This is a genomic window from Rhodococcus aetherivorans, assembly GCF_025722975.1.
GTDB classification, from domain to species: domain Bacteria; phylum Actinomycetota; class Actinomycetes; order Mycobacteriales; family Mycobacteriaceae; genus Rhodococcus; species Rhodococcus aetherivorans.
On sequence record NZ_CP106982.1, the window covers coordinates 111,602 to 169,272 of the forward strand.

Below are 57,671 nucleotides of genomic sequence, written 5' to 3' on the forward strand. Positions count from 1 at the left end.
CGACGTCGATCTGGAACACGGCCGAGCCGACGAGCAGCGCGACCATGCCGAGCAGGGTCAGGACCCGCAGCGGGGTGAAGCCGGTGGATTCGATCTCGTCGAGCCGGTCGGGGGTGGGCTGCGGTGACCCGGTGGTCACGGCCATCGGGCCGGCACCGGGCCGAGCGGACACCGCGTGCTGACCGGCGGCGGCTCCCGCGGTGACGAGCTCGCCTCCACGCGGCTGCGGAGCGGGGCCGCCCGCGACAGTGGGGTGGTCGGCGCCGGTGAGGTCGTCAAGGTCGATCGTCTGATCGTCGGAGCGAAGCAGGTCGCGGCCGCGCACGAGGAACAGTGCCAGTGCGAGCAGGAAGCTAAGGCCCAGAGGGATCAGGTATAGCGCTAGTGGGTTGGAGGGCAGTCCGGCGGACTGCAGCCAGCCGTTGGTGAAGGCGCCGTAGACGGTGATCGGTGAGAAGGCTGCGCCGAGGACGCCGTGGCTGATCATCATGCCCATCAGCAGCGGGTCGATCTTGTAGCGTTTGGCGATCGGCATGGCGATCGGCGCGAGCATGCCGACCGCCAGGACGGATCCCATGGTCATCAGTCCGGCGCCGAGGAAGAACATCAGCCAGACGATGGCCCAGCGCTTGCCGCGGACGAGTTTGAGCGATCCGGCGACGATCAGGTCGACGGTGCCGTTCACCCGTGCGATCCCGAACAGCAGCGTGATGCCGACGATGATGGTGAAGATGCTTCCGGGGAAGAAGCCGAAGATGTCGTCGAGCGCTATGCCGGAGAGCCAGCCTCCGACGACGAAGGCCGCGGCGAAGGCCAGGACGCCCATGTTGATGGGTGTCATGGTGCCGATCGCGAACAGTGCTATCAACGCCGCGATCGAGATGAAGTACAGCATCGGAGGTAACCCTTTCGGTGGTGGCTCGGCTGTGCCGAGCACGCCTGCCGGTTCGAGCCGGTGGCGGCCGATCCTGGACGGGTCGCGGTTACATGGCGTGGTTGCGGCACCGTCACTCGCGGCTATTGAAAGGTGATGGCAGTCACAGAAGCAAGCCGCCTTCGGAGAAGGCGTCCAGGTGCTCAACACATGCAGGAAAGCCGGCAAGAGATTGAGCCGATTGCTCAGGATTTCCATGCGTCCGGAGACTTGTGCTCATCTTTGAAACCCCCGCTGAGCCAAGGGCTTGAAAAGGCTCCGCTCGGCGCCGGGTCGTGGTCAGCGTTCGGCGCGAAGCTTTTCGACGATGGGGATGGTCCGCGGCCAGATCCGCCGGCTCAGCACGATCTCCGAGCGGGTGCGCAGTACGCCCTCGGTTTTCATCACCGCCTGAAGCACTTCCTCGAAGTGGGCGTTGTCCCGGGCGACGAAGCGGCACAACAGGTCCCCTTCACCGGAAACGGTGTTGGCCTCGATCAGTTCGGGGATCGCGGTCAGCCGGTCGAGGGTTTCGTTGACCTGACTCTGGGCGATGTGCACGTGCACGAACGCCATGACGGCATACCCGAGTGGGGCGAGATTGATCTGCGGGCGCCAACTGACCACGACGCCGGCCTTTTCGAGTTTGGTGATGCGCGCCTGAGCGGTGTTGCGGGCGATATTCAGACGCCGGGAGTACTCGCGCACGCCGGCGCGAGGCTCTTCGACGATGAGCCGCAGGATGTCGAGATCGAGCTTGTCGAAGCCGTCCACGGGGTTACTCCCATCACTAGGGGCGGAATTGGTCCAGGTGCGCATACGGTCCACCGAAGCGGCGAACAGATTGAGCACTTGGTAGTTCTTTTCGGGCGGGTATTCACCTTACGGCATTGATATGCGTATGTTCTGGGTCACACGGAGCGCGCCGGGGCCATTCGTCGAGGCCGACCATCGAACTGGTCCCCGCGTCCGCGCCGGGGGCGACACTGCCCCACCGGCGGCTTCGAACAAGTGGAGGGAACAGGCCTGGCTATGGGCTACACGCTTGCGGACAAGATCTGGAACAGCCACCTCGTGCGCTGCGCCGAGGGCGAGCCGGATCTGATCTACATCGACATGCACTTGCTACACGAGGTCAACACTCCGGTCGCGTTCGCGAATCTGCGAGCGGCCGGGCGAACGGTACGCAGACCGGAGCTGACGCTCGGCACGGTCGATCATCAGAACCCGACCGACGATGTGCTGCGCGAGCTCACCGATCCGGCGGCGGCCCTGCAGATCGGTCACATGGAACGCAATTGCCAGGATTTCGGCGTCGAGTTGTACGGACTCGGTGACGCCGCCCGCGGAATTGCCCACGTGATCGGCCCCGAACTGGGGTTGACTCAGCCGGGCATGACGCTGGTGTGCTGCGACTCGCACACCAGCACCCACGGCGCCTTCGGCGCCCTGGCCTTCGGGATCGGCACCAGCCAGGTCGAGCACGTCCTGGCCACCCAGACGTTGCCGATGAATCCGATGAGGAACATGCGTGTGGTGGTCGACGGCCGGCTGCCGGCCGGTGTGACCGCCAAGGACCTGATCCTGGACATCATCGCCCGGATCGGCACCGCCGGCGGGCAGGGCCACGTCATCGAGTACCAGGGCGAGGCGATTCGTGCCCTGTCGATGGAAGGCCGGATGACGGTGTGCAACATGTCCATCGAAGCGGGCGCCCGCGCCGGACTGATCGCTCCCGACGAGGTGACCATCGAATACCTGCGGGGACGCCCGCATGTGCCCACCGGCGCGGCCTTCGACACCGAAGCCGCCTACTGGCGCACGTTCTACTCCGACGACGACGCGGTGTTCGACAAGGAGATCCACCTCGACGCCGGCACGGTTTCTCCGCGCGTATCATGGGGCACCACTCCGGCGCAGACCGTTCCGCTCGACGGCCGCGTCCCCGAACCGGACTCGTTCCTCGACCCGGGTGCCCGTGCCGCGGCCGAACGGGCCCTGACCTACATGGATCTGAAGCCCGGCACCGCCATGCGTGAGATCGAGATCGACGCGGTGTTCATCGGCTCGTGCACCAACGGCCGGATCGAGGACCTGCGGGAAGTGGCCGCGGTGTGGCAGAACCGCCGTATCGCCCCCGGTGTCGAGGTCTTCCTCGTCCCCGGTTCGGAAGCGGTACGGGCCCAGGCGATCACCGAAGGTCTCGACGAGATCTTCACCGCTGCCGGAGTCGACCTGCGCTACTCCGGGTGTTCGTTGTGCGTGGCTCTCAACGAGGACCGCCTGCGCCCCGGACAGCGGGCCGCCTCGACGAACAACCGCAACTTCGAGGGACGGCAAGGGCGAGGGACCCGCACCCATCTGGTCTCTCCTGCCGTGGCCGCCGCCAGCGCCGTCACCGGCCGGCTCACCGCTCCCACCGATCTCGAGGACTGATGACGATGGACACGTTCACCGAACACACCGGAACCGGGGCGCCGCTGCGGATCTCCGACGTCGACACCGACCAGATCATCCCGGCCCGGTTCTGCGCCGGGGTGACCACGGACGGGCTCGCCGACGCACTGTTCGCCGACTGGCGCAGCAATCCCGACTTCGTCCTCGAGCAGCCGGCCTATCGCGACGCCACCGTCCTGGTCGCCGGCGAGGACTTCGGCACCGGCTCGTCCCGGGAGTGGGCGGTGTGGGCTCTGCAGGGCTACGGGTTCCGCGTGGTCATCGCGCCGCGGTTCGGGGATATCTTCCGCGGCAACGCACTGAAGAACGGGCTGCTGACCGTCGAGGTGCCTCAGGACGTCGTCGACCGGATCTGGAAGGACCTCGAGAACCACCCGGAGGTGCCGGTCACCGTCGATCTGGTACGCCTGCAGATTAGCGTCGGCGACACCGTATACCGGTTCCACCTCGACGAGCACACCCGAGGGCGGCTGCTCCACGGCTACGACGACATCGGTCTGACCCTCGTCCATGCGGCCGACATCGACGCATACGAGTGCCGCCGCCGACCCACCCTGCCCACCGCCCGCCGCATCGACCGGCAGGAGGCTCGACATGGCTGAGCCGGCAACCCGGATGCCCGGCGCGATCTCCCCCGAGAAGATCCACACCACCGCCATCCCTCGCCACAATGAGAACTTCTCGGCCCGGTTGCTGGCCGTCCCCGACACCGCCTCGGCCGTCGCCGATGCTCTGGACGAACTGGGGCTCGGCGCCGACATCGACGTGGACACCCTGCAGCCCCTCGTTCCCACCGGACGCGTGTGCGGACCGGCCGTCACCGTGCGCTACGTACCGCTCGGCGGTGATCCGAGCAGCAATCGCCGCAACGGGGAAGGCACCGTCTTCGGGGACCGCGACCTGTACGGTCTCGGCCGCCCCGGCGACATCGCCGTGATGGACTGCTCCGGCTCCCGCTCCGGCGCGGTGATGGGGGCCCTGTCGGCGCGGTGGGCCGTCAAGGCCGGTATCGCCGGCTGCATCGTCGACGGAGCGATACGCGACACCGCCTCGATTCTCGACACCGGTCTGCCGGTGTGGAGCGCGGCACGCCGCCCCGCCGCCGCCCGCTACCGCTACGAGACGGTCCAGCTCAACGGACCGGTCTGTCTCGGCGGCCACCAGGTCCATCCCGGCGACTACCTCGTCGCCGACCGCGACGGCATCTGCATCATCCCGTTCTTCGACGTCCCCCAGGTGGTCGAGCACTGCGAACGCGCTCACCTCGCCGAAACCGCGTTCATCGACCGCATCGATGCGGCCCCCTCTGTCGAAGACCTTGTCGCCGGGCTCGGCTCGGGCGCCACCCCGGCCTGATCGGGCGACCCATCCTCGAAGGAATCACCTTGTCTACCACCGTGCACACTCCCGTGTCCGACTTCTCGCTCGACGATCGCTACGTTCTCGACGACGGCACGGTCTACCTGACCGGCATCCAGGCCCTGGTGCGGACCTTGCGCGACCGGGCGATCCTCGACCGCCGCCACGGTCGGCGCACCGCCTCGTTCGTCTCCGGCTACGAGGGCTCTCCGCTGGCCGGCTACGACCTCGAGATCGCCCGCAAGAAGAAGATCCTGGACGGTTTCGACATCGTGCACCGGCCGGCGGTCAACGAAGAGCTCGCCGCCACCTCCGTGCTCGGCACCCAGATGGCCCCGCAGGTGGGCCGGATGCGCACCGACGCGGTGACCGGCTACTGGTACGGCAAATCGCCCGGCCTCGACCGTGCCTCGGACGCCATCCGTCACGCCAACCTCGTCGGCACGGATCCGCGTGGCGGCGCCGTCGCCTTGGTCGGCGACGACCCCGGTGGGAAGTCCTCGAGCCTGGCCTGCGCCTCCGAGGTAGCCATGGCCGATCTGCTGATCCCCACCTTGTACCCGGCCGATCCGCAGGAAGTCCTCGACTACGGACTGCACGCACCGTTCCTGTCCCGCTTCACCGGGCTGTGGTCGGGGCTGAAGATCGTCACCGCCGTGGCCGACGGGGCCGGCACCGCCGTGGTGCACCCGGACCGGATCGACCCCAGTTTCGGCGACCTGGGCCCGAGCACCTACACCCCCAGCGCCCACCTGGTCGGACCGAACCTGCTGACCCTCGAACGCAGCCAACTGCACGATCGACTACCGCGGGCCCTCGAGTACGCGCGCATCAACCACCTCAACCGCATCGTGTGCTCCGGACCGGACGATCGCATCGGCCTGGTCACCTCCGGCAAGACGTACCTCGACCTGCGCGAAGCGCTCACCGTCCTCGGACTCGACGAAACCGACCTGCGCCGCTTCGGTATCCGCATCCTCAAACTCGGGATGATCTATCCCGTCGATCCGCAGATCGTGCACACCTTCGCCGACGGCCTGACCGAGATCATCGTCGTCGAGGAAAAACGTGCGTTCCTCGAAACCGCCCTTCGCGACATCCTCTACCGTCGCCCCGACGCGCCGCTGGTGCTCGGCAAGACCGACCCGACCGGAAAGCCGCTGGTCAACGCCTTCGGGGAGCTCGACGCCGATCTGATCGCCGGCGCTCTGGCGCGCCGTCTCGGCGGCGAATACGAGATCGAACCGGTCCAGCGCTGGCGCGAACGACCCCAACGGTCGCGGATCGTGTTGCCGCTGCTGGCCCGCACCCCCTACTTCTGCTCCGGCTGCCCGCACAACTCCTCGACCAAAGTGGCCCCGGACACCCTCATCGGCGGCGGCATCGGCTGCCACGCGATGGTGATGATGATGGACGACAAGCAGGTCGGCGACGTCATCGGCCTGACCCAGATGGGCGGGGAAGGCGCCCAGTGGATCGGTATGGCCCCGTTCCTCGAAGAGGATCACTTCGTGCAGAACGTCGGCGACGGCACGTTCATGCACTCCGGCAGCCTCGCGCTGCGCGCCGCCGTCGCCTCGGGCGAGAACATCACCTACAAACTGCTCTACAACGCCACCGTCGCCATGACCGGCGGACAGGACCCGGTGGGCGCCATGCCGCTCGACCGGATCACCCGCCTGCTGCTCGCCGAAGGCGTGCGCAAGATCGTCGTCACCACCGAGGACCGCACCCGGATCAAGGCCCTGCGTCTGCCCCGCGGGGTCGACGTGCGTGACCGCGACGAGCTCGTGCAGGTCCAGCAGGAACTGGCCACCGTGCCCGGTGTGACCGTGCTGATCCATGACCAGGAATGCGCCGCCGAAAAGCGGCGCAAGCGCAAGCGCGGCACGATCGACACCCCCACCACCCGGGTGATGATCAACGAACGCATCTGCGAAGGCTGCGGCGACTGCGGCGAGAAGTCGAACTGCCTGTCGGTGCATCCGGTCGAGACCGAGTTCGGTCGCAAGACCACCATCCACCAGTCCTCGTGCAACCTCGACTACTCGTGCCTGAAAGGCGACTGCCCGTCGTTCGTGACCATCACCCCCGGCCCGGTCGAGCAGCGCACCCCGGTGCCGGACATCACCACAGGCCTGATCAGAGACCCTGAATTCACCTCAATGGAAGGCGAATTCGGAATGCGCATCCTCGGTGTCGGCGGCACCGGTGTCGTCACGGTCTCGCAGATCCTGGCCACTGCCGCGGTGATCGACGGCAAGTTCGTGCGCAGCCTCGACCAGACCGGCCTGGCGCAGAAGGGCGGCGCGGTCGTCTCCGACCTCAAGCTCGGCCCTCACCCCTTCGAGCAGGGCCCGAAGATCGGTCAGGGCCGGTGCAACCTGTACCTGGCGTGTGACTCGCTGGTGGGCACCGACCCGACCAATCTGAAGGCCGCCGATCCGGACACCACGATCGCGGTGGTCTCGACCACCGAGATCCCGACGGGGCAGATGGTCGTCGACACCTCGGTGCACTTCCCCGGGCTGGGCACGATCCGCACCGCCGTCGACGGTGCCACCCGCCGCGCCGTCTATCTCGACCCGGCCACCCTGTCGCGCGAGTTGTTCGGCGACGAGCAGTACACCAACATGCTCCTAGTCGGTGCCGCCTACCAGACGGGGGTCCTGCCGATCGCCGCCCACGCGATCGAACGCGCCATCACCCTCAACGGCGCCGCCGTCGATGCGAACCTGCAGGCCTTCCGCCGCGGCCGCCAGGCCGTCGCCGACCCTGAGGCACTCGCCGTCGCGATCGAAGCCAACCGTCGCGCCGTGTTCACCCCCGCCCCGCCGTCGGCTCGGGCACTGCATATCGCCGCCAACGTCCGCGCCGAAGACGGCTCAGAACTGGCCCGTCTCGTCGCCCTACGCACCGCCGACCTGATCGACTACCAGGACAGCACCTACGCAACCGAGTACGCACTCTTCGTCGAACGAGTCCGCGCCAGGGAGGCCGTCGCAGTCGACGGATCGACGACCCTGGCCGAGACGGTCGCACAGAACCTCTACAAGCTCATGGCCTACAAGGACGAATACGAGGTCGCTCGCCTGGCACTCGACCCCGCCTTCGACGCCGCGGTGACAGACACCTTCGGCACGAGCGCCAAGCGAGCGGTGCGGTTGCACCCGCCGCTGCTGCGTGCGATGGGCATGAAGAACAAGCTCTCGCTCGGCTCATGGGTCAACCCCGGATTCAAGACCCTGCATCGCATGCGGCGCATCCGCGGCACCAGGCTCGACATCTTCGGCTACCACCGCATCCGGAAGATGGAACGCGCCCTGATCGACGAATACCGCACCGTCATCGAAACCCTGCTGCAGGACCTGACCCCCGCCATCCTGGCCGCCGCCGTCGACATCGCCGCCCTGCCCGACATGATCCGCGGATACGAGCAGATCAAGGTCGCCAACGTCGAGGCCTACCACCGGCGACTGACCGAACTGCTGGCCGCCTACCCGAACCAGGATGCGGTGATCGCGCCAGCCTGCTGATCGCACGCTCACCCCCCCACAGCGTGGACTCTCGTGGGGCCCGGCAACGAGCTGGGCCCACAAGGGGCCGCGGACCAACGAAAGGTATCTCGTGACTACCCCGGAACCGATCCTGCTGATCGACGGTGCCCGCCGCCAATGCACGGTGGCCTTCGCGCGCGCACCAGGTGGTGAAGGCCCGCCACGCCGAGGCGTAGGTGCGGCGGGTGCCGGCGGCCCGGGCCGACGCCACCGACTCCGCGATCCGCGCCGCCGCGGCAGGTGCGAGGTCCGGCAGCGCCGGCTCCAAAGCCCCCTCCACCGTCTCGACCGCTGCGAGAGGTCCGTCTGTTGCTGGTTCCGGCTGGTGGTCCACGGTCGGGCACGGTACCGGAGGCCTCCGACACCGTCCCGGCGACCGAAAGTGTGCTCACCTCGGGGTTCGTCGGAATAGCTGCGTAAATGGCAATTTTCAGCACCATCCGGTTGGTCGTAGACCGAATGCAGCAGGGTCTTCGTCGTCCCCGCAAGCGGGCGGTATCCCTAGGCCACGACGACCTCGGCGTGACAGCCGCGAAGTTCTTCGCGCAGGGGTGCAGCACCTCTGCCACAAGTCGCCGGGCAGGGTCGCTCCGATCGCCGACGTCAGCCTGCGAGGGCATCGGAGGTCACCCCCTTCACCCCGGTCAGCCCGCGGTCGACCAGGGATCGGGAAGAGGTCGGCCAGCCAGCCCCGTCCTCGGCGGAAGTGGCATCCAAACCCAGGATCTCGCGGTAGCCGTTGACGTTGCCTGGACGTTCTGGCTCGTCCCCGCAACGACAAGCCCGCCGAGACCGTCACCGACCCTGCCGAGGAGGTGAGACTGGCCTTGACTGCATGACCCATCGAGGAGTCACGCGACGACGTCGCACAGCCGGCACCGGCTCGCCGGGGTGCCCGGCCGATGGCAGCTGTACGCGCTCACCGACGCGATCACGGACGCGCCCCCGATCGCGCACCGCAGGTACTGCGGGCGGCCGCGGCTCGCCCCACGCCCGGCAGCACCGGCAGGCGCGGTGAGGGTGGACCGGACGCCGGAACGAACAGGCGAAACCCTCCCCACGGTTCGTGCGGCCTTCCTAGACTCGGGGTATGACAGCGCTGCGAATCTCCGACGAACCCGTCGACCACTCGAAGATCGAGAAGCGGGCACCGTCGGTGGCTCAGCTCTTCCTCGATCGTGTCGCGGCCAGCCCCGGCACGGAGGCGTTCCGGTTCCCGAAGGACGACGGCTGGCAGAGCGTGACGTGGCAGCAGGTCGGTGACCGTGTCCGCCTGCTCACGGCCGGGCTGATCGCGCTCGGCGTCGAGCCCGAGGACCGTATCGCGCTGGCGTCGTCGACCCGGTACGAGTGGGTGATCGTCGACCTCGCGGTGATGTGCGCGGGCGCCGCGACCACGACGGTCTACCCCACCACCAAGGCTCCCGACGTGGGGTTCATCGTGTCCAACTCGGGCAGCCGCGTGGTCGTCGCCGAGGACAGGACGCAGGTCGACAAGCTCGTCGAGCAGCGCGCACAGCTGCCGCACGTGCAGCAGGTGGTGGTGATCGACGGCCCCGGGGACGGGGACTGGGTGATCACCCTGGCCGACCTCGAGGAGCGGGGCAGGCAGCTGATCGCGGAGTCGCCGAACGTCGTCGAGGATCGGGTCCGGGAGATCCGGCCGGAGCACCTCGCCACTCTCATCTACACGTCCGGCACCACCGGCAAGCCCAAGGGCGTGCGGCTGCCGCACTCGGCGTGGACGTACACCGCCGCCGCCGTCGATGCCCTCGGCATTCTCGGCCCGGACGATCTGCAGTACCTGTGGTTGCCCCTGTCGCACGTGTTCGGCAAGGTGCTGCTGAGCCTGCCCCTGCAGGTGGGCATGCCCACCGCCATCGACGGCCGGGTCGAGAAGATCGTCGAGAACCTCGCCGTCGTGCGGCCGACCTTCATGGGCGCGGCCCCACGCGTCTTCGAGAAGGCCCACGCGCGCATCGAGGCGATGATGGAGGAGGAGGGCGGCGCCAAGAAGAAGATCTTCGACTGGGCCGTCGGGGTCGGAACGCGGGTCTCGAAGGCCAAGCAGGAGGGCCGCAACCCGTCGCTGCTGGACCGGTTGCAGTACAAGGTCGCCGACAAGCTCGTCTTCTCCAAGATCCGGGAGCGGTTCGGCGGCCGGCTGAGGTTCTTCGTCTCCGGGTCCGCCCCGCTGGACCGCGAGGTCGCACAGTGGTTCGATGCCGTCGGCATCATCGTCCTCGAGGGGTACGGGCTGTCGGAGACCTCCGCCGCGACGTTCCTCAACCGGCCGCTCGCCTACCGCTTCGGCACGGTCGGCTGGCCCTTCCCGGAGACCGAGGTCAAGATCGCCGAGGACGGGGAGATCCTCATCAAGGGTCCCGGTGTGATGAGCGGTTACCACGATCGTCCCGACGCGGACGCCGAGGCGTTCGAGGACGACGGCTGGTTCCACACCGGCGACATCGGCGAGGTGGACTCCGACGGGTTCCTGCGGATCACCGACCGCAAGAAGGACATGTTCAAGACCTCGCAGGGCAAGTACGTCGCGCCCTCCGCCATCGCCGCGACCTTCAAGGGCCTGTGCCCGTACGCGAGCGAGATCATCGTCCACGGCGAGGGCCGGCCGTACTGCGTGGCGCTGGTGGGCCTCGATCCGGAGGCGATCCACGAGTGGGCCCAGAAGAACGGCATGGGCGACAGGTCGTTCGCGGAGATCGCCCGGGACGAGAAGACCCGTGAGCTGATCGCCGGGTACATCGACCAGCTCAACGAGCAGCTCAACCGATGGGAGGAGGTCAAGAAGTTCACCATCATCGACCGCGAGCTGTCGGTCGAGGCCGGGGACCTCACGCCGAGCATGAAACTGCGCCGCAAGATCGTCATCGACAACTTCTCCGACCGGCTCACCGGGCTGTACGGATAGGCGGCCTATCCTCGGATACATGACGAGTAGTGCGCGACCGAATTTTACCCAGTACGTCGGATACCTGTTCGGCCGCACGCTCCCCGACTCGCTCCAGGACTGGGTCCGCAACGACCTCGTCGGGCCCGGCGCGACGATGCGTTACCTCGTGCGGTTCACCCTGCCGATCGTGCCGTTCCTGGCGCTGTTCCTGCTCATCCCCGGGCCGGTGTGGATTCCGCTGGCGATGATGGCGCTGCTCTTCATCCCGCTGGTGTACTTCGCGATCGCCCTGATGCAGATCTGGCGGCGGCACCGCCTGGAGCAGCACGGCCTCGACCCCAACCTGCTCGGTGAGAAGGCGCGGGTGCGGGCCGACCGCGAACGCAACGAGTACGAGCGGCGATTCGGGCGCTGAGCCGAGCGGGAGTTTCCTGCGCCGAGGGGGCCGCTACGTAGCGCCCCACTCGCATGTCGGCGCGGCAACCTCCCCCTCGACGCGGTGCCCTGGGAGCACGGGGTCCTAGGACAGCACCTCGACGAGCGTGGTCGCCGAGTCACCCGTCATGTACCGCTCGACGCTGTCGAGGTGCCTGCGCCAGAACGCTTGCGCCGCCTCGGCATCGTCTCCTCGCAGCAACGTGACGAGCTTGCGGTTGGCGCGCAACGCCGCGGACGCCCCGGGGCGTTCCGCCGAATCGGCGCGCGTGGACAGATACAGCGCATTGTGTGCGTCCATGATGTCGAGCAGCATCCCCGCGAGCGCCGCCATCGTCTGGTTCCCGGCGAGTTCCATCACCGCCCGGTGCACCTCGGTGTCGTACTTGGCGAAGGCGGCGGGGTCGTCGAGGAGTTCCTCGCCCCGCTCGACCAGTTCGGCGAGCGTGTCGATGCGCCCGGCGGGGGCGGCGGCGAGCAGGCCGACGGCGTCCACCTCGAGTTCGGTGCGGGCGCGGTAGACGTCGGCCAGCGGGACACCCCGGTACTGCAGCAGCAGCCCGGTGTAGCGGGCGGCGGTCGAGCCGTCCGGCGCCTGCACGCGGGCACCGCCGTGGGCGCCGCGCAGGACGGTGATGATGCCTTCCGACTCGAGAATGCGGAACGCCTCCCGCAACGTGGGCCGGGAAACGCCGAAGCGTTCCATCAGTGCGGCCTCGTTCGGCAACGGCTCGCCGGCGTGCAGTTCCCCGGTGATGATCTGGCGGCGCAGGCTCGCGGCGATCAGTTCACCTGCCTTGGGCACGCGAACGACCGTCGAGCTTCCGTCGAGTGGCATTTCACCGTCCTGTGTGCGTCATCCATCCCAGCCCCGATGGCACTTAGGATACAAGAATCTACCGGTTTGAAATCTAAAGAGGCAGATGATCTGTCTCTATCTGTCCCACGCCGAGTGGACGCCGTCACCCCACTACTCTCGGCGGTATGAGCGAACCCTCCACCAACGACGTTCCGGCCACCGCCGACCTCGCCGACGAGATCGGCCCCGACATCCGCAGTTGCGACACGCAGTTCGTCCAGTTCGGCGGCCGCGAGGTCTTCGCCGGCCGGATCACCACCATCCGCTGCTTCCAGGACAACCTGCTCGTCAAGCAGACCCTGGGCGAGCCCGGCAACGGCGGCGTCCTCGTCGTCGACGGCGATGCCAGCGTGCACACCGCCCTCGTCGGCGACATCATCGCCGGCCGCGGCGTCGACAACGGCTGGGCCGGTGTCGTCGTCAACGGCGCCGTCCGCGACTCGGCCATCCTGCGCACCCTCGCGATCGGCATCAAGGCGCTCGGCACCAACCCGCGCAAGAGCACCCAGACCGGGTCCGGCGAGAAGAACGTGCCGGTGGAGTTCGGCGGCGTCACGTTCAACCCGGGCGAGATGCTCTACAGCGACCACGACGGGATCGTCGTCCGCGCCGAGGACCGATAGGGAACCGGCACGCTCGTGGCGCTGCGAACGGCGCGGACCTCCCTGCGTGCCGCAAGGCGGAACCGGTCCGGCCGCACGAACACGCCTCCTGACGTCGCGGGCCGCCGTCCTCTCAGCCGATGGTGGCGAGGTTCGGCGGCAGTGCCCACACTGGAGGGATCACGGCCGCACGTGCGGCCCGCGACGTCAGGAGGCCCTCATGGGCGACAACAACCCGTTCGGATTCGACCCGGAAGACCTCGACCGCGTCTTCCGCGACGCCGGGGAAGGGTTGCGGGACCTGGCCGCCAAGATCGGCCGGTTCGTCGAGCAACCGGACGCCGGGATTCCGTGGTCGAGCATCTTCCCCGACCTCGGCGGCGCGCCGCGCACCCGCCCGGCACCGCCCACCGCCGGCGAGACCGGCGACGGCGTGTGGGTGATCTACACGCTCGACGGCGACGGAACCGCCCGCGTCGAGCAGGTTTTCCCCACCGAACTCGAGGCGCTGCGCGCCCACAAGAACAACACCGACCCGCTCCGGTCGGTGCGCTTCCTGCCCTACGGCGTCACCGCCGGCATCCTGGACCGGCGCGAGGACAAGGACCCGGACGAAACCGACTGACAGCACCTCCGAGACAGCCTTCGCCTCCCGCACCCGGGGCATCACCTGCGGGCCGAGCCGGTGTGGGGAGGTCGACCGAAAACGAGTGCGCCCCGGCCCGTATGCGCGCAAACTGGTAACCAGGAGGTCATCATGCGAGCGCTGAAGGGCCTGCTCAATGCGGTGCTGGGGATTCTCACGGCCGTGCTCGGGGCGGTGGTGGGGATCCTTGCGGCGGTGGTGTGGCTCGTCGGTGGGCTACTGTGCGTGACGATCATCCTGATTCCGCTGGGTATTCCCGTCATGAGGCTCGCCCGCCGTCTGTTCGCCCTCGGCAAACAGGTGCGGCGTCTCCCCTGAACGTCGCAGGGGATCGAGGATTTCGGAGACTGCAGCTGTGGTCGCACCGGCGCTGCAGGCCGTCACCTCGAGGCTCACGCCCCGGCCGTCACGCGTGCGGCGGCGGCCCCGATCTCCACGATGTCCCCGACGTGCAGCTGCCGCCCGCGCCGCACCTCCACCTCCCCGTTGACGCTGACGAGTCCCTCGGCGATCACTTCCTTCGCCTCGGCGCCGGATTCGATCAGGCTCGCCAGCTTGAGGAATTGACCGAGCCGGATGGACTCGTCGCGGATGGGCACTTCGAACACGTCGGACATGAGGCCAGTCTCTCACCCGCAGTGCTTTCGACCCGCCCGACCTCGACCCGCCCGCCCGGCCCACGCCGGGCCCCGTTCTCACGCACACTGGACGAGTGAGCCGACCCGGTATCGTCTGGTTCCGCCGCGATCTGCGGCTGCGGGACCTGCCCACCCTGTTGTCCGTCGCCGACACCTCCGACCGGGCACTCGCGCTGTTCGTGCTCGACGAGTCGCTGCTGCGCCCGTCCGGATCCCCGCGCCGCACCTTCCTGATGCGGTGCCTGCGCGCCCTCGACGAGGACCTGGGCGGACGGCTGCTCGTCACCCACGGCGACCCCGTCACCGTCGTCCCGGCACTCGCCCGGGAACTCGACGCCGACGCGGTGCACATCAGTTCCGACCACGGCCCCTACGGCACCCGCCGCGACGAGGCCGTCGAGCGGGCGCTCGGCGATGTCCCGCTGGTGCGCACCGGCTCGCCCTACGCCGTCGCGCCCGGCCGCGTCCGTAAGCCCGACGACACCCCCTACAAGGTGTTCACCCCCTTCCAGCGGGCGTGGCACGAACACGGCTGGCGAGCCCCGGCCGCCACCGACGCCGGCACCGTCGACTGGATCGACCCCGGCAATCTCGACGCGCGGGTGCCGATCCCCGGCGACGACGACCTCGACGGGGTCACGCTGCCAGCCGCCGGGGAAGCCGCCGCGCTGCACCGCTGGCACGAGTTCCGCGACGACGACCTGCCGCACTACGACACCGAGCGGGACCGGCCGGACCTCGACCGCACCAGCCGGCTCTCCCCCTACCTGAAGTTCGGGTGCATCCACCCGCGCACCCTGCTGCACGACGTGCGATCCGACCACGGCGGCGCGGCGAACCGGCTGCGCAGCGAACTGGCCTGGCGCGACTTCTATGCGGACGTGCTGTACCACCGGCCCGACACGGCCCGCCGCAACTACAACCGCCGCTTCGACGACATCACCTACGACAGCGGCCCCGACGCCGAACGTGCCTTCGCCGCATGGAAGGAGGGCCGTACCGGCTTCCCCATCGTGGACGCTGGCATGCGGCAGCTGCTCGCCGAGGGCTGGATGCACAACCGGCTCCGCATGATCGTCGCGTCCTTCCTCGCCAAGGATCTGCACCTGCCCTGGTGGTGGGGCGCCCGGCATTTCATGAACCGGCTCGTCGACGGCGACCTGGCCTCGAACCAGCACGGGTGGCAGTGGACCGCCGGCAGCGGCACCGACGCCGCGCCCTACTTCCGGGTGTTCAACCCGATCACGCAGGGGGAGAAGTTCGATCCGACGGGTAATTACGTGCGCCGTTGGGTACCCGAGCTGCGGGGCGTGAACGGCAAACGCGTGCACCGGCTCCCGGACGGTCCGGCGGACGGGTACCCGGCGCCGATCGTCGACCACGCCCACGAACGGCAGGTGGCACTCGACCGGTACGGGCGGATCAGCGGAAAAGGCTGACCCATCCGGGCCGCGCACCGCTCCGAATGCCGATGGGACGGACCACCCCCGTCCCGGACGGACAACCGAGAGGAACACGACAATGCGAGAACTCGTCGAAACGGCGTTCATGGCGATCCACACTCCTCTGGTGAACGCATACACCATTCTCATCAACATGATTCCCAGCTGATTCCACAGCGGCGCCGGGAGTTCTCCCGGCGCCGCTCCCGCACACCCGGACCAGGCCGAGGAAGGCACGATGGGCATCACGTACTCGAGCGTCGTCGACGCGCCACGCCGCGACGTCTTCGATTGGCACAGCCGACCGGGTGCGGTCAGGCGCCTGCTCCCCCCGTGGCAGCCGCTGCGGGTGATCACCGAATCCGACTCCCTCGAGTCGGGCCGGGCCGTCCTCGGTCTGCCGGGCGGATTGCGCTGGATCGCCGATCACCAGCCCGACGCCTACGACCCGCCCGCACGGTTCGTCGACAGCGTCGGCCGCGACGGGCTCACGTCGCTGCCCGCGGGGATCGCCGTGTCGTGGCGGCACGAGCACACCTTCGAGGCCCTCGGCGACCGGCGCACCCGCGTCACCGACCGGGTCTACACGCCCGTCCCGGAGCAGCTGCTGAAGCAGACCTTCCTCTACCGGCACCGCCAGCTCGCCCACGACCTCGCCGCCCACCAGTGGTCACACGAGCAGGGGGTGCGGCCCGCCACGGTCGCCGTCACCGGGACGTCGGGCCTGGTCGGCACCGCACTGACCGCTTACCTGAGCACCGGCGGTTATCACGTCGTCAGCCTCGTACGCGGCGAACCGCGCGGCGACGACGAACGTCGCTGGGATCCGAACGACCCCGCACCCGACCTGCTCGAGGGGATCGACGCCGTCGTCCACCTCGCCGGCGCCTCGATCTCCGGGCGCTTCAGCGACGCCCACAAGACCGCGATCCGGGACAGCAGGATCGAACCCACCCGGCTGCTGGCAGATCTCGCGGCACGCACTCCGAACGGACCCGCGACGTTCGTGTCCGCGTCGGCGATCGGGTTCTACGGCTACGACCGCGGCGACGAGCCGCTCACCGAGGATGCGCAGCGCGGCACCGGGTTCCTCGCCGACGTCGTCGCCGACTGGGAGGCCGCCACCGCGCCCGCCGCCGCGGGCGGGCTGCGCGTGGTACTGGTGCGGACCGGGATCGTGCAGACACCGCGCGGCGGGCCGCTGCAGTTGCAGCGACCCCTGTTCGAGGCCGGGCTCGGCGGCCGGCTCGGCACCGGCCGGCAGTGGCTGTCGTGGATCGACCTCGACGACCTGCTCGACGTCTACCACCGGGCCCTCGCCGACCCTCGCATCGCGGGCCCCATCAATGCCGTTGCGCCGGAGCCGGTTCGCAACGACGAATACACCCGCACCCTGGCGCGGGTGCTGCACCGGCCGGCGCTGCTGCCGGTGCCCGGGTTCGGACCGCGGCTGTTGCTCGGCGAGGAAGGCGCGCGTGAGGTCGCCACGGCCGACCAGTGCGTCGTCCCGCGGTGCCTGGTCGACCACGGGCACCGCTTCCGCCGGCCGAAGCTCGAGGCCTGCCTGCGGCACCAACTCGGCCACATCGTGGAGAACGGATGAGTGGAGAACGGATGAGCTCCCCTCCGCTGCGCATCCTCGTCACCGGGGCGACCGGCTACATCGGGGGCCGGCTCGCCCCGCTGCTGATCGACGCGGGGCACCGGGTGCGGGTACTGGCCCGGACCCCCGACAAGTTGCGGGACGTGCCGTGGGCCGGCGACGTCGAGATCGTGCGCGGCGACTTGACCGACCCGGAGTCCCTGGCCGTCGCCTGCCGGGACATCGACGTCCTGTACTACCTGGTGCATTCGATGGGCGGGCGCGGCGAATTCATCGACACCGAACGCGCGGAGGCCGAGAACGTCGCCGCCGCGTCCCGGGCGGCCGGGGTGCAGCGCATCGTGTATCTCGGTGGGCTGCACCCGGACACGGCCGATCTCTCCACGCATCTGCGTTCCCGGGAGCAGGTGGGCCGGATCCTCGTGGAGTCCGGCGTGCCCACCCTGGTGCTGCAGGCCGGGGTGGTGATCGGTTCGGGCTCCGCGTCGTTCGAGATGATCCGGCACCTGAGCAACCGTCTGCCCCTGATGACCACCCCGAAGTGGGTGAACAACAAGATCCAGCCCATCGCGGTGCGCGACGTGCTGCATTACCTGGTGGGCGCGGCCACCGCTCCCCTCCCCCGCAGCCGCACCTACGACATCGGCGGCCCGGACGTGCTGCGCTACGGCGAGATGATGCAGGTGTACGCCGAGGTCGCGGGCCTGCGCCGGCGCCGCATCCTGGTGCTGCCCGTTCTCACTCCGAAGCTCGCGGGCCTGTGGATCGGGCTGGTCACCCCGATCCCGCCGTCGCTGGGCCGGGCGCTGATCGAGTCGTTGAGCAACGACGCGGTGGTCGCCGAACACGATATCGACGAGGTGATCCCGCCGCCGCCCGGCGGACTGACCGGCTACCGCGAGGCGGTCCGTCTGGCCCTGCACAAGCTCGAGCGCGGTGACGTCGAAACCACCTGGGCGAGTGCGTCGCCCGTCGGCGCCCCCGCCGAACCGCTGCCGTCCGACCCGCACTGGGCGGGGGAGGCGGTCTTCGTCGACGAGCGCGTTATCGACTGCGACACCGACGCCGGCACGGTGTGGGAGGTGGTCGAGAGCATCGGCGGCGAGAACGGCTGGTACTCCTTCCCGCTCGCCTGGACGATCCGCGGGTGGCTCGACCGGTTCGTCGGCGGCGTCGGTCTGTCCCGGGGCCGCCGGAACCCGCGCACCCTGCACACCGGGGACGCGCTCGACTTCTGGCGCGTCGAGCGCCTCGAACGTCCCACCCTGCTGCGGCTGCGGGCCGAGATGCGGGCGCCGGGCGGGGCGTGGCTCGAGTGGCGCATCGAGCCGCTCGATCCCGGCCGGGCCCGGCTGCACCAGCGGGCGATCTTCTTTCCGAAAGGGCTTGCGGGACGGATCTACTGGTATGCGCTCGTGCCGTTCCACGGCATCATCTTCAAGGGCATGCTCGAGAACATCGCCGGCACCGCGCACCGCACGTCGGGGCCGAATGTCACATACGGTCACGTGAAGTGATGCGGTGTGACATTCGGCCCGCGGAAGGACGGCAGTAGCCGCCGCGCGGCCGTCAGTTCGGCGCGGGCTGCCGCCCGTGTTCGGCCTCGCGCTGGGCCACACCCTCGGCGGACTCGGCGAAGTGCGGCGTGTCGAACACCTCGCCGCCCAGCGGATCCTCCGGGTGGGCGTCGTCTGCGATTGCGACCTGCCCGGTCTGCGCGTCGACGCTGACGGAATTCGCGGGCACCTCGTGCACGGCGACGACGAGGCGGGCGGGCGCACCGGGCTCCACGACTCCGTTCCGGCTCGGATCCAGGCCGGCGAACGTGGCGGAGATTCCCGGCCGGTGGCCGGCCTTGTGCCCACCCGGGGCGGCGGCCGGTTCCCGCACGGCCACCTGCAGGTACCGGGGGGCGGTGGCGACCTCGTACCGGAACGCCTTCAGCATCGACACGCACGCCAGCACCATGACGATCGAGAACGGGACCGCCGTCACGATCGACGCCGTCTGCAGGGCGGTCAGCGACCCGCTGCCGCCGACGATCAGCAGCACCGCGGCGGCCACACCCTCGAGCACCGACCAGTAGACACGGGTGATCTTCGGTGTCTCGAGGTTACCGCCGGTGGAGAGGATGTCGATCACCAGCGACCCGGAGTCCGACGACGTGACGAAGAAGAACACGACGACGACGATCGCGAGCAGACTGGTCAGGACGGACAGCGGCAGACCGTCGAGCAGCACGAACAGCGACGTGTTGGTGTCCACCGTGCCGTCGGCGGCGAGCATGTCGCCGTCGTTGCGCTGCCGCAGGATCCCGGCGTTGCCGAAGATGGTGAACCACAGCGACGCGACGAGGGTGGGGGCGAGCAGGACACCGAAGACGAACTCGCGGATCGTGCGACCGCGGGAGATGCGGGCGATGAACATACCGACGAACGGCGCCCAGCTCATCCACCAGCCCCAGTAGAAGACGGTCCACGCCCCCGACCAGCCGTCCTCGGCGAACGGCGCGGTGCGCAGCATCAGTTCGGGCAGGGCCTGCACGTAGCCGCCGAGGTTCTGCACCCACGACTGCAACAGGAACAGCGTCGGCCCGAGCAGCAGGACGAACACCGCGAGTCCCGCCGCGAGTGCCATGTTGATGTTGGACAGCCACTTGAGGCCGCGCGAGACGCCGGACACCACCGAGAAGGTTGCCAGCCCCGTCACCCCGACGATCAGCGCGACGGTGAGCCAGTTTCCGGTCTCCACCCAGCCCAGGTAGTCGAGGCCCGCGGAGATCTGCTGGACGCCGAAGCCCAGCGACGTCGCGACACCGAAAAGGGTTCCCACGATGGCGATCGCGTCGATCGCGTGCCCGATCGGACCCTCCACGCGGGCGCGCCCGAGCAGCGGTTCGAGGAGCCAGCGCACGGACAGCGGACGGCCCTTGCGGTACGTCATGTACGCCAGGCCGAGGCCGACGACGACGTAGATCGCCCACGCGTGCAGGCCCCAGTGGAACAGGGTCAGCTCCATCGCCTGGTTCGCGGCGGCGTCCGTGGAGCCGGGGATGCGTCCCGCCTGCGGGGGATCCACGTAGTGCGACAGGGGTTCCGCGACACCGTAGAACACCAGTCCGATACCCATGCCGGCGCTGAAGAGCATCGCGAACCACGAGAAGGTTCCGAACTCGGGTTGCTCGTCGTCGCGGCCGAGCTTGATGTTGCCGATGCGGCTGATCCCGCAGTACAGCGCGAAGATCACGAATCCGGTGGCGATCAGGATGTACCACCAGCCGACGCCGTCGGTGACGGCGCGGTTGAGCGAATCGAACGCCCCCTCGGCCGACCCTGCGTAGACGACCGCAAAGGCGATCAGCCCCAGGATCACCAGCGAGGCGGGGACGAACACGGGCTTGCGCAAGCCTCGCCATGCGTCGCGAATCATCTTCACCAGCTCCTCGTGTCGCGGCGAGCCGGATCCGGCGCTCGGAGGGCTCACCCACGTCGCGAATCGAACCTAACAGAGCCGGCGCGCGCCCGCGGGAAACGCAACCGAGCACCCGCGCCACCCCCGCCGGGGGCCGAATGTCACATGCGATCGATCGAGCTGATGCACTGTGACATTCGGCCGGGCGGAGCGGAACCGGTACGAGTCCGGTACGCGCAGAAGGCGGTTCACACGGTGCAGAGCGGTTTGATCTCCTGCAGGCCCTCCGTGGTGGGCGAGGTGAGCATGAGGCAGCTGTTGTAGCCCTGCTGCTCGACCACGGTCCGGATCTGCTGCCACGCAGCGTCGTCCACGACGGGCGAACGCGACAGTACGAACCCGGAGATCCGGGTCGGGTCCCCCACGAACGCCCACGAGTAGTCGTCCGCGAGGTAGCTCACGATGTAGTTGCTCGGACCGTCCAGCGAATCCTGGGACGGCACACCGGGGAAGCTCACGTGCAGCGACGCGGTGTCGTTGACCCGCGCGTTGCCGACGATCCCCCGTCGCTCACCGGTGACCGTGGTGCACGAGTTCTCCACCCGCACGTTGCGCTCGTCGAGCAGGGTGTAGTTCGCCGTGGTGTCGCGCACGCAGTCGAGATTGAACGGCGCGGGATTGGCGGCCAGCTGATACCAGGTGCCCATGTACCGGTTCACGTCCAGCTCCGCCACCGGGGTGAGCGGGGCTGCCTGCGCCGGTGCCGCCATGAGGGCGGCGCCCGCGGCGGCCAGGACGGCCGCCGCGAGGCCTCGGATCGTTCGTCTCACGTCGCTCCTCGGGTCCTACCGGGTCCGGGTCACTGCTGCGGCGCCGGCGGCAGCAGGACGGTGTCGATGAGGTAGACGGTCGCGTTGGCCGTCTTCACGCCGCCACAGATAACGTTGGCGTCGTTCACCTTCCATTCGTCGCCTTCACCGGTCACCTCGACGGTACCGCCCTGAACGGTGGTCTGGGTACCTTCGATGTCCGACGGCGCGATCTGGCCGGGCACGACATGGTAGGTGAGAATGGTGGTGAGGGTGGCCGTATCGGTCTTCAGGCTCTCGATGGTTGCCGGATCGACCTTGGCGAAGGCGTCGTCGACCGGCGCGAACACGGTGAACTCGCCGCTGTTGAGCGTGTCGACGAGATTCACCTGCGGGTTGAGCTGCCCGCTGATCGCCGCGTTCAACTGGGTCAGAATCGGAATGTCGGCGACGGCAGTCCCGACGGGTTGCTGCGCGATGGCCTCCAGCGAACCCGGCCCGCTGGGAACCTGCTCGGCGTACGCGGCGCAACCCGGACCCACCGGGGCCGACGCCATGGCCTCGGTGGTGGGCGACATCGCCGACGTGGCGCTCTCCATCGCCGACGTAGCCGACGACGAACCCGAGTCGTCGGACGAGCACGCCGCGACACCCATCATCGCCATTGCGCCGATTCCGACTGCCGCCAAGCTCTTTCGCGTGTTGATAACCATGGCCCCAATTCCCTTCGGTGTCGTGGTCCTTGCGACCACGTCGGTCAGGTGTGTCATCTGCCATTCGGCGCGGACGGAAGGGCGGATGGGTGGATCTGCAAGATTTTTTCGACCCATCCGATTCCGGCCGCGCTCCGAACACCCGGCATGGAGATTGCATCGAACCGGCCCCGCGCACACGTGCTGGTTCTTCCGGGTGGCAAGCCGGCCAGCACGGCCGCCGCCCGGCCGTGGCACCTGTCCGCGCTGCGGATGACCTTGCTGACCGAATCCCTGCGCTCCCGGCTGAGCATGTACGACATCACCGTCGGGCAGGTGCGCTACACCCACCGCGGATGGAACGGGGACCGGATGAGTCCCGTCCACGACGCCCTGCGCGCCCTCGACGAGGTGCACCGGCGGCGCGGCGACGTCCGGATCGGGCTCGTGGGCCATTCCATGGGCGGAAGGGTGGCGGCCCACCTCGCGGCACAGCCCGGCGTCGGGGCCGTCGTCGCGCTGGCACCGTGGTGGCCCGACAACGACGGCGCTCTCGTCCCCCCCGAGCGACGGCTGCTGGTGGTGCACGGTACCGCCGACACGAGGTGCGATCCGCGCCTGAGCGCGGTCCAGGCGGCCCAGGCCCGCGGACGCGGCGTGGACGCCCAGTTCCGGCCGCTCGCGGGGGCCGGCCACTTCCTGCTCACCAAGCCGGGCTGGTGGCATGCCGTCACCGCCGAATTCCTCCGTGAATCCCTGGCCCCGGCCGGCCGGCGGGCAGGAGGAGACCATGCCTGACACCCCGCGCGACGTCGCAGTGCTCGGCAGCGGTGGCGTCGGCCGGCCGGAACGGGCCGGCGGCGTCGCGCTCGAGAATTCGTTCCGGAGGTGATCGCCTTGCTCGATTCGACTCTTGCCTCGCCCGCCGGCCCCGGCCGCCCGAACGGACCGGCCGAGGACGGCTTGAGCCGCCCGAATCGCCCGACTAGGCTTTCGCTCGATGAGCGGACAGGGCCGATGACCGGCGTCGGCGGACGTACCGACACACTCGATGCGCTGCTCGCGCGCGTGGCGGTGCAGGACGCGGCTGCATTCGCCGAGTTCTACGACCTGACCCGCGCCCGCGTGTACGGCATGATCCTGCGCGTCCTGCGCGATCCCGGCTACAGCGAGGAGACGGCGCAGGAGGTCTACCTGCAGGTCTGGCGTTCCGCCTCCGGTTTCGACGCCGCCCAGGGTTCGGCCCTGTCCTGGCTGATCACCCTGGCGCACCGCCGGGCCGTCGACCGGGTGCGGTCCGAGCAGTCCGGGGCCGACCGCGAGGCACGCTACGGCGCGAGCAACGTCGACGCGGCGTTCGACGTCGTCAGCGAGGAGGCGGCCCGGCGCGAGGACCGGCAGCAGGTCGCCCACTGTCTGGGCACGCTGACCGATCTGCAGCGTCGGTCCGTCGAACTCGCCTACTTCGGTGGGCTGACGTACCGCGAAGTGTCCGAACAACTTTCGGTCACGCTACCGACCGTGAAATCGAGAATCCGAGACGGACTGCTCCGTCTGCGCAAGTGTCTGGGGGTGCAGGGCGATGACGAGTGAGGCCCGGCCCGGTTTCGGCGATGTGGACCGCGAACTGATCGACCTCGCGGTCGTGTACGCGCTCGACGCGGTGTCCGATGCCGAACGCCGCGACATCGAGTCCCGGGTGGCCGAAGCCGCTCCCGAGGTGGCGGCGGCGTTCGCCCGGGAGACGGCGGCCGTCCGGGAGACCATGGCCGTGGTGTCGGCGTCGACGGCCACCGAGCCGCCGGCCGGACTGCGCGAGCGTCTGCTGGACGCGATCGCCGCCGAATCCGGCCCGCAGGCGCCGCCCGTCGCACCGATCTCGCTGGACGAGCGGCGCGGCCGGCGCCGCAACTTCCTGCTCGCCGCGGCGGCCGCACTGCTGGTCGCCGTGGGTGGATTCGCCGTCGTCGCCCAGTTGCAGGAGGGCACCGCACCCACCTCGGCGCAGGTGTTCGCGGCGGAGGACGTGCGCACCACGTCGGGTGAGATCGAGGGCGGCGGAGTCGCCACGGTGGTGTACTCGAAGGAAGCCGACGCCGGGGTGCTGGTGATGAACAACGTGGCGCCGCCCGCCGAGGGCAGCGTCTACCAGATGTGGCTGATCACCCCCGAGGGCCCGGAGTCCGCGGGCATCATGGACGCCGAGGCGGTGGCGCCGTCCACCACGGCCGTCCTCGAGGGTGTCGGGCATTCGACCGCCCTGGCATTCAGCATCGAACCGCCGGGCGGGTCGGCGCAGCCGACGCAGATCTTCGCCCAACTGCCGCTGGGCTGACCCGGGGGACGGAATCGCCCGCACCTCGCGGCGGCTCAGCGCTGTGCCGATCGGACCAGTTCGATCAGAAGGGAGCGCAAGGTGGCGGGGTCGGACACCACCGCGGTCGGCTGCGCATCGGTGCGCTCGAGTTCGATCATCGCCCGGTACAGCTCGTACCCCGATTCGGTGATCCGGACGCGCATGCGCCGCTCGTCGGCGGGATCGACGGTGCGCGTGGCGAATCCGGACCGCTCGAGGTGCTCGACGGTCCGGCTCATCGTCTGGTCGGTCACGCGGCAGGCCCGGGCGATCTCCCGCTGGGAGCGCGGACCGTCGGCGATCGTGTGCAGGGCCACCAACCCGGCGTGGGTGAGACCGTGGGCGCGCAGAGTCGATTCCCAGGCCTGCTCCACCAGCCGGGCGGCCGTGGACAGCAGCCGGCCGGTCGGCCAGCTCTCGAGATCGTCGGTCATGAGATACCTTTTCACTATTGTTCAGCTAGCTGAGTAATCTGGGCTCGGCGTACTCGCATTCTCCTGGAGGAAGATTGAACACCGTCACCGCGCCGGCGCGTTCACCTCGTCGCATCCGCTGGCTGCTGCCGGCGCTGCTGCTCATCGCGTGGCTCGCGATCGCCGGCGCCGGCGGTCCCTTCGCCGGCAAGCTCAGCGAAGTCCAGCAGAACGACAACAGCTCGTTCCTCCCGGCCTCCGCGGAATCCACCCGGGCGGGCGAGCTCTATGCGGGCTTCACCGACACCCGGTACGTGCCCGCGATCGTCGTCGCCGAACGCCCCTCCGGCATCACCCCCGACGACCTCGCCTACCTCGCGGGGGCGTCGGCCGGCCCGCCGCCGGTCCCGTCGCAGGACGGTCAGGCCGCGCGGATGATCGTGCCGATCGACAGCACCGGAGAGGTCGGGGACGCCGTCGACGAACTGCGCGCCGAGCTTGCCGATCCGCCCGAGGGGCTGACGATCTACGTCACCGGTCCCGCCGGGCAGATCGCCGATCTGACGACGGCGTTCGAGGGCATCGACGGCCTGCTGCTGCTGGTCGCCGGTGGGGTGGTGCTGCTGATCCTCGTCGTCGTCTACCGCAGTCCCCTGCTGCCGTTCGTGGTGATCCTCTCGGCGGTGTTCGCCCTCGCGCTGGCGAGCCTGCTCGTGTACCTGCTGGCCGACGCCGACGTCATCGCCCTCAACGGACAGAGCCAGGGCATCCTGTTCATCCTCGTCTTCGGCGCCGCGACCGACTATGCGCTGCTGCTGGTGTCCCGCTACCGCGAGGAACTGCGCCTCGAACAGGACCGGTTCGCCGCGATGCGCACTGCGTGGCGGGCCACGCTGGAACCGATCGCCGCGTCGGCGGGCACCGTCATCGCCGGCGTGCTGTGCCTGTTGCTGTCCGACCTGAACTCCAACCGCGGCCTCGGCCCCGTCGCCGCGATCGGCATCGTCGCCTCGTTCGTCGCCTCCATGACGTTCCTGCCGTCCGCACTGGTGCTCCTCGGCCGGGCCGCGTTCTGGCCGAAGCGGCCGACGGCCGACCCCGACGCCGATCGGGACGACCTGGCGTCGGCGCACCGGTTCTGGAACGGGCTCGCACAGCGGGTCGGCGCCCATCCGCGGCGGATCTGGGTGGTGTCGAGCCTCGTCCTCGTCGGCTTCGCGATGCTGCTGCCGCAGTTCAAGGCCGACGGCGTCGCCCAGTCGGAGATCTTCCTGCTCGAGACCGACTACGTGACCGGCCAGGAGATGCTCGGCAGGCACTTCGACGCCGGCACCGGCTCCCCCACCGTGATCATCACCCGCGAGTCCGCGGCCGGCGACGTCGCCGCCGCCGCCCGCGTCGAGGGCGTCACCGAGGTGGCGCCGGTGACCGGCCCGGACGGTGCGACGACCGTCGTCGACGGCCGCGTCGCGCTGCAGGCGACCCTCTCGGATCCCGCCGACTCGCCGGCCGCCGAGAACACCGTCGAGCGCATCCGCGACGCGGTCGGCGGAGTGCCGGGGGCCGAGGCCCTCGTGGGCGGGACCACGGCGGTCGATCTGGACACCAAGAACACCGCCACCCGCGACCGCACGGTGATCATTCCCGTCGTCATCGCGGTGGTGCTGCTGATCCTGATCCTGCTGCTGCGGGCACTCGTCGCGCCGGTGCTGCTGATGCTGACGGTCGTCGTGTCCTTCGCGGCGACCCTCGGCGTGTCGTCGCTGGTCTTCGACCATCTGCTCGGGTTCCCCGGCGCCGACCCGGTGGTGCCGCTGTTCGGCTTCGTCTTCCTCGTCGCGCTGGGCATCGACTACAACATCTTCCTGATGACCCGGGTGCGGGAGGAGAGCGCCCGGGTGGGCACCCGGCGCGGCACGCTGCGGGCCCTGACCGTGACCGGCGGGGTGATCACCTCCGCAGGCATCGTCCTGGCCGCGACGTTCTCGGCGCTGGCGGTGATCCCGCTGCTGTTCCTCGCGCAGATCGCGTTCATCGTCGCGTTCGGCGTGCTGCTCGACGCACTGCTGGTCCGGTCGCTGCTCGTGCCGGCACTGACGATCGACATCGGAAAGCGGATCTGGTGGCCGAGCACGCTCGCGCGCAGGGAACCGGAGGAGGTGGGCTGACACGGCCGGCCTGGTTGCTCACCCGTACCGAGTTCGGGTGGAATCGACACGACGCAGCGCGCGAAGGCACGGAGAACGACCTCCGGCCGTACCGACGCGCTCGAGAAGGAGACAGCTCGCGATGCAGATCCAGCTCAACAAGGACAGCCACATCCAGATCGACGACGACATCGCCCGTCGCCTCGAGGAGGAGTTGGAGTCCGCACTGAACCGGTTCGCCGACCGGATCACCCGGGTGGAGATCCACCTCAGCGACGAGAACGCGGACAAGTTCGGCACCACGGACAAGCGTTGTCTCCTCGAGGCGCGGATCGCCGGCCAGCAACCGATCGCGGTCACCCACAACGCGGGATCGGTGAAGGAGGCCTTCGACGGCGCCGTGCACCGCCTCCGCAGCCTGCTCGATTCCAAGCTCGGCCGCTCGACCGACCACAAGGGCGGCCCCTCCATCCGTCACATGGAGGTCGACGAGTAGACGACTCTCCCGGGAGTCGTCGGGACGAGAATCGCCGCGCCGCAGTTCCTCGTTCCGCACGGTCGACCGTTCAGGACGGCACGACGTGTCCCGCAACACCGCCCCCGACGGCATTGCGGGACACGCCGGGGGCCGCCGACCCGGCACGGCAGGTATCGCCGGCGCGGACACGACCCCACGGGACCGAGCGTGTTCAGCTCAACCCGACACCGAGACCGAACGTCACGCTCAGCCACTTGAGGAACGCGCTGAATGCGACGCCCAGATCGAATCCGGCAGACATCGGACTCTCCTTCACCCTCGAAGATCCCGACCCGACCCCAGTGTATTACCCTCGAAAGAGTCACACCACCAACGGATTTCGGGCAAATACCCCGGAGGGGACTTCTCGGGCGGTGGCGCGTGCTACGGCCCGAACCCCCACCACCTCGAAAACGGCGCGTCTCCGGCGGCACCGCCACCGCGGGCGGGTACCGACGCCGGGCGCCGTTCCGGCGAACTGGACTTTATTTTTTTGTTGGGTATGGTCGTGGCCAGTTTGCGATTGCCGATTCGGAAAGGATTGACAATGGCCGCCAAGCCCGCCGTCAAGAGTTCCAAACAGTCCGCCCGCACCCTGAAGGAGCGGCGCGCGGAAAAACGAGCCAAGGCGCTCGAGTCCACCCAGTTCCTCCGCAAGCGGAAGAGCTGACCGCGGATCTACGACAACCGATCCGAACGAAATGGATTTCACAACAACAGTTCTCGAGAGACTCTACGCGCAGCTCGGAAACGAGATCGCCCTTGTGGACCCCGGGGACGAATTCCTTCCGGGATATCACCGGGGAATTCGGACCGCGCGACTGTACGTCCTCGACGAATTGGCTCGCCATTCCGCACTGCCTGCCACCATCAGAAAAACGACGAGAGAATCGCATCTCCCATGAACACGGCACAGCACGCGCTCGGGAGAATTCGAGCGAACCTGGAAAATGATCTGGAGACACTCGCCCGCGCCGAGCACACCCGCGGGTTCCGCCGGGGACTGCGTGAGGCGTTGACTCGCGTGACGGAACTCGAGGACGCCACCGCCGCGGGCTGACCCTCCCGGATCCCTCCGTCCCGGCCCGGGAGCTGCGTCCCCGGGCCGGGGCGGACCGCTGCGCGCCGGAGGCGCCGACCTCGTCACCGTGCCGAAAGCGAAGAATCAGATGCCGCGCCGGTATACCGATGTTGTTGCCATGCATGCCGAACCGATGCCGTCCCCGGCTCGGGCCGGGGTGCTGAAGGTGATGTTCCTGCCGCTGGACGTCGCAGCGAGCAGGCTTCCTCCCGCCGTTCCCGCCGTTGCCGGCACGGAGCCGTTCCTCCCGGCACGCATAGCCGACGCCCCCGGTGCCGATCACGTCGAGCGGGCACCGAGCCTGCTGGCGTTCCGGCACCTCACGGATCCCGGCGACGGCCCCGTCGCCTTCGGACCGGTCCGGGGTCCGGCGGCGGACACTCCACCGTCGGCGCCCGGCCGGACCCGTGTCGGCGCGCCCGGCGCGTGTGCGTCCCTGTGGGAGGTGCCCGGCGGCGGACTGGTGCTGGTGTGCGAGGAGCTGACCGCCGAGGCGCCCGGCACCGTGCTGACCTGGCACAGCGATCCCCTCTTCGACGGTGCCGACACCGGATTCCGTCGTGCGCTCGACGCATTTCTGGCGCCGTTCCGGGTGACCGCCGATGCCGGCCTGGTCGACGTGTTCCCCCGGCTCGACACCCGGCTGCCCGACCCCGCGGTGTACCGCCCGCTCCGCGAGGTGGTCGTTCGCACCGCTCGTCCGCTTGCGGCCGAGCGCACCGTCGAGGGACTGGTCGTGGAGGTCGCCGGGGACGGGTCCGATGCGGTGCGCCGGCTCGTCGGACCTCCCCGCTCAGGCACCCTCGCCGACGGGGTGTCGCGGGCATCCGGACGGTTGCGCATCTGGCATCCGGAACCGTTGGCCGATGCGCCGGTGCGGGCCGGGGCGCGGCTGGGCGTCCGCGACGACGCCCGTGCGATGCTGGTCGATCTCGGCGCCGCAGACCGTCACGGTTACCTTGGGGACGGCACCCGCGAGATGCTCTACCACCTGATCTGCTGGGTCGGCGCCCGGGCACACCTGCACACCGATCGGCGCCGGCTGCTCGGGCACCTGCGCACCCACCGCTCACACGACCGTGCGCAGCTCCTCACCGCGCTCGACGAGGTGGCCGACGTGCGTGCGCGCCTGGTCGAGGTGGCGCTGCTGTGCGCTCCCCCCGACGACGCGCCGGGACGGATCGCGCCGACGCGGTTGCGCTCGCTGCTCGCGCACCGGGCGAGCGCGGAGATCGACGGGGCACGAGCCGAGTTGACCGAGCTGTGCGCCACCGCCGACCTGGTGCTGCACCGGCGCCTGCACACCGCTCGCCCCCGGCCGCAGCCGCTGCCCGCCGCGCCCGCCGTCCTGTCGGCGATCGCACTTCCGGCAGCGGCGACGGCGGCGCTGCTCGTCCCGCTGCAGCATCTGCACCCCCCGGCGCTCGTGCCGGCCGCCGTGTCCGCCGCCCTGGCCGTGGCGTTCCTGGCGGCGCCGCGACGAGATGGTGATGCCGCCGGACTCGTGCCGTTCCGGCGTCGGGACCCGCGGGCGCTGCGCCGCAGGGACGCCGGACCCGGGGTGTAGAGAATTCGTCAGGACATCGGCCGCGGGCGTCAAGCCTGAGTTAGGACATTACTGGCGGGTAGAACACCTGCCGAGGCTTCCACCTGCGCATTCACGACGTCGACGAAGCGGATCGGGACACTAAGCAGGTAGGTTCGGGCCGTGGCATTCGTGCGGAAAGTGCGCACCGCATCCGGGGCGGTAGCGGTGCAGGTCGTGCGCAAACACCGCGGCCGGCACGAGATCCTCGCTCACGTCGGGTCCGCGCATACCGACGTCGAGCTGGGCATTCTGCTCGAACGAGCCCGACACCTGCTGCACGGCGATCAAGGCGTGCTGGAGCTGGATGTGCCGACGCCCGTCGAGCAGATCGCCGATGTTGCCGACTGGCGGACCGGCCAACTGCCCGGCCCGACGACGAGCAAGGGTGGCGAGCTCGCCGGGGCGGGACGAACCGTGCGCACCAGCGCCCGGTTGCTCTACGACGTGCTCACCTTCGTCTACGACGGGCTCGGCTTCGACATCATCGACGACGCGGTGTTCAAAGACCTGGTCATCGCCCGGATCGTCGAACCGACCTCGAAGATCGATGCCCTGCGCGTCCTCGACGATCTCGGCGCTGATCCGGTGTCGTACAAAACGATTCAACGCCACCTCGCGCAGATCATCACCGGCGACTACCGCGACCGGATCGCCCGCCGTTGCTTCGAGTACGCGGCCAGCACCGGCGGGTTGGGATTGCTGCTGTTCGATGTGACCACCTTGTACTTCGAGGCCGAGAAGGAAGACGACCTGCGCAAGGTCGGCTACTCCAAAGAGCGCCGGGTCGATCCACAAATCGTGGTCGGGTTGCTCGTCGACCGCACCGGGTTCCCACTGGAGATCGCCTGTTTCGAGGGCAACAAGGCCGAAACGCACACCCTGGTCCCCATGGTGCGTCAGTTCCAAGCCCGGCACGACCTCGAGGGCGTGGAGATGGTCATCGCCGCCGATGCCGGCATGCTGTCGGCGGCGAATCTCACCGCTCTCGACGAGGCCGGCCTGAAGTTCATCGTCGGCTCCCGGGTGACGAAGGCGCCCGCTGATCTGACGTCCCATTTCCATTGGCACGGTGATGTGTTCACCGATGGGCAGATCATCGACACCGTCACCCCCCGGCACGCCCGCAGCGTGGTCAACACCGTGAAAAGGCGGGCCGAACCGGTCTGGGATCCGGTTCGGCATCCCACCTCGTGGCGGGCGATCTGGCAGTACACCCGCAAACGTGCCGTGCGCGACAACCAGACTCTCAATGCCCAGGAGGCGAGGGCGCGGGCGGTGGTCGAGGGCACCCAGAAGTCGAAGGCGACGCGCTTCGTCAAGACCACCACCGCAGGTCAGCGACTCGATGATGCCGCGCTGGCACGAGCTCGATCGCTGGTCGGCTTGAAGGGATACGTCACCAATATCCCGGTCACGCTCATGGAACCGGGCGAGGTGATCGGCAAGTACCACGACCTGTGGCATGTCGAGCAGTCGTTTCGCATGTCGAAGACCGATCTGCGGGCACGGCCGATGTTCCACCGCACCCGCGACGCCATCGAGGCGCACCTGACCATCGTGTTCGCCGCTCTGGCCGTCGCCCGCTGCGCCCAGGACCACACCGGTGTGGCGATCGCGAGGCTGGTCAAGCAACTGCGGCCGCTACGAACCTCGACCATCGCCATCAACGGCGCCGTCCAGGACTTTCCGCCGCAGATCCCTGCTGCTGAACTGGAGATTCTCACCCGTCTCGGCTTCGAATCGGGACACTAAGCCAAATGTCCTAACTCAGGTCAAGATTCCGTATGGATCGCGGTCCGCGGACGGGCGCGGTGCGACAGTCATCGGTGACATCGGCTACCAGCGGGGGGACGACCTTGTTCGTAAGATCGTTCGGATTCGCGTAAACGGGATTGGAAGGCATGCTGACCCTTTCGTGGTGTTTTGACTTCAGCTGAAAGGGCGGTCTTCTGCGCAATGTCCGGACGGGTCTTCTCGTTACGCGGAGACGGTGTCCTTTCTGATCGAGCCGCTGATGCTTCGACCCCCGCATACCGGAATGCTCTGTCCGGTCACGTAACCGGCGTTGGCGTCGCCGAGGAAGGCAACCGCGCGGGCCACATCGATGGGCCGTCCTACCCGGCCGACCGGGATGGAGTGCCGGACCCGATCGAGGATGTGGGCGGGCATCGAATTCGACATCGGTGTTTCGATGAACCCGGGTGCAATGCAGTTGACGGTGATGCCGTCGGGCGCCAGGGACAACGACAGGCTTCTACTCACGCCGGCGATCCCCCCCTTGGAGGCGGCATAGTTGGTGGAGCCGAAGTTGCCCAGCCAGGCACGCGAAGTCAACGAGATGATCCGGCCACTTCCAGAGCAGCGCAGCGCTGGCAGAGCTGCGGCGGTGGTAGTCAGCATCCCGATCAGATTGACCTCGATGACCTGGCGGAAAACCGCGGGGTCCATTTTCTCGATGCGGGCGTCCTTGAGGATTCCCGCGCAGTTCACCAGAACGTCGAGTCCACCGAGATCGGCGACGGTGGCATCGACGGCGGCTTGTATGGACTGCCGGTCGGCGAGGTCTGCGGCTCGGGCCGACACAGCTACACCGGTTGCGTCGGCGATGTCGTTCGCTACGGTTTGCAATGCAACTTCGGAGATGTCCGACAGCCCTAGGCTGTATCCGAGTTCGGCCAGGTGTTCGGCGATACCCCGTCCGATGCCGCCCGCAGCGCCGGTGATGAAGGCGACACGAGCACGCGGCGCGGATTGCTGGTGGTCGGGGTTCATGGGTGCAGCCTCCCGAGGTCGGCGCCATTGGCGGCGTAAAGTTCTTGGCCGGTCACCGCAGTGGCATGCTCAGCGGTCACCGTGGCGATCAGCTCGGTAACGGCCGGTTCGTTGGGGTCGGTGTCGAAGAAGATCGCGTTCGCGGCACCGCCGTGCCGCTGCAACTCGATCGCGACCGACCGGACGAAGCTGATCAGAGCCCCCGTAACCGCGCAATCCAATGGTCTGAGCGGATCCCCCAGGGCCGCAGACGCGGGGGCGAGGACGACCACCCGACCGCGACCGTGTGTTTCGGTTATCGACGGCCAGTGATGCTGAACGGCGGAGAACGCGGACAGCAGCGGATGTGCCACCGCATGCTCGAGGTCTGCGGTGTCGAGCGTCTGATCACCGTCTGCGCCGCGGAAGACGAGCACCACTACCGGGGAGGCGGCTACATCGGCGGGGTTCGCGGGATCGGTGAGGTCGATTGTAGTGACCGTGGAGGCAGTCATCGCGTCACCAGCAGGACTGTGACCGAGCCACCGTCGGTGCCGCTGACGGTGCCTCCCTTGCAATAGGCGAGCCCGACGTTCGCTTCGTCGACTTGCCGTCTACCGGCTCGGTGGGTGAGTTGCCAGGTGAGCTCGCAGATCTGCGCGACGCCGGTGGCACCCACCGGGTGTCCACGGCTGAGGAGGCCGCCGCTGGCGTTGACGGGAAGTTTGCCCCCGATCGAGGTGTTACCGCTCTCTGTCCATCGCCCACCCTCACCGACCGGGACGACGCCGAGGCCTTCCAGGCGCACGATCTCGGCGATGGTGAAGCAGTCGTGCATCTCCACCAGGTCGATGTCTTCCGGCCCGTATCCGGTGATGTTCCAGGCCTGTTCACCCGCTCGACGAGAGACGTCCTCGTCGTTGAGGTTGGTGTCGGCAGTGACGATTTTGCCGCTGACCAGGGCGCAGCCGGCGATACGCGGAGCTGATGAACGCCCTAGTCTGGCGAGACCGGCCGCACTGCACAGAACCACTGCGGCGGCACCGTCGCTGATGGGACTGCAATCGAGAAGTCCCAGTGGCTCGGCGATGGTGCGGGCGTCGAGAACTTCCTGCAAACTGATCGGTCGCTGGTATTGAGCGAACGGGTTGTGCACCGAGTGGGCGTGATTCTTCACGGCCACCGCGGCGATCTGCTCGCGAGTGGCACCGTGGTCGGACATATACCGCCGCGCACTCATTCCATGATTGGCGGCCATGACCAGGCCGTTGATGGCATCGAGGTCCGTGGGGTCGGGCATGACGCCGCCGGAGACACGGTCGGTCATCTTCTCCGCACCGATGACCAAGACGATGTCATACAGCCCGGCCTTGATCGCGATCCACGCTTCGCGGATCGCGGTCGCCCCGCTGGCGCAGTAATTTTCGTGGTTGGAGACGGGAAGCCCGCCAAGACCCATCTGCGCCGCGACGCGTTGGCCGGCGACCGGGCCGCCGAACACGTGCCCGACGTAGACGGATTCGATATCCTTGGTGGTCACGCCCGCGTCGGACATCGCTTCGCGGGCAGCGCCGACGGCGAGTTTCTCGAACGTGATGTCGACGGGGTATTTGCCGAATCGCACCATGCCGGCGCCGGCGATGTAGGTCTCGCTCATCGGTTCTCCTCGGTGCCCCGGAATCGGTACCACCACAGTGGTTCTCCGGAGGAATCGGTCTTCAACGTAAACAACTCGACGGCAACTTCGTCGTCGATCGCGACGGTGCCTGTCGCCGCGCCCAACAACCGGACACCGTCGTCGAGATCGACGGTCACCAAGGTGTAGGGCGTCTGTAACGGGGGCGGGGCCTGGTGAACGATGGTCCAGCTGGTGACTCGACCTCGGTCGGCCAGCAGGACGTTGTCGACGGCGTCGGCGCCGCAAATGGGGCACAGCGGCCGCTCCGGGAACGAACGCCGGCTGCACGCCCGGCAGGCGATACCCTTGAGGCCCTGGGGCTCCAAGCTGACAACGTCGCTTCTCAGTGGTGAACCCGTGGAAGTCATGGGCTACATTCCGCCTCTCTGGACCAGCTGCGCTGCAATGATGTTCTTCTGAATTTCATTCGTACCCTCGCCGACGATCATCAAGGGGGCGTCGCGGAAGTACCGCTCGATGTCGTACTCGGTCGAGTAGCCGTATCCGCCGTGAATGCGCAGCGCGGACAGCGCGACCTCCATCGCGGTCTCGGAGGCGAACAATTTCGCCATTCCCGCCTCCATGTCACATCGGAGTCCGGCGTCGAATCGACTGGCGGCAAACATGGTCAGCTGACGCGCGGCAGTGAGTTTGGTTGCCATGTCCGCAAGTTGGTGACCGATTGCCTGATGCTTCCAGATCGGCTTGCCGAACGACTGCCGATCCTGTGCGTATTGCAGCGCGTCTTCGAGCGCGGCGCGGCCGACCCCGAGGGCGCGGGAGGCGACCTGGATCCGGCCGGTCTCGAGGCCCTTCATCATCTGGGCGAAGCCGTGGCCCTCGGCGCCGCCGAGCACGGCCGAAGAGGGAACTCGGAAGTTGTCGAAGGAGAGCTCGCAGCTCTCGACGCCCTTGTATCCGAGCTTGGGGAGGTCACGCGAGACGGTCAGTCCGGGGCCGTGCTCGACGAGCAGGATGGAGATGCCCTTGTGCGTCGGGGTGGCCTGGGGGTCGGTCTTGCAGAGCAGGGCGATGAGGCCGGAGCGGCGCGCATTGCTGATCCAGGTCTTCGAACCGTTGACGAGGTATTCGTCCCGTTCGAGGCGTGCATGGGTACGCATCGCCTGGAGGTCGGATCCGCCGCCGGGTTCGGTCAGGGCCATGGTCGCGCGCAGTTCGCCGGTGGCCATCCGAGGAAGGTAGGTGGCCTTCTGGTCGGGGGTTCCGAAGGTGGTGAGCAGTTTCGCGACGACGGTGTGACCGCCCATGGCGCCGGCCAAGCTCATCCAGCCGCGCGAGAGCTCCTCGGTGACCTGGACGTAGCACGGCATCGAAACCGGAGCGCCCCCGAACTGCTCGGGAATGGCCAGCCCGTAGATGCCGATCTTCTTCATCTGTTCGATGAATTCCTCGGGGTACTCGTTCTGGTGTTCCATCTCGTGTACGACTGGCTTCACATCGCGGTCGATGAAGTCGCGGACGGTCTGGACGAGGAGTTGTTCTTCCTCGGGGATGTCGATATTCACGTGAGAGTCCATCTGCGTCAGTGGTCGGAGAGCGGAGTGTCAACCGCCGGGGTGGGCATCCCGGCGGCGTCGAACCCGAGTTCGGTGAGCGCAAGTTCGCGCAGGCGGGCCTTGGGTACCTTGCCGCTCGCGACCCGCGGGAAACTGGCACTGGTTCCGTAGATCACGTGGTGCGGGGCCTTGTACTTGGCGGCTCTGCTGCGGACGTGGTCCTGGATCCGGTCGAGGGTGACGTCGTCTCGGTCGGCGTCGACGAAGACAACGATCGCCTCCCCGCGGGCGATGTCGGGAATGCCCACGGCATGCACTTCGCGGACGCCGGCGATCTCCCCTACCAGAAGTTCCACTTCGAGTGGGCTGACGTTGATGCCGCCGGGCTTCATCATCTCCGAGAGCCGGGAGTGGAAGTGCAGGTATCCGTGCTCGTCCATGTATCCGAGGTCACCGGTGCGGAAGAAGCCGTCGGGTGTCATGACCTCGCGATTGCGGTCGGGATCTTTGTAGTAACCCCGCATGACGTGGCCGCGGATCAGGATCTGTCCGATTTCACCGGTCGGAATGGGCTCGTCGGTATCCGGGTCGGCGATGCGGATGTCCCAGTCGGGGAGGGGACGTCCGATGGTGTCCTCGGCCCGCTCGACGGGGTCGTGGGCATCGGTCAGCGCGCACAACCCGTAGGACTCGGTCAATCCATAAATGCTGGTGCCCAGGGTCAGCCCGAGTTCGGTGCGGGCGAGTCGACGGTCCGCCTTGCTCAGGCCGAGGACACCCTTGCGAAGGCTGAGTTGGCGGCGAGCGCAGTCGGGATGGTCGACGAGGCTTCGGGTCATGTTTCCGAGCCCGTAGTACGCGGTGCAGCGCTCACGTTCGAGCAGTTCGAGGGCTCGGCCCGGTTCGTACACCTCCATGAGAACCACACAGGCGCCGTGGGTCCAGGTCGCGCCGAGGGCCTGGATGACACCGAGTCCGTAGAACAGCGGTGTCGCGAGGAACGACCGGTCGTGTTCGTCGAGCGCCTGCCGTTCGCCGATGTTGAAGGTGTTGACGATGGCGTGGTGATGTTCGAGCGCGACACATTTCGGTCGCGCCGTGCTGCCGCTGGTATAGATCAGGTACGCGAGGTCGTCCGGCTCGACTGCGGCTTCCGCATCGGCCAGCGCGTCGTCGCTGATCTGTTCTCCGCAGCCGAGGAACTGACGGAGCGATACGGCAGCCGGGAGGCGGTGCTGCCCGAGCTCGACGACGTGGTGCAAGGCCGGCAATTTCGTGTCATGGAGTATGCCGTCGGGGCCGGGTGCCTCGGTGACCGCCGCGACGGTGCCCGCGACGATGGGAACGTAGTCCGTATCGCGAAGCCGATCGAAGAACAGCAGGACCTTCACGTCACCGTGGTCGAGCGCGTACGCGAGCTCATCGGTCTTGTACCAGGTGTTGATGGGCACGACAACTGCGCCTATCCGCGCCCCGGCCATCGCGGTGTACAACCATTCGGGGCGGTTTCCGGCCAGTATTGCGATCGAGTCACCACGGCCGATTCCCATGGCCAGCAGCGCCTTCGACCATTGGCTGACCCTGTGATCGAGTTCGGCGAAGGTGGTGGCCGTGCCTTCGAACGAGATCGCGGCCCGGGTGGGGAAGCGGTCGGCCATTTCGTGCAGCAGGGCCCCCCAGGTGCGAGCGGCAGGAGCTGATGCGGTCATTGGAGTTCCTCGCGGTGTGCAGGCGACGAATCGGGTGGGGCCGGAGAAGCAGGCGGGGTGGGTAATCCGGAGGTTTCGACAGGGAAGGCGAGTACGCGCCCGCCCTTGGCAACGGTGACGATCAGACGGTCGAGCGCGTCGCCGGCGAAGCAGACGCTGGTGGGCATCGTTCCTACACCGATCGCCAACTGCTCACACATCTGGCCGGTCGAGTCGAAGTAGGTGACCTTTCCCGATTTGCTGCCTGCTACCCACAGACCGCCCTGAGCGTCGATGGTGATGCCGTCGGGGGTCGAGACGGTGATTTGCGGGAAGTCATGATCGACGGTCGCGCTGTGTGCTGTGACCACATAGCGGCGTACCCGATCACGAGCGGTCTCGGCGACATACAGGTGTTCCGGGTCGGGCCCGAACGCGATGCCGTTGGGAAAGAAGACGTCGTCGAGAACGACTGAGGCGTGATCGGCCGCGGGGTCGTACCTCCAGACGCGCCCCGGCAGGGCTGCGCTGCCGAAGCCGTGGCCGTTCGGGTCGGTGAACCAGAGGGCGCCGTCCGGTCCGAACGTACAATCCGACGGAGCGTGAACCCTTCCGTTGAAGATGGTGCTCGGCGCGGCGGCCGCCCGGTGATCCCAGACCTGGATGGACGGCGAGACCGGCACCTGTGATCGGGTGGGCATCGCGCCGCCACCATTCTGGGTGATCCACAGTCGCCCGTCGCAGCCGAGCGTCATGCCATTGGGTCCACCACCGGTTTCGGCGACTGCCACAGCCGGGCGCCCGTCGAGGAAGATCTCGTACAGCGCGCCTCGACTGACGCTCGTGACGAACAATCGGCCGTCTGTGGTCCATACGGGCCCCTCGGTGAAACCGATGTTCTTCCCGAGTGTCAGGCCGTCGTGGACTGTTCTGCGGATAATTGTCGGTGCCGCCATCAGTGCTGTCCTGTTCTGATTGTCTCCGGTGCCGCGCGGACGGTCGACGCCCAACGCGTCATCAGGGTCTCGGCTGGCTCTGTGTTCTCGCCGCGGCCACCGGCGGTGCCCGGTGTTCTGCTGTAGCGAGGAGCGGGCGCCGGCTCGACGCGATCACCACGGACGAGGGTGTTCCGAAACTGCATATGCGGATCGGTCACCGCCTCGTCGAGCGCGAGAACGGGGGATACGCACGCGTCGAGTTCGGCGAAGACCAGTGTCCATTCTGCGCGCGTTTTCATCCGGAAGATTCGCGCAAACAGGTCCTTCATGGCGGGCCACTGCGCCCGGTCGTGCTGTGCCGGTAGGTCGGCGTCGGCGAGCCCGAGACCGAGGAGCAGTCGCTGGTAGAACTGCGGCTCGATGCTGCCCACGGCCATGAAGGCGTCGTCCGCGGTCCGGTAGACGTTATAGAAGTGCGAACCACCGTCGATGCTGTTCGTGCCGGGTTCGCCCGACCAGTTCCCGGTGGCCTTACGGTTCCAGATACCGCTCATGAGCAGGCTGGTTCCGTCGATCATTGCGGCGTCGACGACCTGGCCGGTACCGCTGGATACCCGCTCGTAGAGTGCGGCGAGGATTCCGGTGACCAGCAGCATCCCGCCGCCGCCGTAATCGCCGACGAGGTTCAGTGGCGGAACAGGGACTTCGCCCTGGCGGGCGATGGACCGGAGGGCACCGGTCAGGGCCAGGTAGTTGATATCGTGCCCAGCGGTAGCGGCGAGTGGTCCGTCCTGCCCCCAGCCGGTCATTCGGGCGTAGATCAAGGCCGGGTTGCGGTTCAGGCAGGTGCCGGGTCCGAGCCCCAGCCGTTCCATCACGCCCGGCCGGAATCCTTCGATGAGTACGTCGGCGTGGTCGATGGCCTCCAGAGCACGGTCGCGATCGTGTAGGTCCTTCAGATCGAGGCTCAGTGCGGTCCGTCCCCGGCCGAGGATGCCGGGGTCGTCGGTGTGCTGCCCGGGCCGGTTGATGCGCAGAACTTCCGCGCCGGCGTCGGCGAGCATCATCGCGGCGAACGGTGCCGACCCGAGTGCGGCAATCTCGACGACGCGCAGTCCACGGAGCGGGCCGAGGGAGGGGGCTGTGTCGGTCATGTGCCTTCCTTGTCGGCTGCGACGAAGATCAGGTGCGACTCTCCGTCGTCGATGGTGGTGAAGTCGGCGCGGACTCGCTGCCCGATCCGGAGAGAGGACATCGGCGCGCCGACGACGTTGCCGTAGATCCTGGCGCCCTCGTCGAGTTCGATGACCGCGACGACGTACGGGCTCGGCAGGTAGAAGTCGGTCAGGTAAGTCCTGTGGAAGGCGGCGTAGGACCACAACCGGCCCTCACCGCTCACCGTGTTCCACTGCGGGCTTTCCGTGTTTCCACAGCGAGTACAGGCCGCTTTCGGGGGGAACTGATGATTTTCGCAGGCTGCGCATGCGCTGATCAACAGCTCGTGCCGGGCCAGTCCTTCGAGGTGGGCGGTCAACGAATAGCGGGGGTTCATGCCTGTGCTCCGTACACGACCGAGGTCACCACGGGAGCGGCGCACAGGTACTGAGCGATGGTCGCATCGTGCACCTGGCGGTCGCCGCACGTTTTCCTCAACTGGCGGATGGCCTCGACGTTCAGCCCCCACCCTTGCATGTAGCTTTCCGACAGATGTCCGCCGGAAGTGTTGATCGGCAGTTCACCGCGCAGTCCGATGCGGCCGTCCTGGATCCATGCTCCGGACTCGCCGGGAGCGCAGAATCCGAGGCCCTCCAAGGTAAAGAGCACATTGGGGCTGAAGTTGTCGTATGCCATCAGGACGTCCACGTCGGCCCGAGTGCAATCGGCCATTGCATACGCTTGTTGCCCGGCGGTGCCGATTGCCTCGCGCCAGAAGTCGTCCGGCGGGAAATCGGAGTTGCGCAGCTGCCCTTGTTGTCCGAACCCCAGGACGTGAACGGGTGGTTGAGCGCAGTCGCGGGCCCGGTCCGCTGAGGTGAGAATCATGGCCACGCCGCCGTCGTTGATCAGGCAGTAGTCGTAGATCTTCAGCGGTTCGACGATGAATCGGGACTCGAGGTAGATCTTGTGTGAGATGGGATCTTTGAATACGGCTTGCGGATTCCGCGATGCGTGCTCTCGCAGGGTGACCGCAACCTGCGCCAGTTGTTCGGCGGTGGTGCCGTACTGCGCACAGTGCCGCTGGAACATCATCGCGTAGAAGGCTCCGGGCGAGGTCATCCCATACGGCAGGGTCAACGCCGGGTTGGTGCCGTATCCCTCGGCGGCCGCGCTGGCGCTCGCGCCGCCGCCTCCATAGGTGTGCCCACCCGAGCGCCCGTTGTTGCCGTACACCAGCGCGACGGTAGAGGCCATTCCGGTAGCGATGGCCAGCACCGCCATCTGGATGGCGACGCCGGTCATGCGTCCCTCCGCCGGCAGCTGCGCCGACCAGCGGGGTTCAATTCCCATCCGCGAGGCCACCACCTCGTAGCTACTCACCCGGTTCACGATCAAGCCGTCGAGGTCGCGCGTGGTGAGTCCGGCATCGGCGAGTGCAGCCTCGAGGGCGGTCAAGCCCAAATCGTCGGCGGAGGAACCCGTGAAATTGCCGAATTCGGTCGTGCCGACCCCAACCACTGCGGTGGCCGCGCGAAGTGCGGCGCGATCTGCGTGACGGTGCGTCTGCACTACAACTCCCGATTTGATAAATGATACGTACGGACAAATTCACTGTGACATGCCCGCGGTGTTTTCGCAAGAGGGCGGACGTGAGGGTTGTACCGTATACCTTTGTGCTGCTGAGGCATTGGGCTAAGAGTGAGTTCACCGGATGTGCGAGCATGCCACGGCGACCTTCCGGTCCCTTGGAAGGGACCGGAAGGCCCCAAGCGGCCGCGGTAGAAGCGCTCAGAGTGAGAAGTCGATGATTCCGCGGATGTTCTTACCGTCTCGCAGGTCCTGATAGCCCTGGTTGATCTCGGCGAGCTTGTAACGGGTGGTGATGAGTTCGTCGAGTTTGAGCTGTCCTGCATCGTAGAGTCGCAATAGCCGGACGATGTCGTACTGCGGGTTCGACGAACCGAACAGAGTGCCCTTGATGGTCTTCTCCATGAACACCATTTCCTGGCCCGACACGTGGACGGTGAGGTTGGCGGCATTGGACACGCCCGTGACCACGACCGTCGAGCCCTTCCCGATCACCTTGAATGCTGCGGTGATGGTTTCCTCGTCCATGGTGCCGATCAGCACGAGGGCCTGATCGGCACCCTGGCCCCAGGTGAGTTCATCGACCTTCGCATGTGCTTCCTCGGCGTTGGAAAAGACGTGAGTCGCTCCGAATTTGAGCGCGGTGTCTCGCTTGAATTCGACGGGGTCAACACAGACGATGTACTTCGCTCCGGCGTGCACCGCACCCTGAACCGCATTGACGCCCAATCCGCCGATGCCGTAGATCACGGTGGTGTCACCGGGGCGAACGTTGCCGGCATTGACGGCGGTGCCCCATCCGGTCGGGACGCCGCACCCAACGAGCACTGCAGAGTCGAGGGGAAGCCAGTCGTCGACCTTCACGACCGAGTACTCGGACACGGTCGCGAGTTCCGAGAAGGCTCCGAGCATACAGAAGGCGCTGTAGTCGGTGCCGTCCTTGTGTAGGCGGAAGGTGCCGTCCGGCATGCTGCCTTCGAGAATTGTCGATCCGGCATCGCAGAGATTCTGGTGCCCGGTCGAGCAGTACCGGCAGATGCCACAACTCGGGGTGAAGCTGCAGACCACGTGGTCTCCGACAGCGACCTTCTTCACGCCTGGGCCGATCTTCTCGACGATGCCCGCGGCTTCGTGCCCTCCCACCATCGGATAGCGCACCGACAGATCTCCGTCCATCATGTGCAGATCCGAGTGGCACAGTCCAGCCGCGGACATTCGCAGCATGACCTCCCCGGGCCCGGGATCGTCGATGTCCAGTTCCATGATTTCGAACGGGGCGTGGGGTGCGGTCAGTACGGCGGCGCGTGTCTTCATTGTTCTTCCGATCGTCGTTCGAAGGATTTTCTCAGCTGTACATGGTCCATACGGACTTGGTTTCCAGATATCCGTCGAGGCTGTCCGGGCCCAGGTCACGGCCGTAGCCCGACTGGTGGAACCCGCCGAACGGAGCTGCTGGATCGGTCAGCCCCCAGCCGTTGACGTAGACGGTCCCGGCCTGTAGTCTGCGCGTCATCGTCTGGACGGTATTCACATTCGTCGTCCAGATACCCGCGGCCAAGCCGTAGTCGCCGGCATTCGCCCGCTCGATGACCTCGTCGATGTGGTCGAAGGCGAGAACGACGACAACCGGACCGAAGATCTCCTCACGTACGCATTCCATGTCGTCGGTCGCATTGGCGATGATCGTCGGAGGGTGGAAGTGCCCGGTCAGATCGCCGGGAACCTGAGCAGCCTGATAGACCTTGGCGCCCTTGATTTTTGCACGTTCGACGTATCCCCGGACGCGCTCGAGTTGCGCATTGTTGACCAAAGGGCCGAAATCGACACCCTCGTCGAGTCCATGTCCGATCCTCAACTGCCCGGCGATCGCGGTGAGTTGCTCGACGACCTCGTCATGGATGTCTCTGTGTACGAACAATCGTGATGGTGCGCTGCAGGTTTGACCGGAGTGCCAGAAGATGCCGCCCGCAGAACCGGTCACCGCCTCCGTCACGTCGGCGTCGGGCAGGATGATGTTGGCGGACTTGCCACCAAGTTCGAGTGTCACCCGTTTGACGTCGGCCGCGGCTTGGCGAGCGATGTGCTTGCCGACCTTCGTCGAGCCGGTGAATGTGAGCTTGTCGACCCCAGGATGGGCAACCAAGGCTTGACCAGCGGTCCCGCCGGTGCCGGGAACGACGTTGAGCACGCCGGGGGGCAGTCCGGCCTCGCCGGCGAGTTCCGCCAGCCACAACGCCGACAGGGGCGTTTCTTCGGAAGGCTTGAGGACCATCGTGCACCCGGAGGCAAGTGCGGGGCCGATCTTCCATCCGCACAGCAGAAGTGGGAAGTTCCATGCGGTGATCGCGCCCACCACTCCGACCGGTTCGCGTTCGGTGCGCACGTGGATACTCGGATGAGATACCGGGACGGTCGAACCGACGATTTTGGTGGGCCAGCCGGCGTAGTAGTGAAACGCCCGCGCGGCGAACTCGACATCGATGTTTCGTGCTGCGCCGAGGACCTTCCCTGCATCGAGGACCTCGAGCTGAGCGAAGTCATCGGCGTGCTGGTAGATCAGATCGCCGATCCGGTGGAGGATGCGTCCGCGGTCGAGGGGGCTCATCTGCCGCCACGGGGCCGACTCGGCAAACGCGCGCCGGGCCGCATCGACCGCGTCGGCGACGTCGTCCACTCCTCCGGAAGCCGCAACCGCGATCTGGCGCCCGGTTGCCGGGTCGAAGACGGGCATCTCCTCGCCGCTGCGCGCTGCGCGCTGTCCGCCATCGATGAAGACGTGCGGGGCGGTCTTCAGACGGTTGACGACAGCCGAGGAGAGAAGGTGATCGGTCGATGCGATGGGTGTCATCATGCCTCTCAGATTGGATATGTGATACATCAGATGTGACTCACGTTACGCCCGCGTGGCCTCGAAGTCGAGTCCGGCCCCGGCGCCGCGGACAGCGAAGTGCCGAGCCAGGAGAAGCGGTCGGCCGACGAACTGCACAAACCCGCTGTTCAGAGCCGTCGATGCGCTACTTGGGGGACGATTGGCGTGCGGCGGCGTGTTGCACGCGGCGATGCGTCAGCGGCGCCCCCCACGGATCACGTACACTAGCCCGTGTTGATGATTGATCAAATTAGGAGTCGAGATGACTGCGTCTGACGCCGGAATCGATCTACCGATTCGTGCTGCACAGAACGGTGGCCGGCGTGAGGACGCTCGTCCGCAGGTGGCGCGACGAAACATGAGTGGTCAGGTCGTCGACTACATCAAGAATATGATCTTCGACGGGTCTCTGATTCGGGGACAGCGAGTGCCGCAGGACCAAATCGCCAAAGATCTCGGCGTCAGTCGTCTGCCGGTTCGGGAAGCGCTCATCACTCTCGAGGCCGAAGGATTGATCGACTCCGAGCCGCATCGCGGTTCTTATGTTGTCCCCATCCGGCGCGAGGACATCGACGATCACTACCGGATCTACGGAATGGTGCAGGGGCTCGCGTCACGACGCGCCGCGTCCCGTATCACCCAGCCAACGCTTGCCCGGTTGCAGGAGCTACACGAACTCATGCAGAACAGCGACGATCCTGACGTGCTTCATAACCTGAACTGGGAGTTTCACGCCCTCATCAATCAGACGGGCGGCAGCCGGCGCCTGTTGTCGGTGCTGCGGCAGCTGGCCAAGAACCTGCCACGGGCCGTGTACGAGGCACCGCCCGGCGCGAGTCCCGAAGCCACTCGGAGTCACCAGAAAATGCTCGACGCCTTGAAGCGTGGGGACGGGGCAGCAGCGGAGGCTGCGTCGCGCGAACATGTTCAGTTCGAGGGCGAGTACGTGATAGCCAAGCTCAAGCGCGACGGCATCCTCGCCGACGACGACTGAGGACGGCGAACAGACACGTCGGAAGACGGCGCAGGTCACCGGCCGGGCTGAGACGGTGAACCGGCCGGTGACCTGGCGGGCGAGTGCGTCCGAAACTCGGCAGGTCGAGTTGCTGCTGCATCCACCCCAGCGCGATGGCTTCGGCCCGTGTACGCGCGCGTAACTTGCGCTCTCGACCGTTCGATGGTGTCCAGCGCGTCCAGGGCCCGCGCCATCGACGTGGGAAGAAACGCGGTGAGCTGACCACGGATGTGAAGAGCCGCGCGTCGGGCTGCCGGTCATCCAGCCCGTCTGAACGCCGGGCCCCTCATGGCACGGTGGAGGACGGACCGTCCGCTGCGCCGAGATCGGTCTCGTTCCGCGAGTGACAGTGATCGGCCGGGGTGTCGGCACTCCCCCACCTTCCTTCCCCGTGGAGCAGGTAACTTGTATCAAATATCCGGGGGATATTCGTCGACCTGAACCCCAGTCGCACCGTCCTGTCGGTAAAAGTACCAGTTCAGAGCGGTCATACGTGCCACCCCCGACCTCCCTCGTGGCTGTACAGTTGATAAATGATGCAAAAAACCGCAGACTGTGTGGCGCACGCCACTGCGTGATCCCCTCCTCCTCGATGTCCCCAGGAGCCCCGATGCCAGAAACAGCCATCGACGATGGTTTGCGCGAACGCCCATCCACTCCACTTTCCGCGGAGAGCAACCGCCTGAGGCCCTACCACTGGGCTGTCATGGTGCTCGGGGTGCTCGGCTACGCGACCATCGCCGCCGACGCCGCGATTTTCCCCACGAGCTATCCCCTCATCCAGCAGAGTCTGGGGTTCTCCGACAATGCCGTCGGGTACATCTATGCGGCCGGATTCTTCACCTGCGGCGTCATCGCCATGTTCCTCATCGGCCCGTTGACGGACCGCTTCGGTCGTAAGCCACTCTTCGTCGCAGCTATCGCAATCTGCTCTGCGTTCACTATTCTTGCTGGATTCTCCTGGAACACTGTGTCATTCGGTGTAATGCGGTCGATCGCAACAGTCGGGTACGTTTCGTGGGGACTGGCCACCGTGCTCATTGCCGAGTCAGTACCTGCGAAGCACCGGGGATGGATGACCGGGACCGTACCAGTGGGGTGGGCCATCGGATTCGGAACATCGGCCTTCTTCTCCGAACACATCGCAGCCAGCATGGGATGGCGGGCGGTGTTCTGGATCGTCGGCGTACTCCCCTTGGCCTTCGGTATCGCGGTCTTCTTCGTCATCAAGGAAACACCGCACTTCCAGGACCTCCAGCATGCCCGTCGGACGGGGGCGAGCAAGTTCCACGTTGATGTCGCCAAGACGGAGAAAAGTGTGCTCGCTCAGCTGTGGGCAGCGGATATGCGTCGCCGCACCATCGGAGTAACCCTGTTCTTCCTCTTCATCGTGCCCCAATACGCCATCATGTCCTATTTCGGACTGAGCTTCCTGCAGGCGAAGGACATCTCGTTTCTCGAGGCCAACCGCGCAATAACCTGGGCAAACTGGCTCGGTATCGTCACCATCCTCGCCGCCAGTTTCCTCACGCGGGGCAAAGGCGCCCACTACACCCTCACGTCCGTCGGAGTGCTCGGATCTGTCTGCGCCATCTTCATGGTGTACCTGGCCACACCGTCGACGATCTTGCCCTGGTTCGTCGTCTACGTCTTGATCACCATCGGGCTATGGGGCGGATCCTCGAACTTCTTGCAAGAAGCCTTTCCCACCCGTATTCGTGGCACGGGTGGAGCATGGGGTTCTGGCATGTTGTGGGCCAGCTACGGAACTCTTGCGCTCATCGTCGCTCCATTGCTGACCGTCTACAGCTGGAATGTACTGGTCATCGTCTTTGGTGCCGTACTGCCGCTGATCGCGCTGATCGGTCTGTGGCTGGTTCCGCGACCGAAGGCGCTCAACTCCAACCTCGAAGACCTGCTGCACTGACATGCTCCCCCGCACACTCCGAGCGATCCGGAGGATTTCGCCGCCGTTGTCGAACACAACCTCCCCGAGCCTCGGCCCGCCGCCTCAGGCCCAATGACATGAAAGGGAAGAGCCGATGAAGGTTTTCGACGTTGTAGACCAGGGACACGGACCAGCGGTGCTCTTCTCCCACGGCACGCTCCTGGATCGGACCATGTACACCGAGCAAACCGCTGCTCTGGCCGATCGCTACCGAACCATCGCCTACACCAGCAGGGCCGGAACATCGGAATATGCCACCGACTACGACCTCGACTCGCTGGTCTCCGATTGCCTGGAGGTGGCCGCCCGAGCAGGAATCGACCGATTCGTACTGGTGGGAATGTCCGTGGGCGGTTTCATGGCGATCGAACTGGCCCTGAAGCACCCTGAACGGCTGGCCGGGCTGGTCCTGATGGACACGATGGCTGACGCCTATACCAGCGAGGAGAAGGCTCGGTTCGCCGATGTATTCCGACCCATGAAGAGCGAAGCCCCCATCTCCGCAAGCTTCGCACAAACCTTCGTTCCCATCATTTTCGGTCCGCAGGCCATCGCGAACCGTCCCGATTTGGTCGATTCGTGGGTGCGCAAGTGGCGGACCAGACCATCGCGGTCGGTGTGGGGCGAATACAACTCGTGGATCGGCAAGCACGAACGCCTTTCCCGCCTGCCGGAGATAGAGATCCCGACCCTCATCGTGCACGGTGAGGACGACAACGGCATCGACATTGCAGCTGCCGAACGGATGCATGCCCGGATACCGGGATCGGCCTTTGCCCGAATCCCAGGCGCGGGTCACTTGGTGACTGAAGAAGGCCCCGATGCCGTGACAACCGCGCTGACGACCTTCCTCGATGCCCTACCGCGTTGGTAGATCCGGCCGGACAGTCATCGAGCATCCGTGGACTACCTGGTCTCCCGTCGAGCATCGTCGTCACCGGTGCCGATCATGATCGACGGAGGACAGTCCGCGTGAACGTTGCCCGACTCCCGGAAACCGTGCACTACGCCACGGTTGCCGCTTCCTCACATTACTGTTCTCTCTGGAGGAACCATCATGAGCGTGCGTGAAAAACGCTCCACCGCAAAGATGCTTCGTGTTACTGCAGCAGGATTCGCCGGCACCGCACTCGAGTACTACGACTTCTTCCTGTACGGCACCGCCGCAGCCCTCGTGTTCGGACCCCTGTTCTTCCCGTCATACAGCCCGCTGGCGGGGACCCTCGCCTCCTTCGCGACTTTCGCGGTGGGATTCCTGGCGAGGCCATTGGGCAGCGTGCTCTTCGGCGGAATGGGTGACAAGGTCGGCCGGCGCAAGACGCTCGTGGTCTCGCTGTTGATGATGGGCACCGCAACGGTTCTGATCGGCATACTTCCGACATTTGAGCAAGTCGGCTGGCTTGCACCGCTCCTGCTGGTCACTCTCCGTTTCGTGCAAGGCATCGCGATGGGCGGAGAGTGGGGTGGAGCTGCACTGATGCTCGTCGAGCATTCACCCCCGCGCCGGCGTGGGCTGTATGGCAGCACCGTCCAGATGGGGGTGCCCGGTGGACTCCTGTTGTCGACCATCGCCGTCACCGTCAGTGACCACATCTCCGGCGACGCTTTCGAAACGTGGGGATGGCGGATTCCGTTCCTGCTCAGCGCCGGACTCTTCGCCATCTCGATGTTCATTCGCCTCGGCGTCGAGGAAACCCCGGACTTCACCGAACTGCAGACTGCATCGGCCCAGCAAAGCACCCCGGTGCGCACACTACTGCGCAGTCAATGGCGGGACGTCGCATGGGCCGCGGGCGTCATTGCTCCCGGAGGGATCCTGTTCTATCTGGTTTCCACCTATGCCGTCTCCTACGGCACCACCATCTTGGATATCAGCCGTACCACGATGCTCAATGCACTGCTCGCCGCATCGATCGTTTATTTGATAAGTCTGCCGGTATCCGGTCATCTGAGTGACCGGTTCTCACGCCGTACTGTCCTTCTCGCCGGGTGCTTCACCGCCCTGTTCGGAGGGTTCGTGCTGTTCGCGCTGATGAACACCGGATCGGGCTGGGCCGCGTTCTTGGGTATCACCTTCATGCTGGCGGTGGTGCATTCGGCACTGCAAGCCCCGCAGCCGGCCTTCCTCGCGGAACGATTCAGTGCCGATGTCCGGTTCAGCGGCGTCGCGTTGAGTCAGGCACTGTCGGTCAGCGTCATCGGCGGCACCGCCCCCTTCATGGCGACGCTGTTCTATAGCTGGACGCACTCCACCTGGCCGATCTGCACCTGGCTCGCACTCTGGAGCGTGGCTGGGGCCGTCTCGACGATCGCGCTCAGCAGGAGACCATGTGCGATCGACGATGCCGGGCAGCGACCGGCCGATACCGACCGGGAACACCGGCTCGGTGCGACACGTTAACTGACCGGCACTCACGACAATTTCCGCGGGTGTGCTGTTCCGTCCGCTCGGTGGACAGCGCACCCGCGGCGCTCTGAACCGGAAATATGTTGCGCGCCAATGATATAACGCCACTCGATCCGACTACGCAGTCCGCCGAGGATCTCGGCGGGGGTCGTCCCGAACGCGCGAGCCCACCGATGCGCCCCCGGTGGTGCCCTCAGTTCCTCGAACAACACCGCACGATCTCCTTCCGTGACATCGGTGTCCGTCCCGAGGTAGACCACAATCCGATCCATGCACACCAGCCCGATCCGAGGGCGCCACCTACCGCCCAGCAGCACCGGCATACTGCGGCCCAGCGCACGCGAGCTCCCGTCCGCGTGCCCCACGGGCAGCAGAGCGACCGAACAGTCCCTCTCTGCCACCCGACCGAGGTCGGCATGGACCGGATCGAAACGCAGGTCACCGCGGCACCTGCTCGAGGTGAACGTTCGCAGTTGACCGCCACCTGGTCCCTCGCGGCGGTCCCGTGCCGTGCCACCGCTATTACCCGGCCAACGCACTGACCGCGATCTTGCACCGCACGGTGGCTGTACGCGTCTGGCTCGACTGCCGCCATCGACGACGCCAACGGGGTCGGAGCCGACAGGGCCATCGTGCTGCGGGAGACGGGGTCGAGGTTCACACAGGCTTCGATGACAGGTCGTCGGTCCTTCAGAGATGCGGTGCTGGGAGCGCCATCGTTCTCCCAGTAACGATTGACACGGTTACGGCCCTCGATTCGATGCTCCGCACCCGCCCCCACAGGGTGGGGGATGACGGGTAGTGCCGCGGACGAGGCCGCGAATTGTGCTTGACCCCTCCTCAGCCACCATCGCGGTCATCGAGCGTGTATTGACGCGTTCAGGGCCGGTTCGGTCGGCTACCAGATTATCCTTGATTCAGTAGGCGCGAGGTGGGTGATGAGCCGATTCAAGGCACCAGGTGCCGGTTCGAGGTCGTAGGTGGCCGAGACCGATCCGGGGGCAACGCAGCGCGACCAGACTGCAGCCATCGCCACGGAGCTGGCTGCGGAGGGATTCGAGGGCGCCACGGAGATCGGACGGGGCGGCTTCGGTGTGGTTTATCGCTGCCAAGAGCGGGCTCTCGATCGCGTCGTAGCGATCAAGGTGCTCACGACCTATCACGACCCGGAAGGCGTGGATCGGTTTCTCCGTGAGCAAAGAGCAATGGGACGCTTATCCGGGCACCCCAACATTGTCACTATCTATCGCGTCGGGACGACGGGTGCCGGTCACCCGTACCTCGTCATGCAGTACCACGAGCCGGGATCCCTTCAGTCGCTGATCGAGTCGGGTCCGATCCCCTGGCCCCGTGTCCTACACCTCGGTATCAAGGTGGCCGACGCGCTCGAGACTGCCCACCAGCAATCCATCCTGCACCGAGACGTCAAACCCGCGAACATCTTGATCGACACCTACGGAGAGCCGCAGCTGACAGATTTCGGCATCGCGCGCATCGCCGGCGGATTCGAGACCGCGGCCGGTGTCGTCACCGGGTCACCCGCCTACACCGACCCCGAGGTGTTACTCGGGCGTCCCCCCAGCCCGGCGAGCGATCTCTATAGCCTCGGAGCCACTCTGTTCTGCGCGCTCACCGGGCACGCGGCCTTCGAGCGGCGCCGCGGAGAGCCTCTGATCGACCAGTTTCGGCGCATCACCAATCCGAGCGGCTCCCTGCTACGCGACTGGTATGGAGAGATTCCGGAGGAGGTCTGCACTGTGATCGAGCACGCGATGGCACGCGATCGCGGCAATCGTCCCCGCACGGCAGCCGACTTCGCCGACCAATTACGCCGCGCCCACCACAACGCCGAAGGGAGCGCGACAGACTCAGGTGCCGCTCCGGACTACACTTCACCAGCGTTCGGATTCGGATTCCCGGCACCGCACTCACGGACCCCGATGCCCTCCGGCCGGTACTCGGCACCCCCAACACCCGCCACCAGATTCCGACCCCCACCACCGAGCCGTACGCTGGTCACCCGGGACCGTCTGATGCAGGCCCTTCACACCGATCGACGGCGACGCCTGACCGTCATCCACGCACCCACCGGCTACGGAAAGAGCACCGCAGCGGCACAGTGGCTCCATCAGCTCGCCGACGAGGGCATTGCCACCGCATGGCTGACCATCGACCGAGACGACGACAATCCTCTCTGGTTTCTCGCACATCTCATCGAAGCCATCACCACCGCGTTGCCGGCCTTGGCGACCGAATTACGTGACACCTTCGAAGCACACGGTGACCGCGCGTGCCCACACGTGCTGACAACGTTGATCAACACACTGCACGATCAAGACCAACACCTGGCTCTCGTCCTCGACGACTGGCATCGGGTCTCGGATCCCTCGAGTGTGGCTACGCTGACGTACCTACTGGACAACGGTTGCCACCACGTCCAGATCATCGTGACCAGTCGCACGCAAACTGGACTGCCGATGAGCCGGATGCGCGTTCGCAACGAACTAGTCGAGATCGATTCGGCAGTATTGCGATTCGACGAAGATGAAACACGCAGCTTCCTCATGGAAGCCTCGGGACTGGACCTGGCAACAGAGGACATCGCCGACCTGGCGAGGTCGACCGACGGCTGGGCCGCCGCCATACAGCTGGCGTCGATTTCTCTGCGCTCGTCCGCGGACCCTGCCCAGTTCATTGCCCACCTCTCGGGCCGCCACCACGCGATCGGTGATTTCCTCGCCGAGAACGTCCTCGACTCCCTCGATACGGATACGCGCGCATTCCTACTGGCCACCGCCATCCCCGACCGCATCTGCGCCGACCTGGCCTCGACCCTGACCGATGTGCGACGCGGTCAGGCGATGCTCGAGCTGATCGAAGCGCGTGACCTTTTCTTGCGCCGAGTCGACGACGAAGGGCACTGGTTCAGATACCACCACATGTTCGCAGAATTTCTGCGTGGCCGACTCGACACCGAGTTCCCCGGGCGATCGGCGCAGTTGCATCGATCCGCATCCACCTGGTTCGCCGAGCACCGCTTTCTCAGCGAAGCAGTCGATCACGCACTGCGTGCCGGCGATACGGCCGGTGCAGTGAAACTGGTCGAACGCGACGGGACGTATCTGCTCGAGCATTCGCAGATGTCGACGTTGCGTGGACTTGTCGACAAGCTGCCGACAGACAGCACAATGTCCAATCCGCGACTGCAACTCGCCGCCGCGTGGTCGAACATCCTGCTCTACAACCCCGGCCCCGCTCTGCAGGCACTTGACCGCGTCGATACCGCGCTCACCCACCTCAGCGCGTCGGAGACCCCCGCGCTGCGTGCCGAAGCCTCGGTGATCAGAGCGGTCGTGGAATTGCGTGCAGACCGAGCCTCGCGAATCGACGACTTGGTGCGTCCGTGTCTCGATCGTCCCGATGACTTCCGGCCGTGGGTCGTATCCGTCGCAGCGAACGTTGCGACGTTCGCCAAGATCTGTCGGGCGGACTACCGCGCCGCCTATGCCCTTCAGCACTGGGCCGCAGCGTATCACCAGCGGAACAACGGACCGTACAACTCGGTACACGGACACTGCTGGGTGGGTATAGCGGCCTTCGAGCAACTGGATGTGAAGCTGGCGGAAGCGAGTTTCCGCACCGCGATGAAGATCGCTCAGCAAGTGGATGGTCGACGCTCCTACACCGCTCGGTTAGCCGGCGGGCTCCTCGGTGAAGTTCTGTACGAACAGGGACACACCGCCGAGGCCGAGCGACTACTCGACGACGGATACGACCTCGGACCACACGCGGGCGCTGTCGACTTGAAGATTGCCCGGTACGTCGTCGGAGCCCGAATCAAAGTGATACACGGCGACCGGTCAGCGGCCGTTGCACGACTGGACGAGGGAGCACGATTCTCCATGCAGATGCAACTGCCGAGGCTCTACAGCTCCATCGTCAACGAATCGGTGCGCCTGGATCTCGTCCTACCATCCTCAGATGCCTCGCAGACTGCAGATCTCACCTACGCCGAACGTGCGGAGCAGGTGTCCGGTCTCGACGAGGTTATCGCGCAGAACCGGGAGGAGGCGGCCATCACGCGATTGGTGCGAACCGGATCCCTGGCGAATACCGAGCTCGCATGCCGGTGGGCCGGAGAGTGGGCGGAGCGACTTGCGGGCAGCGAACGCCACCGGGCTGAGCTACGGGCCCGCAGGCTGCTGGCCGGCTGCCTCGCCGCATCCGGCCGTAGCGAAGAGGCTGGAAGCCTGCTCACCGGGGTAGCAGCCCAATGCGCGAAAGCCGGGTTGGTGCGGTTTCTCGCCGATGGCGGAGTACACGTCATGGACACCCTCCGACAAATCGCCGGCAACGTCCATCCCCCCAGCCATCCGCCGCTGTCGTCGGACCTGCCGGACGAATTCGTGTCGGCCGCGCTCGCGGCTGATGCCGGCCTGCCCTGAGCTCCCTACCGCAGGGATGACACAGCGCCCTCGGTGCCGTGTTGAATCGATCGTCGGGCCCCGGCTCCTGCGGAAGAGACGAGGATCAACCCCACCCCGATGGCGAGCCAGATGGCCGCGGCAAGCATGCCGATCCGGAAACCCCAAGGACTGACCACCGAGGCGAGGGCTGGTCCGGCGCTGGCACCGAGAAAGGTGAAGGATCCGTACAGTGCCGTTGCACCGCCCGTTTCCTCCGGACGCACCTGCACCAGAAGTGACTCGACAATGGCTGACGCCGTAGCGGAAATCGCCGCCACGAGCAGCAACACCGCTATCGACAGTCCTATCAGGTAGTCCGACGACACCGATCCGGCGGCCACGGACATCGCCGCCACACCCAACGCCGCCGCGCCCCGGCGGGCCGGTCGCCACCGCCTCAGTACTCGACCCAGAAATGGAATGACGAGAAGTGCTGGCACGGTGATCAAGCGCAGCACCTGCAGGGCCTCGGGATTTCCGGCAACCGACGGCGGGCCCACCAGCGAGATGGTGGTGAAGTGTCAGCGGTCATGTAATTCCCCAGGTTGAGGGGTTCGTCCGTCACGTAATTCCCCACCCGGCCGTCACGTAATTCCCCACCCTGGGGCGTGTCGGCCGGGGTTCCGGCGCTGCTGCAGGTTCGCTCCTGACTGGGCCACCGACAAGGCCCGGGAAGGGGCCTGACGGTGGCAAGGAGAACGTGGACGATGATCGATCTGATGGAGTTGTTCCGGCATTGGCATGCCGGCCGGTCTCAGGTGCAGATCTCGACGGCCCTGGGGATCGACCGCAAGACGATCCGGAAATACCTGGCACCCGCGTTGGCGGCCGGGTTGGCGCCCGGCGAGGGCGGCAAGTTCGACGACGCGCTCTGGCGGGAGCTGATCTCGGGATGGTTTCCCGAGGTCGGCGACCCGGCAGCGCGGGCGGTGACGTGGCCGGCGATCGCCGCGCACCACGACTGGATCGACGCACAGTTGAAGGCGTCGGTGACGGTCGCGACGATCGCGCAACGCCTGCGGGACGACCACGGTACCGCGGTGTCCGAGTCGACGGTACGTCGTTATGTGGCAGCGCAATTCGCCGACCAGATCGCGGAGACGAAGGTGACGGTGCCTCGTGGCCCGGTCCCGCCGGGCGACGAGGCCCAGGTCGACTACGGCAAGCTCGGCATGTGGCGCGATCCCGCCACCGACCGGCGGGTGGCGGTGTGGGCGTTCGCGATGATCCTGACCTGCTCGCGGATGCTGTTCGTCCAGCCGGTGCTGCGGATGGACCAGTCCTCGTGGTGCGCCTCGCACGTCGCGGCGTTCGAGTTCTTCGGCGGTGTCCCGGCCCGGATGGTGTGCGACAACCTCAAAACCGGGGTGGACCGGCCGGACCTGTACGACCCGAAGATCAACCGCGCCTATGCCGAGCTCGCCCTGTTCTACGGGCTGTTGATCGATCCGGCCCGCGCCGGCAAGCCGAAGGACAAACCGCGGATCGAGCGTCCGATGCCCTATATCCGCGACTCGTTCTTCAAGGGCCGCGAGTTCACCGGCCTGGCGCAGATGCAGGACGCCGCCCTGACCTGGTGCACCGACGTCTACGGCCGGCACCAGCACCGCGGTCTCGACGGAGCACAACCGACAGCGGTGTTCGAAGCCGCCGAAAAGCACCGTCTCACAAAGCTGCCACCGCGACCATTCGAACCGGGTCTCTACCAGGTCGGGAAGGTCGCCCCGGACTGCCATGTCAAGGCCGGTAAGGCCCTGTATTCGGTGCCCTGGCGGCTGATCGGCCAGCAGGTGCTGGTCCGCACCAGCGGCGACGTGGTGCAGATCTTCCACGCCGAGCAGGTGGTCGCCACCCACGTGCTGCACCTGTCGGGGCGGTCGACGAACCCTGAGCACTATCCGCCGCACAAGATCGCCTACACGCTGCAGACCGTGTCCTGGTGCCGGGCGCAGGCCGAGCAGATCGGCCCGGCGGCGGTCGCAGTGGTCGCCGAGTTGTCGCAGGTCAACGCGTTGCACCGGCTACGGGCGATCCAGGGCATTGTCCGGCTGCGGGATCGCTACGAGGATCGGCGCCTGGATGCGGCGTGCGCCCGCGCCCTCGAGGTCGGTGACCCCAGCTACCGCACCGTCAAGGGCATCCTCGCCGCCGGCACCGAGCACGACGGACAGCCTGCCCCGGCCGCCGCGCCGACGTCGGCGTTCCTGCGCGGACCCGACGCCTTCGACGCCGAACGCACCGCCTGACCGTGACCCCGCCCCAAACTGTTCCTGCAATCACGTTGAACCAGTGAGGTTTCTGTGATGACCATTCATGATCCCAGCCTGCGGGCTGCGCTCAAGACGTTGAAGTTGACCGGGATGCTCGACACGCTCGACGCCCGGCTCGCCCAAACCCGGGACGGGAAGCTCGGACACCTCGAATTCCTCCAAGTGCTGTGTGAGGACGAGATCGCCCGCCGGGAAACGGCGGCGCTGGCCCGTCGGTTGCGGCGGGCGAGGTTCGAGCAACAGGCCACCTTCGAGGACTTCGATTTCAGCGCGAACCCGAAACTCCCGGCGGCGATGCTGCGGGATCTGGCCGCCCTGCGCTGGCTCGATGCCGGCGAGTCGGTCATCCTCTACGGACCCGTTGGCGTCGGCAAAACCCATGTGGCACAGGCGCTTGGCCATCATGTCGCCCGCCGCGGCGGGGACGTGCGGTTCGTCAAATGCTCCCGCATGCTCGCCGATCTCGCCGGCGGCCATGCAGACCGCACCATCGGCCAGCGGATGCGCGAATACACCCGGCCGCTGGTGTTGATCATCGATGACTTCGCCATGCGTGAGCACACCACCACTCAGTCCGACGACCTCTACGATCTGGTCTCGGACCGGGCGATCGCCGGCAAACCGCTGATTCTGACGAGCAACCGCGCCCCGAAGGACTGGTATCCACTGTTCCCGAACCCGATCGTCGCCGAGTCCCTCCTCGACCGGCTCATCAACACCAGCCATCAAGCCCTGATGGACGGACCGTCCTACCGACCCCGAAAACGACCCGGCAACCGGGCCGCCAACGCAACCTGATCCGCATGTCCGCCGCTCGGGCTACCCTCGACTCAGCACGCCCGAGCATGGGGAATTACGTGAAGGAAACCCCTGGGGAATTGCGTGACGGTCGACAGTGAAGACGCTGACATACCCTCCGAGGAATGTGGCCGAAGCACCGAAC

At 67.0% G+C, this 57,671-nt stretch carries 51 protein-coding genes and 2 pseudogenes (2 of these 53 running past the window's edge); 28 read left to right on the forward strand and 25 right to left on the reverse strand.

Features of this window, described 5'->3' with window-relative positions; translation table 11 throughout:
• Positions 1 to 895: the 5' portion of an SLC13 family permease gene (locus tag OCS65_RS00575; protein ID WP_065923236.1), read on the reverse strand. Its footprint begins 518 nt before the window's first position; the window shows 895 of its 1,413 coding nt (coding positions 1-895); the start codon lies at positions 893 to 895; its stop codon lies beyond the left edge, outside the window.
• A gap of 318 nt (positions 896 to 1,213) precedes the next feature.
• A complete protein-coding gene (locus tag OCS65_RS00580; protein WP_065923237.1) occupies positions 1,214 to 1,687 on the reverse strand; it encodes an Lrp/AsnC family transcriptional regulator in 474 nt (157 codons plus the stop codon).
• Positions 1,688 to 1,945: 258 nt separating this feature from the next.
• On the opposite strand from OCS65_RS00580, the gene leuC reads away from it, so the two are divergent.
• Genes leuC through OCS65_RS00600 form a run of 4 tightly spaced genes read left to right on the forward strand, consistent with a single transcriptional unit; the run spans position 1,946 to position 8,265 of the window.
• Complete coding sequence (gene leuC / locus OCS65_RS00585) at positions 1,946 to 3,349, forward strand: 3-isopropylmalate dehydratase large subunit (RefSeq protein ID WP_065923238.1); 1,404 nt, start codon at positions 1,946 to 1,948, stop codon at positions 3,347 to 3,349.
• A gap of 5 nt (positions 3,350 to 3,354) precedes the next feature.
• Complete coding sequence (gene leuD / locus OCS65_RS00590; protein ID WP_065923576.1) at positions 3,355 to 3,972, forward strand: 3-isopropylmalate dehydratase small subunit; 618 nt, start codon at positions 3,355 to 3,357, stop codon at positions 3,970 to 3,972.
• Complete coding sequence (locus tag OCS65_RS00595; protein ID WP_065923239.1) at positions 3,965 to 4,726, forward strand: RraA family protein; 762 nt, start codon at positions 3,965 to 3,967, stop codon at positions 4,724 to 4,726. Before leuD ends, OCS65_RS00595 begins: the two co-directional genes overlap by 8 nt.
• 29 nt (positions 4,727 to 4,755) lie before the next feature.
• Complete coding sequence (locus OCS65_RS00600; protein WP_157127608.1) at positions 4,756 to 8,265, forward strand: indolepyruvate ferredoxin oxidoreductase family protein; 3,510 nt, start codon at positions 4,756 to 4,758, stop codon at positions 8,263 to 8,265.
• A 459-nt stretch (positions 8,266 to 8,724) separates the two neighbouring features.
• Here OCS65_RS00600 and OCS65_RS00610 read toward each other — a convergent pair.
• Positions 8,725 to 9,033: pseudogene (locus tag OCS65_RS00610) on the reverse strand (transposase); the annotation flags it as partial.
• Positions 9,034 to 9,376: 343 nt separating this feature from the next.
• Between OCS65_RS00610 and OCS65_RS00615 the strand changes: the two are divergent.
• A complete protein-coding gene (locus OCS65_RS00615) occupies positions 9,377 to 11,215 on the forward strand; it encodes an AMP-dependent synthetase/ligase (RefSeq protein ID WP_263508423.1) in 1,839 nt (612 codons plus the stop codon).
• Between the two features lie 19 nt (positions 11,216 to 11,234).
• Positions 11,235 to 11,612 carry a DUF5313 family protein gene (locus tag OCS65_RS00620; protein ID WP_050034306.1) on the forward strand — a complete coding sequence of 126 codons (378 nt, stop codon included), beginning with the start codon at positions 11,235 to 11,237 and terminating at the stop codon, positions 11,610 to 11,612.
• Positions 11,613 to 11,717: 105 nt separating this feature from the next.
• Here the strand turns inward: OCS65_RS00620 and OCS65_RS00625 are convergent, their stop codons facing one another.
• Positions 11,718 to 12,470 (reverse strand): FadR/GntR family transcriptional regulator, encoded by a 753-nt coding sequence (locus OCS65_RS00625; RefSeq protein ID WP_006931543.1) that lies wholly within the window; start codon positions 12,468 to 12,470, stop codon positions 11,718 to 11,720.
• A gap of 146 nt (positions 12,471 to 12,616) precedes the next feature.
• Between OCS65_RS00625 and rraA the strand changes: the two genes are divergently transcribed.
• The 3 genes from rraA (at position 12,617) to OCS65_RS00640 (ending at position 14,057) form a co-directional block, all read left to right on the forward strand.
• Positions 12,617 to 13,114, forward strand: coding sequence for a ribonuclease E activity regulator RraA (gene rraA, locus OCS65_RS00630; RefSeq protein ID WP_102799420.1), 498 nt, complete (start codon positions 12,617 to 12,619; stop codon positions 13,112 to 13,114).
• 199 nt (positions 13,115 to 13,313) lie between these two features.
• The gene (locus tag OCS65_RS00635; RefSeq protein ID WP_050034305.1) at positions 13,314 to 13,718 is read left to right on the forward strand and encodes a hypothetical protein; all 405 of its coding nucleotides are present in this window, start codon (positions 13,314 to 13,316) and stop codon (positions 13,716 to 13,718) included.
• A 132-nt stretch (positions 13,719 to 13,850) separates the two neighbouring features.
• On the forward strand, positions 13,851 to 14,057 hold the full coding sequence (locus tag OCS65_RS00640; RefSeq protein WP_006931527.1) for a hypothetical protein: 207 nt from the start codon (positions 13,851 to 13,853) through the stop codon (positions 14,055 to 14,057).
• A 74-nt stretch (positions 14,058 to 14,131) separates the two neighbouring features.
• Here the strand turns inward: OCS65_RS00640 and OCS65_RS00645 are convergent, their stop codons facing one another.
• Positions 14,132 to 14,356, reverse strand: a complete 225-nt coding sequence (locus OCS65_RS00645) for an RNA-binding S4 domain-containing protein (RefSeq protein WP_006931525.1) — start codon at positions 14,354 to 14,356, stop codon at positions 14,132 to 14,134.
• 95 nt (positions 14,357 to 14,451) lie between these two features.
• Here OCS65_RS00645 and OCS65_RS00650 point away from each other — a divergent pair, with 95 nt between their 5' ends.
• From OCS65_RS00650 to OCS65_RS00660, 3 genes are all read left to right on the forward strand, one after another.
• On the forward strand, positions 14,452 to 15,816 hold the full coding sequence (locus tag OCS65_RS00650; protein ID WP_263508428.1) for a cryptochrome/photolyase family protein: 1,365 nt from the start codon (positions 14,452 to 14,454) through the stop codon (positions 15,814 to 15,816).
• 241 nt (positions 15,817 to 16,057) lie between these two features.
• Complete coding sequence (locus OCS65_RS00655; protein ID WP_263508430.1) at positions 16,058 to 17,422, forward strand: TIGR01777 family oxidoreductase; 1,365 nt, start codon at positions 16,058 to 16,060, stop codon at positions 17,420 to 17,422.
• 11 nt (positions 17,423 to 17,433) lie between these two features.
• Positions 17,434 to 18,939, forward strand: coding sequence for an SDR family oxidoreductase (locus OCS65_RS00660; RefSeq protein ID WP_263508432.1), 1,506 nt, complete (start codon positions 17,434 to 17,436; stop codon positions 18,937 to 18,939).
• Between the two features lie 52 nt (positions 18,940 to 18,991).
• Here the strand turns inward: OCS65_RS00660 and OCS65_RS00665 are convergent, their stop codons facing one another.
• From OCS65_RS00665 to OCS65_RS00675, 3 genes are all read right to left on the reverse strand, one after another.
• Positions 18,992 to 20,851 (reverse strand): BCCT family transporter, encoded by a 1,860-nt coding sequence (locus tag OCS65_RS00665; protein WP_050036230.1) that lies wholly within the window; start codon positions 20,849 to 20,851, stop codon positions 18,992 to 18,994.
• A gap of 230 nt (positions 20,852 to 21,081) precedes the next feature.
• Positions 21,082 to 21,663, reverse strand: a complete 582-nt coding sequence (locus OCS65_RS00670) for a lipocalin family protein (protein WP_072633865.1) — start codon at positions 21,661 to 21,663, stop codon at positions 21,082 to 21,084.
• A 29-nt stretch (positions 21,664 to 21,692) separates the two neighbouring features.
• On the reverse strand, positions 21,693 to 22,355 hold the full coding sequence (locus tag OCS65_RS00675) for a fasciclin domain-containing protein (RefSeq protein WP_263510391.1): 663 nt from the start codon (positions 22,353 to 22,355) through the stop codon (positions 21,693 to 21,695).
• Between the two features lie 147 nt (positions 22,356 to 22,502).
• On the opposite strand from OCS65_RS00675, the gene OCS65_RS00680 reads away from it, so the two are divergent.
• From OCS65_RS00680 to OCS65_RS00690, 3 genes are all read left to right on the forward strand, one after another.
• A complete protein-coding gene (locus tag OCS65_RS00680; protein ID WP_029546843.1) occupies positions 22,503 to 23,132 on the forward strand; it encodes a dienelactone hydrolase family protein in 630 nt (209 codons plus the stop codon).
• Positions 23,133 to 23,351: 219 nt separating this feature from the next.
• Entirely contained in the window at positions 23,352 to 23,927 is a 576-nt protein-coding gene (locus OCS65_RS00685; RefSeq protein ID WP_006931514.1) for a sigma-70 family RNA polymerase sigma factor, read from the forward strand.
• Positions 23,917 to 24,669 carry an anti-sigma factor gene (locus tag OCS65_RS00690; protein ID WP_006931512.1) on the forward strand — a complete coding sequence of 251 codons (753 nt, stop codon included), beginning with the start codon at positions 23,917 to 23,919 and terminating at the stop codon, positions 24,667 to 24,669. Before OCS65_RS00685 ends, OCS65_RS00690 begins: the two co-directional genes overlap by 11 nt.
• A 35-nt stretch (positions 24,670 to 24,704) precedes the next feature.
• Here the strand turns inward: OCS65_RS00690 and OCS65_RS00695 are convergent, their stop codons facing one another.
• On the reverse strand, positions 24,705 to 25,124 hold the full coding sequence (locus OCS65_RS00695) for a MarR family winged helix-turn-helix transcriptional regulator (protein ID WP_006931511.1): 420 nt from the start codon (positions 25,122 to 25,124) through the stop codon (positions 24,705 to 24,707).
• A 74-nt stretch (positions 25,125 to 25,198) separates the two neighbouring features.
• Here OCS65_RS00695 and OCS65_RS00700 point away from each other — a divergent pair, with 74 nt between their 5' ends.
• The 6 genes from OCS65_RS00700 (at position 25,199) to OCS65_RS00725 (ending at position 32,188) form a co-directional block, all read left to right on the forward strand.
• The gene (locus tag OCS65_RS00700; protein WP_263508438.1) at positions 25,199 to 27,271 is read left to right on the forward strand and encodes an MMPL family transporter; all 2,073 of its coding nucleotides are present in this window, start codon (positions 25,199 to 25,201) and stop codon (positions 27,269 to 27,271) included.
• Between the two features lie 121 nt (positions 27,272 to 27,392).
• On the forward strand, positions 27,393 to 27,746 hold the full coding sequence (locus tag OCS65_RS00705) for an HPF/RaiA family ribosome-associated protein (RefSeq protein WP_006931507.1): 354 nt from the start codon (positions 27,393 to 27,395) through the stop codon (positions 27,744 to 27,746).
• A 568-nt stretch (positions 27,747 to 28,314) separates the two neighbouring features.
• Positions 28,315 to 28,437: a hypothetical protein gene (locus tag OCS65_RS00710; RefSeq protein WP_006931504.1), complete on the forward strand. Its 123-nt coding sequence runs from the start codon at positions 28,315 to 28,317 to the stop codon at positions 28,435 to 28,437.
• A 231-nt stretch (positions 28,438 to 28,668) separates the two neighbouring features.
• Entirely contained in the window at positions 28,669 to 28,827 is a 159-nt protein-coding gene (locus tag OCS65_RS00715; protein WP_006931502.1) for a hypothetical protein, read from the forward strand.
• A 139-nt stretch (positions 28,828 to 28,966) separates the two neighbouring features.
• The gene (locus tag OCS65_RS00720) at positions 28,967 to 30,415 is read left to right on the forward strand and encodes a hypothetical protein (protein ID WP_263508440.1); all 1,449 of its coding nucleotides are present in this window, start codon (positions 28,967 to 28,969) and stop codon (positions 30,413 to 30,415) included.
• A 141-nt stretch (positions 30,416 to 30,556) separates the two neighbouring features.
• Positions 30,557 to 32,188 carry an IS1634 family transposase gene (locus OCS65_RS00725; RefSeq protein ID WP_263508292.1) on the forward strand — a complete coding sequence of 544 codons (1,632 nt, stop codon included), beginning with the start codon at positions 30,557 to 30,559 and terminating at the stop codon, positions 32,186 to 32,188.
• A 225-nt stretch (positions 32,189 to 32,413) separates the two neighbouring features.
• Here the strand turns inward: OCS65_RS00725 and OCS65_RS00730 are convergent, their stop codons facing one another.
• The 13 genes and pseudogenes from OCS65_RS00730 to OCS65_RS00785 all read right to left on the reverse strand — a co-directional run bounded on the left by OCS65_RS00730 (position 32,414) and on the right by OCS65_RS00785 (position 44,604).
• Positions 32,414 to 33,208, reverse strand: coding sequence for an SDR family oxidoreductase (locus OCS65_RS00730; RefSeq protein WP_263508442.1), 795 nt, complete (start codon positions 33,206 to 33,208; stop codon positions 32,414 to 32,416).
• Positions 33,205 to 33,702, reverse strand: coding sequence for a Rossmann-fold NAD(P)-binding domain-containing protein (locus OCS65_RS00735; protein ID WP_165039823.1), 498 nt, complete (start codon positions 33,700 to 33,702; stop codon positions 33,205 to 33,207). The genes OCS65_RS00730 and OCS65_RS00735 overlap by 4 nt, the downstream gene beginning before the upstream one ends.
• Positions 33,699 to 34,844, reverse strand: coding sequence for a thiolase family protein (locus tag OCS65_RS00740; protein WP_006931494.1), 1,146 nt, complete (start codon positions 34,842 to 34,844; stop codon positions 33,699 to 33,701). The genes OCS65_RS00735 and OCS65_RS00740 overlap by 4 nt, the downstream gene beginning before the upstream one ends.
• Positions 34,841 to 35,191 (reverse strand): Zn-ribbon domain-containing OB-fold protein, encoded by a 351-nt coding sequence (locus OCS65_RS00745; RefSeq protein WP_221776156.1) that lies wholly within the window; start codon positions 35,189 to 35,191, stop codon positions 34,841 to 34,843. Before OCS65_RS00745 ends, OCS65_RS00740 begins: the two co-directional genes overlap by 4 nt.
• A 45-nt stretch (positions 35,192 to 35,236) precedes the next feature.
• On the reverse strand, positions 35,237 to 36,391 hold the full coding sequence (locus tag OCS65_RS00750) for an acyl-CoA dehydrogenase family protein (protein ID WP_050034298.1): 1,155 nt from the start codon (positions 36,389 to 36,391) through the stop codon (positions 35,237 to 35,239).
• Positions 36,392 to 36,408: 17 nt separating this feature from the next.
• Positions 36,409 to 38,091 carry a class I adenylate-forming enzyme family protein gene (locus OCS65_RS00755; protein ID WP_263508446.1) on the reverse strand — a complete coding sequence of 561 codons (1,683 nt, stop codon included), beginning with the start codon at positions 38,089 to 38,091 and terminating at the stop codon, positions 36,409 to 36,411.
• Complete coding sequence (locus tag OCS65_RS00760) at positions 38,088 to 39,026, reverse strand: SMP-30/gluconolactonase/LRE family protein (protein ID WP_006931487.1); 939 nt, start codon at positions 39,024 to 39,026, stop codon at positions 38,088 to 38,090. The genes OCS65_RS00755 and OCS65_RS00760 overlap by 4 nt, the downstream gene beginning before the upstream one ends.
• Entirely contained in the window at positions 39,026 to 40,162 is a 1,137-nt protein-coding gene (locus OCS65_RS00765) for a CaiB/BaiF CoA transferase family protein (RefSeq protein ID WP_102799427.1), read from the reverse strand. Before OCS65_RS00765 ends, OCS65_RS00760 begins: the two co-directional genes overlap by 1 nt.
• Positions 40,159 to 40,407, reverse strand: a complete 249-nt coding sequence (locus tag OCS65_RS00770; RefSeq protein WP_006931483.1) for a Zn-ribbon domain-containing OB-fold protein — start codon at positions 40,405 to 40,407, stop codon at positions 40,159 to 40,161. The genes OCS65_RS00765 and OCS65_RS00770 overlap by 4 nt, the downstream gene beginning before the upstream one ends.
• 33 nt (positions 40,408 to 40,440) lie before the next feature.
• Positions 40,441 to 40,560 (reverse strand): annotated as a pseudogene (locus tag OCS65_RS29890) (zinc ribbon domain-containing protein); the annotation flags it as partial.
• The gene (locus OCS65_RS00775) at positions 40,557 to 41,735 is read right to left on the reverse strand and encodes a thiolase family protein (RefSeq protein WP_258008474.1); all 1,179 of its coding nucleotides are present in this window, start codon (positions 41,733 to 41,735) and stop codon (positions 40,557 to 40,559) included. The pseudogene OCS65_RS29890 and the gene OCS65_RS00775, both read right to left, overlap by 4 nt.
• A gap of 219 nt (positions 41,736 to 41,954) precedes the next feature.
• Positions 41,955 to 43,067, reverse strand: a complete 1,113-nt coding sequence (locus tag OCS65_RS00780; protein WP_006931479.1) for an NDMA-dependent alcohol dehydrogenase — start codon at positions 43,065 to 43,067, stop codon at positions 41,955 to 41,957.
• Between the two features lie 31 nt (positions 43,068 to 43,098).
• Positions 43,099 to 44,604 (reverse strand): aldehyde dehydrogenase family protein, encoded by a 1,506-nt coding sequence (locus OCS65_RS00785; RefSeq protein WP_263508451.1) that lies wholly within the window; start codon positions 44,602 to 44,604, stop codon positions 43,099 to 43,101.
• Positions 44,605 to 44,884: 280 nt separating this feature from the next.
• Here OCS65_RS00785 and OCS65_RS00790 point away from each other — a divergent pair, with 280 nt between their 5' ends.
• The 4 genes from OCS65_RS00790 (at position 44,885) to OCS65_RS00805 (ending at position 49,986) form a co-directional block, all read left to right on the forward strand.
• Positions 44,885 to 45,616: a GntR family transcriptional regulator gene (locus OCS65_RS00790; protein WP_006931474.1), complete on the forward strand. Its 732-nt coding sequence runs from the start codon at positions 44,885 to 44,887 to the stop codon at positions 45,614 to 45,616.
• Between the two features lie 631 nt (positions 45,617 to 46,247).
• Positions 46,248 to 47,564 carry an MFS transporter gene (locus tag OCS65_RS00795; RefSeq protein ID WP_168578849.1) on the forward strand — a complete coding sequence of 439 codons (1,317 nt, stop codon included), beginning with the start codon at positions 46,248 to 46,250 and terminating at the stop codon, positions 47,562 to 47,564.
• Positions 47,565 to 47,679: 115 nt separating this feature from the next.
• Positions 47,680 to 48,459: an alpha/beta fold hydrolase gene (locus tag OCS65_RS00800; RefSeq protein WP_050034290.1), complete on the forward strand. Its 780-nt coding sequence runs from the start codon at positions 47,680 to 47,682 to the stop codon at positions 48,457 to 48,459.
• 183 nt (positions 48,460 to 48,642) lie between these two features.
• Entirely contained in the window at positions 48,643 to 49,986 is a 1,344-nt protein-coding gene (locus tag OCS65_RS00805; protein ID WP_006931468.1) for an MFS transporter, read from the forward strand.
• Between the two features lie 11 nt (positions 49,987 to 49,997).
• Here the strand turns inward: OCS65_RS00805 and OCS65_RS29895 are convergent, their stop codons facing one another.
• Complete coding sequence (locus OCS65_RS29895) at positions 49,998 to 50,531, reverse strand: alanine racemase C-terminal domain-containing protein (RefSeq protein ID WP_377437278.1); 534 nt, start codon at positions 50,529 to 50,531, stop codon at positions 49,998 to 50,000.
• 441 nt (positions 50,532 to 50,972) lie between these two features.
• On the opposite strand from OCS65_RS29895, the gene OCS65_RS00810 reads away from it, so the two are divergent.
• Positions 50,973 to 54,437: a serine/threonine-protein kinase gene (locus tag OCS65_RS00810; protein ID WP_251549987.1), complete on the forward strand. Its 3,465-nt coding sequence runs from the start codon at positions 50,973 to 50,975 to the stop codon at positions 54,435 to 54,437.
• Between the two features lie 5 nt (positions 54,438 to 54,442).
• Here OCS65_RS00810 and OCS65_RS00815 read toward each other — a convergent pair whose 3' ends face one another.
• The gene (locus tag OCS65_RS00815) at positions 54,443 to 54,958 is read right to left on the reverse strand and encodes an MFS transporter (protein WP_263508454.1); all 516 of its coding nucleotides are present in this window, start codon (positions 54,956 to 54,958) and stop codon (positions 54,443 to 54,445) included.
• A 207-nt stretch (positions 54,959 to 55,165) separates the two neighbouring features.
• Between OCS65_RS00815 and istA the strand changes: the two genes are divergently transcribed.
• Both istA and istB read left to right on the forward strand, forming a co-directional pair.
• Positions 55,166 to 56,704 (forward strand): IS21 family transposase, encoded by a 1,539-nt coding sequence (istA, locus tag OCS65_RS00820; protein ID WP_006938289.1) that lies wholly within the window; start codon positions 55,166 to 55,168, stop codon positions 56,702 to 56,704.
• 57 nt (positions 56,705 to 56,761) lie between these two features.
• The gene (gene istB, locus OCS65_RS00825; protein WP_263507379.1) at positions 56,762 to 57,526 is read left to right on the forward strand and encodes an IS21-like element helper ATPase IstB; all 765 of its coding nucleotides are present in this window, start codon (positions 56,762 to 56,764) and stop codon (positions 57,524 to 57,526) included.
• A gap of 21 nt (positions 57,527 to 57,547) precedes the next feature.
• Here the strand turns inward: istB and OCS65_RS00830 are convergent, their stop codons facing one another.
• Positions 57,548 to 57,671: the end of an MFS transporter gene (locus OCS65_RS00830; RefSeq protein WP_263508456.1), read on the reverse strand. It continues 686 nt past the right edge of the window; the window shows 124 of its 810 coding nt (coding positions 687-810); the start codon falls outside the window, past its right edge; its stop codon occupies positions 57,548 to 57,550.

Bases quoted from the DNA above. Each gene is read 5' to 3' on its own strand.
- leuC (WP_065923238.1), top strand. From the start codon at position 1,946: ATGGGCTACACGCTTGCGGACAAGATCTGGAACAGCCACCTCGTGCGC.
- leuD (WP_065923576.1), top strand. From the start codon at position 3,355: ATGGACACGTTCACCGAACACACCGGAACCGGGGCGCCGCTGCGGATC.
- OCS65_RS00595 (WP_065923239.1), top strand. From the start codon at position 3,965: ATGGCTGAGCCGGCAACCCGGATGCCCGGCGCGATCTCCCCCGAGAAG.
- OCS65_RS00615 (WP_263508423.1), top strand. From the start codon at position 9,377: ATGACAGCGCTGCGAATCTCCGACGAACCCGTCGACCACTCGAAGATC.
- OCS65_RS00620 (WP_050034306.1), top strand. From the start codon at position 11,235: ATGACGAGTAGTGCGCGACCGAATTTTACCCAGTACGTCGGATACCTG.
- OCS65_RS00625 (WP_006931543.1), bottom strand. From the start codon at position 12,470: ATGCCACTCGACGGAAGCTCGACGGTCGTTCGCGTGCCCAAGGCAGGT.
- rraA (WP_102799420.1), top strand. From the start codon at position 12,617: ATGAGCGAACCCTCCACCAACGACGTTCCGGCCACCGCCGACCTCGCC.
- OCS65_RS00635 (WP_050034305.1), top strand. From the start codon at position 13,314: ATGGGCGACAACAACCCGTTCGGATTCGACCCGGAAGACCTCGACCGC.
- OCS65_RS00640 (WP_006931527.1), top strand. From the start codon at position 13,851: ATGCGAGCGCTGAAGGGCCTGCTCAATGCGGTGCTGGGGATTCTCACG.
- OCS65_RS00645 (WP_006931525.1), bottom strand. From the start codon at position 14,356: ATGTCCGACGTGTTCGAAGTGCCCATCCGCGACGAGTCCATCCGGCTC.
- OCS65_RS00655 (WP_263508430.1), top strand. From the start codon at position 16,058: ATGGGCATCACGTACTCGAGCGTCGTCGACGCGCCACGCCGCGACGTC.
- OCS65_RS00660 (WP_263508432.1), top strand. From the start codon at position 17,434: ATGAGCTCCCCTCCGCTGCGCATCCTCGTCACCGGGGCGACCGGCTAC.
- OCS65_RS00665 (WP_050036230.1), bottom strand. From the start codon at position 20,851: ATGATTCGCGACGCATGGCGAGGCTTGCGCAAGCCCGTGTTCGTCCCC.
- OCS65_RS00675 (WP_263510391.1), bottom strand. From the start codon at position 22,355: ATGGTTATCAACACGCGAAAGAGCTTGGCGGCAGTCGGAATCGGCGCA.
- OCS65_RS00680 (WP_029546843.1), top strand. From the start codon at position 22,503: ATGGAGATTGCATCGAACCGGCCCCGCGCACACGTGCTGGTTCTTCCG.
- OCS65_RS00685 (WP_006931514.1), top strand. From the start codon at position 23,352: ATGACCGGCGTCGGCGGACGTACCGACACACTCGATGCGCTGCTCGCG.
- OCS65_RS00690 (WP_006931512.1), top strand. From the start codon at position 23,917: ATGACGAGTGAGGCCCGGCCCGGTTTCGGCGATGTGGACCGCGAACTG.
- OCS65_RS00695 (WP_006931511.1), bottom strand. From the start codon at position 25,124: ATGACCGACGATCTCGAGAGCTGGCCGACCGGCCGGCTGCTGTCCACG.
- OCS65_RS00705 (WP_006931507.1), top strand. From the start codon at position 27,393: ATGCAGATCCAGCTCAACAAGGACAGCCACATCCAGATCGACGACGAC.
- OCS65_RS00710 (WP_006931504.1), top strand. From the start codon at position 28,315: ATGGCCGCCAAGCCCGCCGTCAAGAGTTCCAAACAGTCCGCCCGCACC.
- OCS65_RS00715 (WP_006931502.1), top strand. From the start codon at position 28,669: ATGAACACGGCACAGCACGCGCTCGGGAGAATTCGAGCGAACCTGGAA.
- OCS65_RS00720 (WP_263508440.1), top strand. From the start codon at position 28,967: ATGCATGCCGAACCGATGCCGTCCCCGGCTCGGGCCGGGGTGCTGAAG.
- OCS65_RS00730 (WP_263508442.1), bottom strand. From the start codon at position 33,208: ATGAACCCCGACCACCAGCAATCCGCGCCGCGTGCTCGTGTCGCCTTC.
- OCS65_RS00735 (WP_165039823.1), bottom strand. From the start codon at position 33,702: ATGACTGCCTCCACGGTCACTACAATCGACCTCACCGATCCCGCGAAC.
- OCS65_RS00740 (WP_006931494.1), bottom strand. From the start codon at position 34,844: ATGAGCGAGACCTACATCGCCGGCGCCGGCATGGTGCGATTCGGCAAA.
- OCS65_RS00755 (WP_263508446.1), bottom strand. From the start codon at position 38,091: ATGACCGCATCAGCTCCTGCCGCTCGCACCTGGGGGGCCCTGCTGCAC.
- OCS65_RS00760 (WP_006931487.1), bottom strand. From the start codon at position 39,026: ATGGCGGCACCGACAATTATCCGCAGAACAGTCCACGACGGCCTGACA.
- OCS65_RS00765 (WP_102799427.1), bottom strand. From the start codon at position 40,162: ATGACCGACACAGCCCCCTCCCTCGGCCCGCTCCGTGGACTGCGCGTC.
- OCS65_RS00780 (WP_006931479.1), bottom strand. From the start codon at position 43,067: ATGAAGACACGCGCCGCCGTACTGACCGCACCCCACGCCCCGTTCGAA.
- OCS65_RS00785 (WP_263508451.1), bottom strand. From the start codon at position 44,604: ATGATGACACCCATCGCATCGACCGATCACCTTCTCTCCTCGGCTGTC.
- OCS65_RS00790 (WP_006931474.1), top strand. From the start codon at position 44,885: ATGACTGCGTCTGACGCCGGAATCGATCTACCGATTCGTGCTGCACAG.
- OCS65_RS00795 (WP_168578849.1), top strand. From the start codon at position 46,248: ATGCCAGAAACAGCCATCGACGATGGTTTGCGCGAACGCCCATCCACT.
- OCS65_RS00800 (WP_050034290.1), top strand. From the start codon at position 47,680: ATGAAGGTTTTCGACGTTGTAGACCAGGGACACGGACCAGCGGTGCTC.
- OCS65_RS00805 (WP_006931468.1), top strand. From the start codon at position 48,643: ATGAGCGTGCGTGAAAAACGCTCCACCGCAAAGATGCTTCGTGTTACT.
- istA (WP_006938289.1), top strand. From the start codon at position 55,166: ATGATCGATCTGATGGAGTTGTTCCGGCATTGGCATGCCGGCCGGTCT.
- istB (WP_263507379.1), top strand. From the start codon at position 56,762: ATGACCATTCATGATCCCAGCCTGCGGGCTGCGCTCAAGACGTTGAAG.